At 75.6% G+C, this 53,762-nt stretch carries 35 protein-coding genes, 1 tRNA gene and 1 pseudogene; 28 read left to right on the top strand and 9 right to left on the bottom strand.

Annotation, left to right across the window (positions count from 1 at the left end):
- Positions 1 to 234: 234 nt before the first annotated feature.
- The 4 genes from HCK00_RS25790 to HCK00_RS25775 all read right to left on the bottom strand — a co-directional run bounded on the left by HCK00_RS25790 (position 235) and on the right by HCK00_RS25775 (position 6,974).
- Positions 235 to 1,029 (bottom strand): hypothetical protein, encoded by a 795-nt coding sequence (locus HCK00_RS25790; protein ID WP_168104454.1) that lies wholly within the window; start codon positions 1,027 to 1,029, stop codon positions 235 to 237.
- A 142-nt stretch (positions 1,030 to 1,171) separates the two neighbouring features.
- Entirely contained in the window at positions 1,172 to 1,954 is a 783-nt protein-coding gene (locus HCK00_RS25785; RefSeq protein ID WP_311765491.1) for a hypothetical protein, read from the bottom strand.
- Positions 1,899 to 3,044, bottom strand: a complete 1,146-nt coding sequence (locus HCK00_RS25780) for a GSCFA domain-containing protein (RefSeq protein ID WP_168104453.1) — start codon at positions 3,042 to 3,044, stop codon at positions 1,899 to 1,901. The genes HCK00_RS25785 and HCK00_RS25780 overlap by 56 nt, the downstream gene beginning before the upstream one ends.
- Positions 3,045 to 3,662: 618 nt before the next feature.
- Entirely contained in the window at positions 3,663 to 6,974 is a 3,312-nt protein-coding gene (locus HCK00_RS25775) for an amidohydrolase family protein (protein ID WP_375782013.1), read from the bottom strand.
- Between the two features lie 926 nt (positions 6,975 to 7,900).
- Here HCK00_RS25775 and HCK00_RS25770 point away from each other — a divergent pair.
- The 3 genes from HCK00_RS25770 (at position 7,901) to HCK00_RS25760 (ending at position 9,620) form a co-directional block, all read left to right on the top strand.
- Positions 7,901 to 8,266: an MmcQ/YjbR family DNA-binding protein gene (locus HCK00_RS25770; RefSeq protein ID WP_168104452.1), complete on the top strand. Its 366-nt coding sequence runs from the start codon at positions 7,901 to 7,903 to the stop codon at positions 8,264 to 8,266.
- A 361-nt stretch (positions 8,267 to 8,627) separates the two neighbouring features.
- A tRNA-Pro gene (locus HCK00_RS25765) sits at positions 8,628 to 8,701 on the top strand.
- A 613-nt stretch (positions 8,702 to 9,314) separates the two neighbouring features.
- Positions 9,315 to 9,620, top strand: a complete 306-nt coding sequence (locus tag HCK00_RS25760) for a hypothetical protein (RefSeq protein ID WP_168104451.1) — start codon at positions 9,315 to 9,317, stop codon at positions 9,618 to 9,620.
- A 556-nt stretch (positions 9,621 to 10,176) separates the two neighbouring features.
- On the opposite strand, the pseudogene HCK00_RS25755 reads toward HCK00_RS25760, so the two are convergent.
- Both HCK00_RS25755 and HCK00_RS25750 read right to left on the bottom strand, forming a co-directional pair.
- A pseudogene (locus HCK00_RS25755) lies at positions 10,177 to 12,221 on the bottom strand (TerD family protein).
- 887 nt (positions 12,222 to 13,108) lie between these two features.
- Positions 13,109 to 13,690, bottom strand: coding sequence for a rhodanese-like domain-containing protein (locus HCK00_RS25750; RefSeq protein ID WP_168104450.1), 582 nt, complete (start codon positions 13,688 to 13,690; stop codon positions 13,109 to 13,111).
- Positions 13,691 to 14,454: 764 nt separating this feature from the next.
- On the opposite strand from HCK00_RS25750, the gene HCK00_RS25745 reads away from it, so the two are divergent.
- Positions 14,455 to 15,114 (top strand): cysteine dioxygenase, encoded by a 660-nt coding sequence (locus HCK00_RS25745; protein WP_168104449.1) that lies wholly within the window; start codon positions 14,455 to 14,457, stop codon positions 15,112 to 15,114.
- A complete protein-coding gene (locus HCK00_RS25740) occupies positions 15,111 to 15,506 on the top strand; it encodes a rhodanese-like domain-containing protein (protein ID WP_168104448.1) in 396 nt (131 codons plus the stop codon). The genes HCK00_RS25745 and HCK00_RS25740 overlap by 4 nt, the downstream gene beginning before the upstream one ends.
- 309 nt (positions 15,507 to 15,815) lie before the next feature.
- On the opposite strand, the gene HCK00_RS25735 is transcribed toward HCK00_RS25740, so the two are convergent.
- Positions 15,816 to 16,658 carry an NmrA family NAD(P)-binding protein gene (locus tag HCK00_RS25735; RefSeq protein WP_168104447.1) on the bottom strand — a complete coding sequence of 281 codons (843 nt, stop codon included), beginning with the start codon at positions 16,656 to 16,658 and terminating at the stop codon, positions 15,816 to 15,818.
- Positions 16,659 to 17,235: 577 nt separating this feature from the next.
- Here HCK00_RS25735 and HCK00_RS25730 point away from each other — a divergent pair.
- From HCK00_RS25730 to HCK00_RS25710, 5 genes are all read left to right on the top strand, one after another.
- The gene (locus tag HCK00_RS25730) at positions 17,236 to 17,736 is read left to right on the top strand and encodes a VOC family protein (protein ID WP_168104446.1); all 501 of its coding nucleotides are present in this window, start codon (positions 17,236 to 17,238) and stop codon (positions 17,734 to 17,736) included.
- Positions 17,733 to 18,740, top strand: a complete 1,008-nt coding sequence (locus HCK00_RS25725; RefSeq protein ID WP_168104445.1) for a 3-methyl-L-tyrosine peroxygenase-related protein — start codon at positions 17,733 to 17,735, stop codon at positions 18,738 to 18,740. The genes HCK00_RS25730 and HCK00_RS25725 overlap by 4 nt, the downstream gene beginning before the upstream one ends.
- Positions 18,741 to 18,910: 170 nt before the next feature.
- On the top strand, positions 18,911 to 19,798 hold the full coding sequence (locus HCK00_RS25720; RefSeq protein WP_168104444.1) for an LLM class flavin-dependent oxidoreductase: 888 nt from the start codon (positions 18,911 to 18,913) through the stop codon (positions 19,796 to 19,798).
- Positions 19,795 to 20,778, top strand: coding sequence for a PhzF family protein (locus HCK00_RS25715; protein WP_168104443.1), 984 nt, complete (start codon positions 19,795 to 19,797; stop codon positions 20,776 to 20,778). Before HCK00_RS25720 ends, HCK00_RS25715 begins: the two co-directional genes overlap by 4 nt.
- A gap of 306 nt (positions 20,779 to 21,084) precedes the next feature.
- Entirely contained in the window at positions 21,085 to 22,902 is a 1,818-nt protein-coding gene (locus HCK00_RS25710; protein ID WP_168104442.1) for a gamma-glutamyltransferase family protein, read from the top strand.
- Between the two features lie 400 nt (positions 22,903 to 23,302).
- On the opposite strand, the gene HCK00_RS25705 is transcribed toward HCK00_RS25710, so the two are convergent.
- Entirely contained in the window at positions 23,303 to 24,103 is an 801-nt protein-coding gene (locus tag HCK00_RS25705) for a hypothetical protein (RefSeq protein WP_168104441.1), read from the bottom strand.
- 761 nt (positions 24,104 to 24,864) lie between these two features.
- Between HCK00_RS25705 and HCK00_RS25700 the strand changes: the two genes are divergently transcribed.
- From HCK00_RS25700 to HCK00_RS25625, 16 genes are all read left to right on the top strand, one after another.
- Complete coding sequence (locus tag HCK00_RS25700; protein ID WP_168104440.1) at positions 24,865 to 26,106, top strand: kynureninase; 1,242 nt, start codon at positions 24,865 to 24,867, stop codon at positions 26,104 to 26,106.
- A gap of 76 nt (positions 26,107 to 26,182) precedes the next feature.
- The gene (locus tag HCK00_RS28600; RefSeq protein WP_206320997.1) at positions 26,183 to 26,971 is read left to right on the top strand and encodes a tryptophan 2,3-dioxygenase; all 789 of its coding nucleotides are present in this window, start codon (positions 26,183 to 26,185) and stop codon (positions 26,969 to 26,971) included.
- Positions 26,972 to 27,083: 112 nt separating this feature from the next.
- Positions 27,084 to 27,893 carry a methyltransferase gene (locus tag HCK00_RS25690; RefSeq protein ID WP_168104439.1) on the top strand — a complete coding sequence of 270 codons (810 nt, stop codon included), beginning with the start codon at positions 27,084 to 27,086 and terminating at the stop codon, positions 27,891 to 27,893.
- Entirely contained in the window at positions 27,890 to 29,146 is a 1,257-nt protein-coding gene (gene rffA, locus HCK00_RS25685; protein ID WP_168104438.1) for a dTDP-4-amino-4,6-dideoxygalactose transaminase, read from the top strand. Before HCK00_RS25690 ends, rffA begins: the two co-directional genes overlap by 4 nt.
- 263 nt (positions 29,147 to 29,409) lie before the next feature.
- Positions 29,410 to 30,675, top strand: a complete 1,266-nt coding sequence (locus HCK00_RS25680) for a class I SAM-dependent methyltransferase (protein WP_168104437.1) — start codon at positions 29,410 to 29,412, stop codon at positions 30,673 to 30,675.
- Complete coding sequence (locus HCK00_RS25675; protein ID WP_168104436.1) at positions 30,672 to 31,811, top strand: methyltransferase; 1,140 nt, start codon at positions 30,672 to 30,674, stop codon at positions 31,809 to 31,811. Before HCK00_RS25680 ends, HCK00_RS25675 begins: the two co-directional genes overlap by 4 nt.
- 56 nt (positions 31,812 to 31,867) lie before the next feature.
- Positions 31,868 to 32,911: an alpha/beta hydrolase gene (locus HCK00_RS25670; protein WP_168104435.1), complete on the top strand. Its 1,044-nt coding sequence runs from the start codon at positions 31,868 to 31,870 to the stop codon at positions 32,909 to 32,911.
- Positions 32,912 to 33,020: 109 nt separating this feature from the next.
- A complete protein-coding gene (locus HCK00_RS25665) occupies positions 33,021 to 33,689 on the top strand; it encodes a dTDP-4-dehydrorhamnose 3,5-epimerase family protein (protein WP_168104434.1) in 669 nt (222 codons plus the stop codon).
- Entirely contained in the window at positions 33,686 to 34,693 is a 1,008-nt protein-coding gene (rfbA, locus tag HCK00_RS25660; RefSeq protein WP_168104433.1) for a glucose-1-phosphate thymidylyltransferase RfbA, read from the top strand. The genes HCK00_RS25665 and rfbA overlap by 4 nt, the downstream gene beginning before the upstream one ends.
- Positions 34,694 to 34,695: 2 nt before the next feature.
- Complete coding sequence (locus tag HCK00_RS25655) at positions 34,696 to 35,889, top strand: glycosyltransferase (RefSeq protein ID WP_168104432.1); 1,194 nt, start codon at positions 34,696 to 34,698, stop codon at positions 35,887 to 35,889.
- Between the two features lie 132 nt (positions 35,890 to 36,021).
- The gene (locus tag HCK00_RS25650; protein ID WP_168104431.1) at positions 36,022 to 37,194 is read left to right on the top strand and encodes an FAD-dependent monooxygenase; all 1,173 of its coding nucleotides are present in this window, start codon (positions 36,022 to 36,024) and stop codon (positions 37,192 to 37,194) included.
- A gap of 258 nt (positions 37,195 to 37,452) precedes the next feature.
- Positions 37,453 to 39,789 carry an ATP-binding cassette domain-containing protein gene (locus HCK00_RS25645; protein ID WP_168104430.1) on the top strand — a complete coding sequence of 779 codons (2,337 nt, stop codon included), beginning with the start codon at positions 37,453 to 37,455 and terminating at the stop codon, positions 39,787 to 39,789.
- A gap of 234 nt (positions 39,790 to 40,023) precedes the next feature.
- Positions 40,024 to 41,982, top strand: a complete 1,959-nt coding sequence (locus HCK00_RS25640; RefSeq protein WP_168104429.1) for a non-ribosomal peptide synthetase — start codon at positions 40,024 to 40,026, stop codon at positions 41,980 to 41,982.
- Complete coding sequence (locus HCK00_RS25635) at positions 41,975 to 46,948, top strand: non-ribosomal peptide synthetase family protein (RefSeq protein WP_168104428.1); 4,974 nt, start codon at positions 41,975 to 41,977, stop codon at positions 46,946 to 46,948. Before HCK00_RS25640 ends, HCK00_RS25635 begins: the two co-directional genes overlap by 8 nt.
- Positions 46,949 to 47,041: 93 nt before the next feature.
- Positions 47,042 to 48,481, top strand: a complete 1,440-nt coding sequence (locus HCK00_RS25630) for an FAD-dependent oxidoreductase (RefSeq protein WP_168104427.1) — start codon at positions 47,042 to 47,044, stop codon at positions 48,479 to 48,481.
- Positions 48,481 to 49,002 carry a pyridoxamine 5'-phosphate oxidase family protein gene (locus HCK00_RS25625; protein ID WP_168104426.1) on the top strand — a complete coding sequence of 174 codons (522 nt, stop codon included), beginning with the start codon at positions 48,481 to 48,483 and terminating at the stop codon, positions 49,000 to 49,002. The genes HCK00_RS25630 and HCK00_RS25625 overlap by 1 nt, the downstream gene beginning before the upstream one ends.
- 151 nt (positions 49,003 to 49,153) lie before the next feature.
- On the opposite strand, the gene HCK00_RS25620 is transcribed toward HCK00_RS25625, so the two are convergent.
- Positions 49,154 to 50,041, bottom strand: coding sequence for a response regulator transcription factor (locus HCK00_RS25620; RefSeq protein WP_240966182.1), 888 nt, complete (start codon positions 50,039 to 50,041; stop codon positions 49,154 to 49,156).
- Positions 50,042 to 50,244: 203 nt separating this feature from the next.
- On the opposite strand from HCK00_RS25620, the gene rfbB reads away from it, so the two are divergent.
- Together rfbB and HCK00_RS25610 are read left to right on the top strand one after the other, a co-directional pair.
- Complete coding sequence (gene rfbB / locus HCK00_RS25615) at positions 50,245 to 51,231, top strand: dTDP-glucose 4,6-dehydratase (RefSeq protein ID WP_168104425.1); 987 nt, start codon at positions 50,245 to 50,247, stop codon at positions 51,229 to 51,231.
- Positions 51,232 to 51,664: 433 nt separating this feature from the next.
- Positions 51,665 to 53,440 carry an MFS transporter gene (locus tag HCK00_RS25610; RefSeq protein ID WP_168104424.1) on the top strand — a complete coding sequence of 592 codons (1,776 nt, stop codon included), beginning with the start codon at positions 51,665 to 51,667 and terminating at the stop codon, positions 53,438 to 53,440.
- Positions 53,441 to 53,762: the final 322 nt, after the last annotated feature.

The following is a 53,762-nucleotide window of genomic DNA, read 5'->3' as shown; positions in this document are numbered from 1 at the left end:
CCCCCCCCCCCCCCCCCCCCCCCGCCCCCCCCCACCCCCCCCCCCCCCCCCCCCCCCGGCCCCCCCGGGGCCCGGGGCGGCGTCACCACCGGCACGTTGATCAGGCCGGCCGGCTCCTCCCGCCGCGCCACGGCGCGGTGCGGGCGGTGGACGTCGCGACGGCCTCCGCGCATCCGGCGCCGATGCGCCCCGGCCGGCCACCGCCTGGGCCGTCAGGGCACCGGCGGCCGCGCGTCACGAGCTCCCGAGCGGTCGCGTCCCGGCCAGTGCCGTGAGGAATCCCTCGGACAGGCGCGCGGCCGGGCCCCCGGCGCCCGGTGCGTGCGGCCCGGCCTGTTCACAGGCACGGACCACCGCTCGTACCTGGGAACCGGGGAGGGTGTCCGCGTAGGCCCCGCCGTCGCCGGTGGCGTAGGCGAGCGCCAGCGCGTCGCCCAGGGCCAGCGCGTGCGCCTCGGCGAAGGCGCGCGCGTTGGCGGTGCTGCTCAGCTCGGCGTACTCGTGACCGTAGGCGTCGGCCTCGGCCGGGGTGCGGCCCCGGGACAGGGCGTAGTCGCGGGCCACCGCGTGGCCCTCGGCGTGGACGCCCGTCCGGTCGTACGCGGCGGCGTGGAGGTGGAGCAGGACCGGATACAGCGCGCTCCGCCAGACCTCCGCTGCGGCCGGCCGGCCCGCCGCCGCCTCGGTGTGCAGAAGGACGAGCGGGGAGATCGGTACCGCCTCCGCGCCGGGCGCCGTCCCGGCGACGAGGGGCAGGACGGTGTGGCGGTGCCAGTCGTGGACCACGGCCGGCCCCGGGCCGCCCACGGACGGACCGCCGACCGTGTCCTTCCCGTACCGCTCCTGGAGCAGCGCGTACAGACGCAGTGCCCATCCGTCGCGGGAGCCGGCCGGCAACGCGTCGTGGAGGGCGGTCGCGACGGGCCACAGCCACGCGGGAGATGCCGGCCCGGGCCTGGACCCGGATGTGGCGTGCGGTGATCTCAGCGCGTTCAGGAACGCCGCCGCCCCGTCGGCCGTGGAAGTCATGCGGTACCGCCCTTCTGTCCCCAGGGGATCGATGATGTGCGCGGAACGGATCAGTGGCCCGGAGGTGTTCCCTGGACGGCGATCCGGCGGCCCGGCGGGCCGGGGCGGGGGAGGGGGCCGGAACGGACGGGACGAGGGCGGATCACAGTCCCCGGTCGAGGAGTTCGGAGACCACGAGGCGGCCGAAGGCGAGGTTGCCGTGGATCGGGTCGTCGGGTTGGCAGAAGGCGGGGCGTTGGTCCCCCGAGCGGTCGGTCACCCGGGCGCGCAGGTCGACGATCTCGACACCGCGTGCGGCGACCTCGTCACGGACGACGTCCTGCGCGGCGTGGAACGCCTGTGCGTCCGCCATGGTGGGGACGCGCTGCGGCGGCATGATCGCCACCACCCGCAGACCGAGCGCGGCCGTGTGGCTGTAGAAGGCGAGCGCGCCGCGGACCATGGCCCGCACCAGGGCCGAGAAGAGCGCGCCGCGCAGGAAGGACTCCGGGAACTCGCCGTGGCGGTCGCGGTGGATGTCCCAGTTCTGCCGGGTGGCCACCGTGTGGACGCTGAACCCGAAGGTGCACACCAGTGGCACCGGCAGCCCGGCGAGCCCTCCGGCGCCCAGGGTGCCGAGGAACTCCCGGTAGAGCCGCTGCCCTTCGGGCGCGCGGAAGCGGATGTCGCTGCTGCTCCTGCTGCCGACGCCGCTGCTCCTGCTGGCGCTGGCGCTGGCGCCGTCGGTGGGATCGGTGGAATCTGTAGGATCGGTGGGTCCGACCGGGTCGAAGAAGGGGCCCAGGAAATCCCGGCCCGAACCGAGCGGCCCGCCCGCGAAGGGCAGTCCGGCGGCCCGCGCGGCCCGGCCGACGCAGGCCGCGTGGGAGTCACCGAGCAGGAGGAACCGGGCGGGGGCCGTAGTAGTCGAGCAGGGCGTCGTCACAGGAGTGGTCCTCTCCGCCGGTGGTGGGGGACGGCTGCGGGGGAGCCTGCGGTGTGCGGGCCGGTTCGCCCCGCAGCGCCCGGAAGAAGTGCCCCATCACGAAGGCCACGCCCTCGGGACGGACGGTACGCAGGTTGTCCTCGAAGAAGCCCCGCCGCTCCCCGGAAGCCGGCCCACCCCGGGTGCCCGACGGCTCCCGGTCACCCGGGGTGGCCGGGAGAGCCACGGGCCCCGGCAGCGCTGTGACGATCTCGTACGACGGGAAGTAGTCGACGCGGTCGTCCTCGTCCGCGAGCTGCCCGGCCGCCGCCCGCAGCACCGACTTCGAGAAGGTGGTCGCGACCAGGGCGTGCCGTCCGGTGGCGGTGGCCGTCAGCGGCACGGGGGAGACCGTGAGGACCGTCCGCAGACCGGGGTTGACGCCGCGGGCCATGGCCAGCGCCTCCGTGAGGTCCTCGTGCACCTGCGCGACCGTGTGGTTGCGCAGGACGTACCGGCCGGGGTCGAAGGAACCACGGACGGTCCCGGGGCACATCGGCAGCACGGTGTCCCGCTCCGTGTCGTGCCAGGCCTCGGTCAGGCCGAGGGTGAAGACGAAGACCTCCGCCTCGGCCAGCGCCGTGCGCAGCGCGGCGAGGGTGACCTCGCGGGAGCGCAGCAGTTCGCCGGGGGAGGCGAACCCGTCCGGCTCCACCGTGGGCCGGTACGGGTCGTGGAAGCGCCCGTCCTCCTCCCAGACCTCCCCCGGGGGCATGCGGGAGCCGAGCGCCCAGGCGATCCACTGGCGGAGCGCGGCGGCGGTGTAGATGTTCCCCGTGCGGAAGGAGAACCGGCGGTAGCCGCGGGCCGACCGCTGTCCGGCGGTCAGTCCCGGGGGTGGCGGCTCCGCGTCGTACCAGTGCATGCCCTCCTCCAGCAGGGCGCGCCCGATGTGGCCGGCGAAGCAGGACCCCGCGGTGATGACGGGCGCGTCCTGCCTGATGGGCCACTTCGGTGTCCACAGATCGGCGATGTCCAGCGGGTCCCGTTCGGCGACCGCGCTGCGCCAGAAGGAGCGCTCCGGCAGGCTCGCATAGGGGTGTGATGCCACGGGGGAGTGCCTCCTCAGGGCTGCCGGGCGGCGGGGCGCGGGCCGGCGGCGGATACGGCGGCGGATACGGCGGCGACGTGCCTGGACGGCGCCCGCAGCGGCGACCGGCACGGGCGCGCGGCCGGGCCGGGGCGGACGCGGCGTACGGGCACCCCGCCGCTCCCCGGCGGCCGGGGGCGGGGCGCCCGGCCCGAGGGTGCCGCGGCCACGGCGGGCAGGTGGCGGGGCGCGCGTCCAGGTGGTCCGCGGTGGGGCAACCCTTCGGCACACGGGGCGTGATGCATGGGTGATGATCAGTCACGGGTCCCGCACATGTCAACACGTGGCTCTCCGTACTGCCCACACGTGGATCCGGGCTGCCCTCCCTGCCTCTCTGCCGTCTCTCGCCGGGCATACGCGCGGATCAGCCCAGCTCAGGAGAGGTGGCCTCCCTCCGGAGGCGGCCCGTCGGCCGGTGAACGACGCCCGCCGGCCGAGGTGCCCCCTCTCTGCGGCCGGGAGCTTGTGGCGGACAGGCCGGTGGTGGCGGGCCGGTGGCGACGGGCCGAACGGCCGGCGGACGACGCGCACGCGGCAACGGCCGGAGTGAGGATCACCGCCCCCGCCCCGGGCCCCCGGTCAGGGTACGAACACCTCCGGGCCCGGGTCGCAGCAGCTGTCGCGGCGGAGTTGACGGGCTACGTCCAGCCAGTCCCCCGAGAGCGGGGTCTCCGCCGGCCGGGCCGCGGAGGCGAACGTCCCGACCAGCTTCTCCTGTTCGAACAGCTCACCGCCGCGGAGTACCGCCACCGTGCGCACCAGGCTGTCGAAGTCGGTGAACGGATCGCCGTCCACGACGGTCAGGTCCGCCAGCTTCCCCGGTTCCACCGTGCCCAGGTCCCGCTCCGCCCCGAACACCCTGGCGGGCAGCGCCGTCGCCGTCCGCAGCGTCCGCGCCACCGACAGCCCGCTCCGGTGCAGCGCCCGCAGCGCCAGATGGAGGTGGAGCCCGACGGGCACCAGCGGCGCGTCCGTGCCCACGGCGACCAGTCCGCCCGCGTCCAGCACCCGCCGGTAGACGGCGGTCTCCCGGTCCAGGGTCCGCAGCTCCGGGCCGGTCGGCGGACGCGACGCCTGCTGGGTGACGACGGCCACGTCCCACGGCGGCATGAGCGCTGTCACCCGCGGGTCGGCGGCCAGGTCCGGGTCGGCGCCCAGCAGCACCAGCGCCGGGAACGGTGTCGCGATCAGGTGGAAGTCGCCGCTCGCGGAGTAGACCTCGGTCACATCACGGTGGGCGTGCCCTGCCGCGGTGGTGGCGCGCCCGTACTCCAGCCGCTGCGTCGCCTGGAGATGGGTGGTCAGGTCCTGACCCAGCTGCACGCCGGGGGTCAGCAGATGGCTGCCGGCGCGCACCCCGAGCCGGTGGTGCGCGAAGTGCGCCGCCTCCCGCATCAGCCAGCCGGGCGCGCGGACGTAGGTCTTGACGAAGTCCCAGTCCAGCGCCTCGGCCCGGGCCAGCGAGCGGCGCAGTCCGGCGCGGGTGCGGTGCGCCCGCCCCATGCTGTACGCCACGCGCGCCCCGTCCAGCAGCTCGCCGGTGGCCAGCAGCCGCGGCCCGGCCAGCGCCCCGGCGGTGATCGCCTCCCGCAGCCGCGCCTGCTCGTAGGCGAAGCCGCCCAGCGAGACGGCGGTGGTGATGCCGTAGGCCAGCTGGGTGGCCGTCTGGCGGCCGCCGTAGGTGCTCTGCCACGGGTGGGTGTGGGAGTCCCACAGGCCGGGCAGTACGGTGCGCTCCGAGGCGTCCACCCGGCGGCGCGCCCGCCGGCCCCCGCGGTGCGGTTCGACGGCGGTGACGCGCCCGTCCCGCACCAGCACGTCCACGTCCTCGCGGACCGTCTCCCCGGTGCCGTCCCAGAACCGCCCCGCGTGCACGACGGCGTCGGTGGACGGCGGGCGCCGGTACTCCAGCGGCATCCGCACCGTGCGCGGCGCGCCGCCGCGTACGCCGAGCAGACGCAGCCGGCCCGAGGAGAGGTAGAGCAGGGTGCGGCCGTCGCCGGACCAGGACGGATGATCGGCCGGCTCGTCGGTGAGACGGCGCGGCTCACCGTCCGGCGAGCCGTCCGGGCCGACGGGCAGCAGCCACAGCGCGGACTCCGCGACCACCGCCATCGAACGGCCGTCCGGGGACCAGACGGGGCCGGCGGCATAGCGATCGGCGAGGGAGAGGTGCGGGGCGAGGGCGTACAGGCGGTCCCCCGCGCCCCCGGTGCCGCGCACTCCGCCGTCCCTGCCTCCGTTGTCCCTGCCTCCGCCGCTCCGTCCGCCTCCTCCGTCCCCTCCGCCGTCGCTCTCCGGCCCGCCGTCCGCCCGGAGGACCCGGATGAGGTTGTAGCCCTCGCGGAACCGCTGGTTGAGCCGGTTGCGGTCGCAGAGGGCGACATACCGGCCGTCCGGGGACCAGCTCGGCCGGCCGGGCAGACCGCCGCCGCCGAGCGGCGCGGCCAGGACGCGCTCCGCACCGCTGCCGAGGTCGGTCACGACGAGGTTGCCGCTCATGTCGAGGGAGGCCAGCCGCGAGCCGTCCGGGGAGAGCGCGGGGAACACCCGGCCGCCGCGGGCGAGCACCGTCTCCGCGCCACCGCGCAGTTCGTGACGGCGGACGGCGTACAGCCCGTCGCGGTCGTCGGCGTACACCAGCGCCGTCCCGTCCGCGGACCAGGACGGCCCCAGCGGGAAGCGGGACGGATCGGCGCGCACCAGCCGGCGCGGCCGGCCACCCGACACGGGGCCCACCCAGAGGGCGTTGAGGGCGGCGAAGGCCACCGACCGCCCGTCGGGCGACAGGGCGGGCAGATGGATGCCGCGCACCGGGCGGGCGCGGTGACCGTCGAGGTCGTACCGCTTCACGCGGTAGCGCGGCCGTTCGACGGGCAGCGTGGCGGCGAACGGAAGCTCCCGGCCGTCACCGTCCGCGCCCGGCCTGAGCAGGCGGAAGCGGCCGTCCACCGTCAGCAGCAGCTCGTCCGGGCCGGTCCAGCGCGGCGGCACGGGCGCCGGGCCACCGCCGACGGGGACCTCCTCGCCGTCCACGACCAGGGTGCAGGAGGCGTCCGGCGCGGGCGTGGTCCGCAGATACGCGAGCCGTCCGGACGAGGAGAGCGCCGGGGTCATGAGCTGGGCGGTGGAGGTGTCGGTGAGCTCCGTGGTCACCGGGCCCCCGCCGTCGGCGGGCACCGAGGCGATGGTGCGGGCGTCGAGCGCGGTCCCGGCGAGACGCGCCCGGACGAAGAGGACCCGCCGTCCGTCGGGCGACCAGACCGGGTCGAAGTCCTCCCACGCCCCGCCCTGGTCCGGGCCCTCCTGCCCGTCCAGCCCGGTGAGAGGGGTCAGCCGGCCGTCCGTCACGTCCACCGTCCAGATCCGGTACGGGGAACCCGCCACCGGGTCGCCACCGCGCTCGGAGGCGAACGCGATCCGCCGGCCGTCCGGTGACCAGGACGGGCCCCGGTCGTCCCACGGGCCGTCGGTGAGCTGCCGCAACCCCGAGCCGTCGGGGCGCAGCAGCCAGATGTGGAAGCCGCCGCCCTGGTAGGCGCAGACGGCGAGCCGCGAGCCGTCCGGTGAGAAGACGGGGCGGGTGGGCTCCAGCAGCGGGTCGGTGAGCGCCCGCGCGGTGCCGCCCCGCCCGGGTTCCGCGGGGACGGACCACAGGACGTTCTGTACCTCCGCGACGAGCCGGCCGCCGTCGGGGGAGAGGGTCCCGGCACCGTTGGTGGCCGCCGTGAACCACAGCGCGGCGTGGCGCGAGGCGGGTCCGGCGGGAGGGACGGAGGTGGCGGGCGCGGTGGGTGCGGCCGGTGCGGCGAGGGCCGGGGTGGCCGGGACGCCGGGCAGCGCGCCGGAGACGGCGGCCCCGGCCGCGGCGGATCCGGCCGCGGCCCGCAGGAAGCGGCGGCGGGAGAGCGGGGGGACACCGGAGGCGGGGCCGGCGGGGCCGGTCTCGTCTGTCGGGTCGCCCCGGTCGCCCCGGTCGCTTCGGTCAGGTGGGCCGGTGGGGGCGTCGGCGGCGGTGAGGGGGGTGGCGGCCGGGGAGGCTGGGGCTGTGCTGTCTGTGCTGTCTGCGGTGTCGGTGGTGTTGGTGGTGTTGGTGGTGTCGGTGGTGTCGGTGGTTAAGAAAACGGTGCCGGTGGCGGCGCCCGTATCCGTGGTGCCGTCCGAGCCGGAGCCGCCGGCGGGGGCGGTGGTGCCGGCGGTGCGGTCACCCTCCGAACTGGCGGTCGATGAGGCGGTGGTGTCCAACGGAAGCTCCCGGGTGTGCGGTGACGGTGGGCTGGCGGCGGAGCGTTGGTGGAACCGGGCGAGTGGAACCGAGCGGGCCGCGCGGAAGCGGGAACAGAGCGGCTACCCCGCGCGACGCACCGGCTTCAGGGCGTCGCGGCGCGTCCGCATCCCCCTTCCCTCCCCTTCCGGAGCCCCTCTGACGCACCTGGCACCCCAGCCGTTCTCCCGGTCTCCGGGACCGACGCTGCGAGGCTCCTTCGGATGGCGCCGGGCCCGCCGGGCCGTCACCGCCCTCGGCGCGCGGGACCGGCGGGCGAATGGCCGAGGGCCGGTCGTTCCCACCCGCGGGGTTTCGAGCGTGACCAGGGACGACGGCGGGACGGCCGGGGATGACGGCGGACATCGTGGAGCTACGGCGGACGGCCAGGGGCGACGGCGGAGAAAGAAAGCCCCCGATGTCAGTGGCTCCCGCTACGGTCGGGGTCCTCCCGGCCCACGGTCTCCGAGCACCGGCTCCGGACCGCGGGCCTTGGTTCAAGGCCGCCGGCGTACCCCGGAAGCGGCCGGCTTCACCGGATCGGAGCGCCGTCATGACCGTCACCGCCGAGGACGTCCGCCGTATCGCCCTGTCCCTGCCGGAGGTGGAGGAGAAACTGGCCTGGGGCATGCCCACCTTCCGGGTGCGCAACAAGATCTTCGTCTCCGTCGCCGACGACGACGGATCGATCGGGGTGAAGTGCCCCGTCGAGGACCGGGCCGAGTTGATCGCCGCGGAGCCGGAGAAGTTCTTCCTGCGGGAAGGGCACGACGACGCCTACGCGTGGCTGCGGGTGCGTCTCGCCGCTCTGGACGACGAGGAGGAACTGCGGGCGATACTCCTCGACTCCTGGCGCCAGGCCGCCCCACGCACCCTCGCGGAGGCCCACCGTGATCTCCGCGTGCCCACCACGGACTGATCACCCGGCCCGGCGGGCGGGGCCAGCCCGGCACCGGGCCGGGCGGTCCGTGGTCCCACTCCGGTGCGTGAGAAGGTCCGGCCGTCACCCTGCGCCGTCCGGATTTCACCGGATTGCGCCCACCCGCCCGAGAGTGGAGCCGGGCAGCTTGAGCGCCGACCGACGTGTGCCAGGCCCCGTCCGCCTGCCTGGTGGTCCGGTCGCCGCCGACTGGCCGACGGCGCGGCCCGGGCCCCTTCGCGCGTTTCACGGCTCCCCGCCACGGCCTACCGGAACGGAGTGGCAGACCACCCCACCAGGTGCGGTATTGTTTCTCGTGCGCGGTCGGCGAGGGGAGAGCCCCAGGCCGCACCGGCAGCACCGGGACGTGGCGCAGCTTGGTAGCGCACTTGACTGGGGGTCAAGGGGTCGCAGGTTCAAATCCTGTCGTCCCGACGGTGCTCAGAGGCCCCTTGGGATCTTCCCAAGGGGCCTCTGGCATCAGCAGGTGACATCAACGTACCGGCTCAGGTCCCGCCCGGCGCCTCCGGAGTCCGGTTCTCCCTCTCCCCTCCTGCTCGTCCGGCGCAAGGCGTCGTCCATATGCTTTGCGGCGGGCTTGAGTGTCGTGTCCATGATTTGGACGTACGGGTCCAGCGCCTTGGTGATCGTGGCGTGACCGAGCGTTTCCGTGATGGTCCGGGCGGCGCCTCCCTGCGCGAGAAGCAGGGGCACACAGGTGTGCCGCGGACCCGCACCCGGCGGACGTGCCTGCTCCCGCGCACCACCGGTGACATCGCCTCCGCCACGCTCAAGGGTCTGGGGCGCCGATCGTCAGAGGTGACGACGGCAGCAACCTGTGGAGCACGGTCGTCCATCCCGCCCGGGCCTTCCTCGCCGCCGTACTGCGTTGGCCGACGTACAACCGCCGTCGTCCGGCACTGCCGGATGGCCGGACATTGCAGGTCAGAGGGGTCCACTGTCCCGGACAAGTCCCGGACAGCTCATGCCTTGCCTCGAGCGGTTCGGCTGTCCAGGCTTGCCACATCTTCAAACGAAAGGCAGACAGATGCGCATTCGTCCTGCTCTCGCCGCCGCAGCCCTGGCAGCAGCACTCGCTGTCGGTGCCGCCGGCGTACCCGCACAAGCGGCTGATGCCGGCAAGGGCATCCGAACCACCTCCGGCTCGGCGCTCGCAGGCGCTACCGCCTCGCAGGCCGCCGCAAGGACCTGGCAGCCGACCGGGGAGTACTACCGGACGAAGACGACCTGCACGGCTGACGCGAGCTACTACCTGAGCGCCAGCAATGTGTACGGATACCGGTGCATTCAGATGGACACGAACCTCTGGCGAGGCGAGGTCTACGCCGACTGACAACCTGTGCTTCGACGGTGGGCGATGGTGGCCCGCCCCTCCGGGTGGGCCACCATGGTGTGGACATGGCTCTTGTGCCGCTCACGTGCAGTGAACCGGACGGCTCGCAGGTTTCGAATCCCGTCGTTCCAACGGTGCGGGATGCTCGCTGGCAGGGGAGAGAATTCTCCAGCTCAGCGGGTTTCAAGGACCGCATGGGAGCCGGCGTCCGCCGGCCTGCCCGCAGGTGAGCGCTCAGCGCGGCTCTGGCACGGTCGGTCGCCCGGCGATCCGGATGGAGGGAGCCGTGAGTCGTGGCGGAGGGAGCCGTGCCCGGCGATCACGCGCAGAAGGCACAGCGGACCTTCATGCCGGCTTGGTGTGACGGGCTCGTGTCCGCACCGTGGTCGGTGAGTCAGCTTGCCCACAACCTCATCCGCGCGGGCGGCCCGCACAGAACGCGGAAGAGTGGGCGAGGGGGCCGTCCCGGGCACCGCCGGTCCGGCAGCGGGTGAGACGGCCCCTCGGGTGGTGCCGGAATTCCGGCACCACCCGAGGGGCCGGGCCTGGACACTGGTCAGCCGGCAGCGGACGCTTCCGCCGTCGGCTGCCCCCTGCGGGGCTGTCGGCGTTCCACGTGGGTGACGACATGGGTGTGGAAGCGGTCCACGGCGTCGTCGACGCTGCGGATGAAGCCTGACTCCGTGTTGCCCCGCGTGCTGCCCATCCCCTTGAAGAGGGAAAGCCGGAAGCCGGTGATGCGTGCCCCGTCCTTCGGCAGGAGATCGGCGGGCTCGGGGCGCAACCGTTCGAGGGTTCCGCGCGGACCGCCACCGGCCCCCTCGACGAGGGTCTCGACGTGGAGGTCGGCCGGGGCCTCCCCGAGCTGCCGGATCAGCCGCTTGACCCAGGTGAGGGGGTACCCCTGTTCGGGCGCGGCGACGTCGATCGACGTCCGCACCTTGCCGGTTCGCAGGTCGGCGACGACGGCCAGGATGCCGGGCGTGCCGTCGATGCGGAGTTCGGCGCTCAGCCGACCGTCGTCGCAGAAGCGGTCGGCGAGGGCGGCACGGCGGGTGTGGGCGTCCGTACCGCGTTTCGCGCGCTGCACCGGCAGAACCTTCTGCCCAAGTTCGCCGCCGAGGCGCAGGCAGACCTGGCGTACGAGCCGTTCCCAGCTCTCCACCACCTCGACGGCGCGCCGGTCGCCGCGGCACAGCGTCTCATCCTCGATGCCGCGCCGTGCCGGTACCCAGGCGGGGCCCATGTTCTGGAAACCGTGGCAGCCGGAATTCTCGTGGCGGAGATAGTGGAGGAGCTCTTGGAGGAGCCACGCGTGGGCGGCGTGGCCGACCCCTTCATGGCGGATCAGCATCTGCGCCTGGTGCGTAACCTCGGCCCAGGACAGGTGCCCGAGCATGACCTTGTTCCTTCGCCGCTTGTCGATCTTCACGTCGACCAGTGGTCGGCCTTCCAGCTCCACGTCGTTGGAGAGCGTGATCACCGCCTCGTATCCGCGCCGGGCCGCTATGTCTGCGTAGTCCTGGACCTGCTCGGACCGCAGGGGATTGCCGTTGGTCTTTGTCTCCACCAGGGCGGTCCAGAGCTTTCCCGCTCGCTCGATCCGGATGATGCCGTCCGGACGCCGGGGTGTGTCCCCGTGCGGCAGCGAAACTCGGTGAAGGTCTCCATCCGCCCTGCCGGCGCGCCGAACACCGCGGTGAGACGGCGGCCGAACTCCGGTACCTGGGCCATCACCGACAGGAGGACCGACGTCGCCCGCATTTCCCGCTCCCGGTCGCTCTTGAGGGACGGAGCGGGAAAGAGCCTGGCTTGCCGCCATGTCTCACTCTCGGCCAGCGACTTTCGGGTCGTGCGGGGAAGAGTCACCTTCTTCTTGGCCGTCCGGGGGCCGCGTTTCCGCACTCCGGGGGCCGCCTCGTTCGCCGGCTTGGCTGGACCGGCCGTGAGGCTTCCGGCGGTCGGTGTCTCGGTCGTGGTGACGTGGGGTGCCGGAGTCCGCTCGGCCGGGGCGCCGGGCTCTCCCTGCGAATCCTCCTCGGGGCCGTCCTCGGGCCGGTCGTCCACATCGATGCCGAAGTCCGTGGCCAGGCCGGCGAGTCCGGTTTCGTAACCTTGACCGACGGCTCGGAACTTCCATTCCCCGCTCCGCCGGTAGAGCTCGCCGAAGATGAAGGCGCTCTCCGTCCCCGCGTCGGCGATGGAGAACCCGAGGAGAGGGTCGCCCGACGGGTCGGCGATCGTCATCCGCAGGTCGTCCAGTTGACCGAACCGTGCGCCACCGTAGCGGCTCGCCGCCACGACGACCCGTTCCACGGCTGGTGGCATGGCGCTCAGGTCCAGCGTGATGCGATCTTCGCTTCCGTCCGCGGTCGGGGCCTTGCCCAGCAGTTGTACGCTCCCGTCGACCGCGGTGGGATTGTTGTAGAAGAAGAAATCCCCGTCGCTGCGGACCTTGCCGTTCTCGTCCAGCAGGAGCACCGACACGTCGGCGTCACCGTCACCTGTCGCGCTGCACCAGGACAGGCCCACGACCACGGAGCCAACCTCCTCGACCAGCGAGGAGAGCCCCACGTTGGCGCCCTTGACCAATTCCAGCATGTCGCCCCCCAGCGAACCGGCCGGCGCGGCGCCCTCGGCGGGCGGCCCGGTCGGCAAGTAGATGTACCACGCACCTTGCGGTTCAAGGGTGAACTTTAGCGTCGATGCGCGTGTTGCGGTATTTACCCGGGTGATGTTGGTGCGCGACCTTACGGCCCGTCAATCTGCGGCTCGCGCGCGTTCTTCGGGGGCGGCCCCTCGGTTTCGTCCAGGGCGCCTCGTGGGCCGAGCGGTATCGCGGCCGGTATCCCGTCTGTCGGAACCCGTTCCCGCCGGCTTTCGCCTCCTGGTCCGTGGGCAGCGTCGGGTCGAGTTGTGAGGGGCGGGAGGGGGCGCGCCGGGTGACGGTGGCGGACTCGGCCTCTTTCCGTGAGACGCCCCGGGTGTCCCGCCTGGCCCGGGCGGACACCTCCACCGCAGGTCGCCACCGCGGTCTGGTCACCTGCCGCAGCGGGCAGCGGGTGACGAGGCCGCGGCATATTTACCGCGATGCCGAGAGAGGACGGCCCGCCAGAACCGGCACCACAGCGGCAAGGGGTACTCCAGCAGCACGAAACTGCCCATGGCCAGTGTTGAACCATGCGAACCCCGGTGAGGCGCGGCCACGGGAGTGTGGCGCGGTCAGGCCCGCCCGTGTACATGGCGACTATGCCGACCGCGCCGAATGGAGCGCCGGCCGACACTGGGCCGGCGCAAGCATGGCCGGTCATGCCCGCGTTGGAGGTGGCGACGGCGCCGTCAGGGGCGATCCACCGACGTCGGGAGGGCGCAGTGCGACCCCGGCCGGCGGCGCCTGGGGGAGTACGGGGCGGAGGGGACCGGTGCTGCTGGTCGCCCCGGCCGGCGGGCCCCTTTCCTCTCGGCCGCCGGCGCGCCTGCCGCGGTGGTCACCGCTTGTCGGCGAGCCGGGCGACGGCCCGGTGCGGATCGAACTCCTCGGTGCGGTTCCACGGCATCTTCGACAGCGCCACGCCCATCGCGCAGGTGTTGGATATCGCGGCGAAGACCAGCCCACCGCCGACGAACGCCGACAACGCCTGCGTTCCGGGCACGAAGAAGCTGCCCACCGCGCCGGCCAGGACCAGGGAGCCGGCGACCAGGCGCACCTGGCGCTCCAGGTCCCAGCTCTGCCGGCCGCGGGTCACCGGGGCCCCGGCCTTCTCCCAGGCGGTGATCCCACCGGAGAGAACGGCCAGGCCGGGCAGTCCGGCCTCGGCGAGGGCCCGCTCGGCCTGGCCGGCCCGCTGCCCCGACCGGCACACCAGCACCACATCCGGGTCCAGATGTCCGGTCAGCTCGGCCCGGTGCTCGCGGAGGGTGTCCAGCGGGACGTTGTAGGAGCCGGGGATGTGCGCCGCTTCGAACTCGGTGGGCGTGCGCACGTCCAGCACCCGTGGCGGGGCGGTCGAGGCGAGCGCGGTGCGCAGCTCGTCGGTGGTCAGGCCGCGGGCGGCGGTCGAGGCGGTCATGGGGGCGTCCTGCCTTTCACGGTGTGGGTCTGATCTGGTCATTCGCAAGATCGGAGGGTCGTGGGCCGCTGGGCCGGCTGTCGTGTGGACGCCGACGCCGACGCCGTTCCTTACCGGGGGAGGTGTGCCGGACGGCGCCCGGGGCGGCCGGCGGGGCGGGGCTGGAGTGATCGGTGGGGCCACTGGGGCCACAGTTGCGAAGACTCCTGGAAAGGTACCTGCTCAGGCAGGTCCGGGGCGAGAGTGGAGCCGAGGATCGCCCCGTGGTCCGGGTGCCGGCCCGGGGGCATTCGGCGGCGGCCGGCCGGTGGACGGTCCCGCGGGGACCGGGCCGGGCCCGGCGCCCGCCGGCCCTCCGGGCAGGGAATCCGGGCCGCCGGGTTCCTCCGGGGACGGCGTGGAGGCAACCCCGGGCGACCTTCAGGGCGCGTTCTTGGTGACGTGCGCGGGAGTGGACGCGGCATGCGGCCGGCGGGCGCCGCGCGGGGGCCCACAGCCGCGTGCGCCGAGCGGGGCACCGGTCGGCGCGGTGGTGACCGGTACCGACTTGACCAGCGGTCCGTGGGCTGCCAACGTTCTCCCCATGTCGACCAGCAGGCGCTTTTTCGCACGGCACCACGTGGACCTCGTCCGCGTGGCCAGCGCCCTGTGTCGCAGCGGCCGTCCCTGACGGCCGCGCCAGGTGTTCCGAGGCGCGGCATCCCCTTCCCCGGATGCTCCGGGGTACTTCGATCCGCCCGCCTCGACACCTTCCGGGAATTCCCATGGACACCGTGCCGTCCCTCGCCGCGTCGCCGCGCGACGCCGCCCCCGTCATCCTGACCGCCGCCCGGGCCGCGACCGTGGCCGCAGGCCCCACTCCCACCGCGCCGCCCACCGCGGGCGCCACCCCCACCGCGGCCCCCGCCTCCGCCCGTACGTCCCCCGGGGCCGCCACCCCCGCCGGCTCCACCGTCCCCGCCGAGGTCTCCACCCCGGCGGCCCTCGGTGACCTCGTCGGACGGTTCGCCGCCCGGCGGGACCTCTGGCTTCCCCGCGTCCGCTTCGAGGCCCCCGGCCGGTACTGGACCCGCCTGGAGAGCGATGAGGCGCACGAGGTGTGGCTGCTGACCTGGCTGCCCGGGCAGGGCACCGAGATCCACGGACACGGCGGTTCCGTCGGCGCCTTCACCGTGGTCCGCGGGGAGCTCACCGAGTACGCCTTCCCGCCCACGTCACAGCCGGTCCACCCGGTGGCGCGGCGGCTGCCGGAGGGGGGCCTGCGCGCCTTCGGGCGGCGCTACATCCACCAGGTCACCAACGAGGGCGAGGAGCCGGCGGTGTCGATCCACGCCTACTCGCCGTCGCTGAGCGCCATGTCCTACTACCGCCACCTGCCCGACGGGCGCCTGGTGGTGGACCGCACCGAAGGAGTCGACGCGTGACCGGAATCGACCATCACCTCGCCGAGGCGCGGGCCGGGCTGGAGAGGCTCGGCCCCGCGGAGGCCCGGCGGGCCGCCGCGGAGGGCGCCCTGCTCGTCGACACCCGGCCCGCGGGGACGCGCGAGGCCGAGGGGGAGATCCCCGGCGCCCTGGTCATCGAGCGCAACCATCTCGAATGGCGGTGTGATCCGGCGAGCGAGGGAGCCCTTCCGGAAGCGGTGGACACCGAGGTCCGGTGGATCGTCTTCTGCGACGAGGGCTACGCCTCCTCGCTGGCCGCCGCCTCCCTCCGGACGATCGGACTGTCCCGGGCCACGGATCTGGACGGCGGCTTCCGCGCCTGGCGGGCGGCCGGCCTCCCGGTGACCGGCGGGCGCGCCGCGAACGGATGAACCGGCCGCCGGAGCGACCGGGCGGCCCGCACACAGGACACCGCGCACAGGACACCGAGTCCGTCCCTCGCCGCGCTCCGGCGCCGGGCCGTTCGCGGCTCACCTCCGCCGCCGCGCCCCGGACTTCGGACGGTTCCCGTGCCGCCCCCCGGGGCGGGGCCGGGCCGGTCAGCGGGCGCGGTGGTTTCACCACCGGCCGGTGGCGCGCGTGCCGCCGCCGGGGTGTGTACCGCCCCGGGCGCCGCCCCCGTCCGCCAACCACCCTGCGGCAGGTGACGTCGACGGACGGGGGCGGGTGGCCGCGCCTGGTCAGCCGGTGCCGGAGGAAGGCTCCCGCCACCGGTCCGCGGCCGCCGCGGCGTACTCCGCGAAGCGGCGGGGCGGGCGGCCGGTGACGCGCTCCACCGTGTCCAGCGGCTCGGCGTCCCCGAGGCGGCGGAGCGCCGCGAAGGCGGCGAGGTCCTGTTCGACCTCTTCCTCCGGGCGGCCCAGCTCCCGCTGGGACGACCGGTAGGAGGCGGGGTCGCCGTGGAAGTCCAGCCGCCGGCCCGACGCTTCGCCGATGACGGCGCACACCTCGCGGAAGGACAGCGACTCCGGGCCGGTCACCTCGTAGGTGCGGCCGGTGTGCCCCTCCTCCGTCAGGGCCCGGGCGGCCACCTCCGCGACATCGCCGAGGTCGACGAAGGTCTGCCCGCAGTCGCCCAGCGGTACCGCCAGTTCCCCGGCGAACACCGCCTCGCGGAAGGGGCCCTCGTCGAAGTTCTGGTCGAACCAGTCGGACCGCAGCACCGTCCAGCCGGTCCCGGACTCCTTCACCGTCTTCTCCGCCTCCAGCAGCCGGCGGTCGTCCATCACCTCGATGGCCCGGCTGGACAGCAGCACGATGTGGGCCACTCCCGCCTCGGCGGCCAGGCCGACCAGGGCGGGGTTGACACCGACCCCGTCCGGGGCCATCAGGAACATCCGCCGGACGCCTCGCAGTGCCGGCTCCCAGGTCTCCTCGTCGTGCCAGTCGAACCGGGTGTCACCGGAACGCGAGGCGGCTCTGACGGGCGCCCCGGCGGCCCGCAGCCGGGACGCGACGCGGCGTCCCGCGGAGCCGGTGGCACCCAGGACGAGGATCGGCGCGGTCTCCTTCTCCCTCTTCATACGGTCCACAACGACGGCGGTACCCCGCGGCAACGGGGTGAGGCCCCGCCGGCCGCGCGTTTCCGTCCGGCGACGGGCGCCGGCCGCCGGCGGGAACGGGGGAGCGAACCGGGAGCCGGGGCGGGGCGAGTGGTGGAGGGACCTCTGTAGGTCGTCTCACGAACCTCTGACATGGTTCTGATTCTCCTGCGTTGACGCCCTGACGCCGCCGAAGATAAATTTTCGTAATATGGCCCCCACCCGTCCGGAAGGCCTGGGGGAAGTCCCGCAGGAATGTCCCGTCATCGCCCAGTACGTGGGGCCGGCGGGAATCCTCGGCCGGCATTTCCGGGCCGGGGCCGGGCGGCCGGGGCTGAAGGGCCGAGGGCCCGGGAAAGGGCCGGAGCTGTCCGGGGGGATGATTCCGCGTCTCCCTTGTATTCCTTCCTGATTTCCGGTCAGTGCCCCGCCCCATGCCGTTCCTCTTGTTGATTTCCCGTGCCGCGGTGCCGTGTTCCCCGCGCCCGGTGGCCGTGCGCGGGCAGCGGGAACCGCGCCGTGGCTTTCCGTACCCCGGAGATTCCGGAAGGACGCCGATATGGACCGGACCGTACAGCAGCAAGCGCCGCTTCCCGCCGCGGGATTCAGGCCGCGCATCCACCACGTGGGGGTGCAGACCGCCGATCTGGAGAACTGCCTCGCCTGGTACGGGGAATTCTTCGGCGCGGAGCGGAGGTGGGAACTCGACCGTTTCTCCGAGCTGACGCTCAGCCGGCTGCCCGGCATCCGCCGTCTGGCCGAGGTGGCCGCCGGGGACCTCCGGTTCCACCTCTTCGACCGGGCCGGTCACACGGGCCGGACACCGGAGGAGGACGGCTACCAGTTCCAGCACGTGTGCCTGGAGGTGGACGACCCCGCGGAGCTGGCCGATGTCCGGGACCGCTGGCACCGCCTCCGCGACTCCGGCCGCTTCACCTTCGCCCGCCCGGACGGCCCCACCGAGGTCGTCGTCGACGACGACGGGGTGAGCAGCCTCTACCTCTTCGACGTCAACGGGCTGGAGTACGAGTTCACCCACGTTCCGGAGGGCCCCCGATGAGTACCCTCGCCCCGTCCACCGCGCCGGGTGCCCGCCCGGCCGGCCACGCCGCGGACTGGGACTTCGGCGACTTCCCCTACGGACTGGAACCGCTGGCCATGCCGCCCGCCGGCCACGCCCCCGCCGACGCGGGCCACCTGTCGGTCACCCTGGCGCCCTGCGACCCGGACGGGGTCCGCCGCGAGTTGCGCGCGCTGTCCGGCGGCGGCCCGCCCCCGGGCCGCCCCGCGGTGCCCCCCGCGCCCTCCTACGATCAGCTGTTCTGGTTCCGCTGGATCACCGGCCACCAGGTGGCGTTCGCGCTGTGGCGGCTGATGGGCCGGACCCTGTCCGCCCTGCCCGCCCGGGACGCCGTCCCCGGACCGGCCGCGATGGCGCGGCTGGAGAGCTGGACCCACGCCTACGCCGCCATGCTGCTCTACAGCGGCTCCTGCCCACGCGGCCTCTACCAGCGCCTCATCCGCCCGGCGATGTTCCTCCAGCACCGCGGCTTCAGCGGCGTGTGGGCCCCGGACTTCGCCCAGGTCCGCTCCCTGCTGCGGGGGCGTCCCCTGCCGTGGACGTCGGACCCGCGGGCCGCGGGGGTACGGGCCGCCGTCCACGCCCACCGCCTGGTGCACGACGCCGTCGCGGACCGGCTGGTGCCGAGCGGGCGTTCGCTGCTCCAGCAGACCGTCGCGGAGAGCCCCGTCCGCCCCTCCGAGCGCACCGCCGTCCTGTACGACAACTTCTTCATGACCCTGCGGGGCGCGGTGCCCGACGAGGCCGTGGCCGGCCAGCTGCTGCGGCGGCTGCGCGCCGTGGGCCTGGATCTGGCCGTCAACGGTCTCTACCCGCTGGGCCGGGACGAGGGCCCCGGCGGCCCGGGCGGTTACGGCGGCCCGGACGGGGCCGCGGCCTGGGACGCGCGGGTGGCCTGGTGCGAACGCCGCGTCGGGACCGTCCTCGCCGCCGCCGCCGACCACGCCGCCCCCCTCGCCCGCCGGGCGTCCACCACGCTCTGAACCGGGCCCGCCCCGGCTGTTGCGTACCCGCGCCGTACCCGTGCCGCACCCGTCGTGCCGTAAAGGGGCCGTCCCGTGCGCGGGCGGGAGCACCGGGGCGGCACGGCGGGAAGGCGCCCCGGTGGTACGGCGCGAGGGCGCCCCGGCGACACCGAAGGAGATCCGAGCAGATGCGCCACGGAGTGCTGATCCTCCCCGAACACCGCTGGTCCCTGGCGCGACGGCGGTGGACCCTGGCCGAGGAGCTGGGGTACGACCACGCCTGGACGTACGACCATCTGATGTGGCGCTGGTTCAGCGACCGCCCCTGGTTCGCGGCCGTGCCCACCCTGGCCGCGGCCGCCGCCGTCACCTCCCGCATCGGGCTCGGCACCCTCGTCGCCGGTCCCGACGTCCGCCACCCCGTGGACTTCGCCAAGGAGATGACCGCCCTGGACGACATCTCCGAGGGGCGCGCGCTGTGCGGCGTGGGCGCCGGGGCCGGCGGGCACGACGCCGTCATCCGCGGGGCCGCCCCGCTCTCCCGCCGCCGGCGCACCGAGCGCTTCGAGGAGTTCACCACACTGCTGGACCGGTTGCTGCGGGAGTACCACACCGACTTCGAGGGGGCGTGGTACACCGCGCGGAACGCCGTGGTGCGCCCCGCCTGCCTGGCCGAACCCCGCGTTCCGCTCGCCGTCGCCGCCGCCGGGCCGCGGGGCATGGCGCTGGCCGCCCGGCACGCGGACATCTGGGTCACCAGCGGGCCGCCCAACGTCTTCGAACCCGAGCGGTACGACCGTCTGCTCCCCCTGCTCCGGGAGCAGCTCGCGGCGGTGGACAAGGCGTGCGCCGCTCAGGGGCGCGACCCGGCGAGCCTGCGCCGGCTGCTGCTGACCGACGCCGCCGTCGGTGGTGTCACCGAGTCGGTGGCCTCCTACCAGGACGCCGCCGGGGTCCTCGGCGATCTCGGCTTCACCGATCTGGTGGTGCACTGGCCCCGGCCCGACTTCCCCTTCCGGGGGAAGGAAGAGGTCCTGCTGGGCTTCGCCGCCGCGGAGTGGGGAGGCACGCCGTGAGGTACCCCTTCGAAACGGTCGGGATCTTCGGTGCCCGCCCCGGCGGCGGCAGCCCGCTCGCCGTCGTCCATGACGCCGACGGGCTCGGCGTCCCGGCCATGGAGCGGATCGCCGCCGGGCTGCGGGTGGACGAGACGGTGTTCGTCCTGTCGCCGACCGCGCCCGGCGCCACGCACCGGGTGCGGGTGTTCACCGCCCGGGGCGAGTCGCCGTTCGGCGGTCACTCCGCCGTGGGCACGGCGGTGGCGCTGGTCCGCTCGGGGCGGCTGGCCCCCGGCCGCGTCGTCCAGCAGTGCGGTGAGAAGCTGCTGGAACTGGACGCCGGCCCCGACGAGGCCGTCGTCACCGCGTCCGGGGCGCTGCCCTGCGAGGAACTCGCCGCCGGGCCGCTGCTCCGCGCGGCCGGCCTCGCCCCGGCCGACCTCGGCGGGGGCCCGCCGCTGGCCGCCGGGTTCGGGCCCCGCTTCCACCTGCTGCCGGTACGCCGGAAGGCCGTCGGGGCGGCCCGCGCCGACGAGGCCGCGATGCGCCGCGAAGGGCTGCCGGACCTCTTCGTCTTCCACTGGGACGCCACCACCCGCACCGCCACCGCCCGCCTGTTCGCCCCCGGGTACGCGATCCCGGAGGACCCGGCCTGTGCCTCGGCGGCGCTCGGTCTCGGGGTGTGGCTCGCCGCGCACCACGGATCGGCGGAGGTACGGACGCGGGGGGCGGCGGGCGGGCCGGCGCATGGGCTGCCGGGTGAACCGCCGGGCGGGCTGACGGACGAGCTGCCGGGCGGGCGGCTCGACTTCCGGGTCGGCCAAGGCGCCGAGCTGGGCCGGCCGTCCGTCCTGCGCTGCTCCGTCACCCTCGGGGACGGGGACGGGGACGGGGACGGGGACGGGGGCCGGGACGGAGCGCTCACCGTGACCGTCGGCGGCCGGGCACCGCGGGAACTGGCCGGGGAGTTCACCGTGGGGGAGGAGCCGGGGAGGTGACGGGCCGGTGAGGTGAGGGGCCCTGGGCGCCGGGCCGGCGGTTCTCCGGCCGTCCGGCCCCGCCCCTCTCCTTTACCCGCGCTGCCCGATGACCCGTTCCGTCCGTTCCGGTCCCGGTCCCGGTGCCGTCCGTTCCGGTCCCGATCGCCGCGGCGCGTCCCGGTGCCGTTCCCGGTGGCCGGAGGCCCGCGCGTGGCCGCCATGCGCCCCGCCCCGGATCCGTTCCGCCTGCTCCCGCCCCCGGTGCCGTACCACCGGGCCCCTTCCACCGCTCCACCGTCCCGACTCTCCGAGGAGGTCACGCCCATGCTGACGCGCCCCGAACTCCACGGCACCCGGGGTGCCGTCTCCACCACGCACTGGCTGGCCTCGGCGGCCGGCGCGGCCATGTTCGACGAGGGTGGCAACGCCTTCGACGCGGCGGTCGCCGCCGCCTTCGTCGTCCAGGTCGTGGAACCGCACCTCAACGGCCCCGGTGGCGATGTGCCGATCATGGTCCATGACGCGCGGAGCGCCGGCACCGTGGAGGTGATCTGCGGTCAGGGGCCGATGCCCCGGGCGGCGACGATCGAGCACATGCGGGCCCTCGGGCTGGACGCCGTCCCGGGCTCCGGACTGCTGGCGGCCTGTGTCCCGGGTGCCTTCGGCGCCTGGCTGACGCTGCTGCGGGACCACGGGCGGCTGCCCCTGGGCACCGTCCTCGCCCCGGCCGTCCACTACGCGGAGCACGGGTATCCGCTGCTGCCCCGCGCCGCGGCCATGATCCAGGTGATGGCGCCGCTGTTCCGTACCGAGTGGACCGAGTCCGGGCACACCTATCTGCGGTCCGACGGCACCGCGCCGGCCGCCGGGGAACGGCTGCGCAACCCCGTGCTCGCCCGCACCTTCGGGCGGCTCGCCGCCGAGGCCGCTGCCGCCCGGGGCGGGCGGGAGGCGGGGATCGAGGCCGCGCTGCGCGCCTTCTACGAGGGGTTCGTGGCGGAGGCCGTCGAGACCTACCTGAGCCGGGCCGAGGAGATCGACGCCACGGGGCACCGCAACCGCGGCCTGCTGCGCGGCGCCGACCTGGCCGGCTGGCGGCCCGGGGTGGAGGAGCCGGTGGCGCTGGAGTACCGGGGGCATCTGGTGCACAAGCCGGGGCCGTGGTCGCAGGGGCCGGTCTTCCTCCAGCAACTCGCCCTGCTGCGCGGTTTCGACCTGGCGTCCGCGGGGTTCGGCAGCGCCGACCACCTGCACACCGTGGTCGAGTCCGCCAAGCTCGCCTTCGCCGACCGCGAGGCCTGGTACGGCGACCCGCACCACGGGCGGATCCCCCTGCCAGGGCTCCTCGACCCCGCCTACGCGGACGCGCGGCGGGAACTCATCGGCCAGGATGCCTCCGGCGCCCTGCGGCCGGGCTCCCCGGACGGGCGCCCGCCGCGGCTGCCGCGCCCCGCCCGGGACCGCGTCCCGGTGCCCGTCCCCGGGCCGGGCGAGCGGCCCGGCTGGATGGAGCAACTGGCCGACGGGGTGCCGGCGGTGGTGCTGCTCACCGCTTCCCGGGGCGACACCTGCTGTGTGACGGCCTCGGACCGGGAGGGCAATCTCGTCTCGGCCACCCCCAGCGGGGGGTGGCTGAAGAGTTCGCCGGTCGTCCCGGGCCTGGGATTCCCGCTCGGCACCCGCGGCCAGATGGCCTGGCTCGACCCCGGCCATCCCAACGCCCTCGCGCCGGGGAAGCGGCCCCGGACGACGCTCAGCCCGTCGCTCGTCCTGCGGGACGGCCGCCCGTGGCTGGCCTTCGGCACCCCCGGCGGGGACCAGCAGGACCAGTGGACGGTCAACGCCTTCCTCGCCCACGCCGATTTCGGCATGACCCCGCAGCAGGCGGTGGAGGCCCCCACCTTCCACACCGACCACCCGCCCTCCTCCTTCACCCCGCACACCTCCCGGCCGCTGGGGATGACCGTGGAACGCGGCTTCGACCCGGCGGTCCTCGCCGAACTGCGGCGCCGGGGCCACGAGATACGCGAGGCCGACGCCTGGTCCCTGGGGAAGGTGTGCATGGCCGGCACCCTGCCCGGCGGCGCGGTGCGCGCGGCGGCGAGCCCGCGGGGGCAGCAGGCGTACGCGGTGGTGCGGTAGGGCCCCCTGCCGGTCTCCCGGGTCTCCCCGGTATCCCCGGTGTGTCCCGGTGTCCCGGCTTCCACGCCCTCCCGTCCTGTCGCCGCACGCCCTTGCCTGCCGTGCCCGCCTTCCTCGCCCTCCCGGCCTTCGGCGTACGGCCGCGGGCCGGGTGTGGGCCGGCCGGGCGGACGGAGCCCGAGGCCGCCGGTGGGCCGGCGCGCCTCCGTACCGCCGGACGGCGGCGGGGCGACGGCGCGGAGGCCGGGCGACGAGCGGGCCCGGGGCGGCGGACGGTGGCCCCCGCCCGGTGCTCGCGCCTTCCGGGGCGGGACCCCGGATCCGCGGGTCTCCCGGCGGACCCGCTGCCGACCTCGCCCTGCCCCCGGCCCGTCGTGCGCCGCCGCCCCGCCGGCGCGGGTCAGGCGCCGCGGGGCGCCAGCGTCCGCAGGACCTCCTCGGCCGCGTAACGGACGCGCCGCCCCCCGCGGCGGCGCGTCCAGCCGTGTTCGCCGGCGAGGCGGTAGACGCTGCCGGACGGTACGCCCCACAGGGCGGTGATCTCCGCCGGGCTCAGCCACCGCGGCCCGTTCCCCGGCCCCGTGGGGCCGGCGGGGGAGGCGCCGTCCGGGGTCCCGCCGGCGGCGGACTCCCGGGGCGCGCCCTCCGGGCCCGCCCCGGCCGCGTCCGTGCCCCGGCCCGGGGGCGGATGCCCGGCCGGGCCCGGGCGGCGGACGGGGGAGAGGAACTCCGGACCGCTCCAGCTGTGCGCCGGGTCCGCCTCGCAGCGGACCCGGGCGGGCTGTCGCCGGTCCCGCGCGGGGCGGGCGGTCAGGGTGCCGCCGCAGCCGGCCTCCCGGCAGGTGCCCACCACCACCCGGCGCGCCTCGCCCGGCCGGGCCACCCGCTCGGCGCGGTCACGCAGGGCGGTCACCTCGGCCGCCAGCTCGCCGGCGGCGGGGTGGCGGACCAGCAGGGCGAGATGGCCGTGGAGGAAGGCGCACAGCTCGGCCACCGTCCGCCGGGGCGGGCGGGATCCGGTCTCCCGCACGGTCAGCCCGGCCCAGGAGGCGAGGACCCCGAGCACCGCCCGGCGCACGTCGGCGGCGGGCGCGTGCAGCGGGCCGCCGGAGGGGCGCCGCGCGGGGGACGGCGGCCGCTCCCAGGCGGGGGTGTGCGGGCGGACGTGACGCTCGCCGCACTCGTGGTAGAGCCGCGGCAACTGACGGAGCGCCTCGGCCAGCAGGCCGCGGCACGGCGGGCAGAGCCGGGCGCCGCCCGCGGTCCGGCCCGTGCCCCGCCCCGGCGGCGTACAGCCCGGCCCGGCACACGACGGTCCGGGAGCGGAGGGCACACCCCGGGCGGCCGGCCGCGCGGGAGCCGCCGGTGGCGGCGGAGTGGGGGAGGGCGCCGCGGACGGGCCCGGCGGCGGTGCGGGCACCGGTGGGCGGTGATCCGCCGCGCCGGCGGGGCGTGCGGCCTCCCGCCGTTCCGTGTGTTCCGTGTGTTCCGTGTGTGAGGCGGCCGGGGATCCGGGGTCTCGCACGATCCTTTCCCTTCTTCCGACAGCGGTGTCCTGTCCTCCGGGCCGGGCGGCGGTGTCATCTCCGCCGCCCGGCCCGGAGGTTCCCGCGTACTTTCCCGGGGAGCGTGCTCAGCGTATGGCCGGTTTTCTCCCGCCGACGCCCCGGGAACGGCGGGACCGCCATTTCTGGGCAGGTCTTGCAACGCTTGCACAGCCTTTGAGGAATCTCTGAAGTTCTCCTGACGGCCCGCCCGTTGACTTCCCCGGAGGGGCGAAGACAAGAATGTCTACAGTGCGTGCGAACTGTGTCCCCCGGCTTTCACGGTCCGGGCCCGGACCCGCGGCGCCGCCGGGCGGAACCCGGCTGTGGGCCCGTATCCGGCCCGGAAGTGAACCCGACCCGGAACCGTCACGGAAAAGATCCGGAACCGGCCCGGAAAACCGAGGGAGCACGACACGTGGAATCCACCCGTGAGTGGGCCGTACGGCAGGACGCCGATGATCCGCTCTCCTCTTTCCGTAAGGAATTCGAGCTGCCCGAAGGGCTGATCCAGCTCAACGGGAACTCCCTGGGGCCGCTGCCCCGCGCCGTGCCCGGCGCGCTGGAGCGGGCGATGCGCCACCAGTGGGGCCCCCGGCTGATCCGCGCCTGGTTCGAGGACGGCTGGTGGGAGGCTCCGGTGCGGACCGGGGACCGGATCGGCCGGCTGATCGGCGCCGCGCCGGGCCAGACGGTCGTCGGCGAGTCCACGTCGGTGCAGCTGTTCAACGCCGTCACCGCCGCCGCCCGGCTCCGTCCCGGCCGTACCGTCCTCCTCTCCGACGCCGCCAACTTTCCCACCGACCGCTATCTGGCCGCGTCCGTCGCGCGGCTGCTGGGCCTGCGCCTGACGGAGGTCCCGCCCGGCGGGATCGGCGAGGCGCTGGAGCGTCACCGGGGGCGGGTGGGCGCCGTGCTGTGCGGCGCGGTCGACTTCCGCACCGGCGAACTCTTCGACGTTCCCCGGCTGACCGCCGAGATCCACGCGGCGGGTGCCGTCGCCGTCTGGGACCTCAGCCACGCGGCCGGCGCCGTCCCGGTGGAGGTGGACGCCGCCGGCGTCGACCTCGCCGTGGGCTGCGGCTACAAGTACCTCTGCGGCGGCCCCGGCGCCCCGGCGTTCCTCTACGCCGCCGCCCGCCACCACGGCGCGCTGGACCTGCCCGTCACCGGCTGGCACGGGCACGCCCGGCCGTTCGCCATGGAGGACACCTTCGTCCCCGCCGAGGGCATCGAGCGGGCCCGCACCGGCACCCCGCACATCCTGTCGCTGCTGGCGCTGGAGGCCGCCCTGGAACCGCTGGAGGCGGCCGGGGTGGCCGCGGTGCGGCGCAAGAGCCTCGCCCTCGGCGACCAGTTCCTGGGCCTGCTCCGGGATCTCGGACCGGGCGCGGAGGGCGCGCCGGGACCGGGGCCGGAGGGCGGGGTGCCGGCCGTCGAGGTCGTCACCCCCACCGCGCCCGAGCGCCGCGGCGGCCACCTCACACTGCGGGTCCCCGGCGCCGCGGGGGTGTCGGCCGCGCTGCTGGAGCGGGGCGTGCTCACCGACGCCCGGCCGCCGTCCCTGCTCCGCCTCTGCCTCAACGGCCTGTACGTGTCGTACACCGACGTCTTCGACACGGTGACCGCCCTGCGCGACGCCCTGGAGGTGACCCGATGACCCCAGGCCCTCACCCCGGCTCCCACCGGCCTCCGGCCACGAGCCTCTCAGCGCCCACGGAAAGGAGGGTTCGCCGGTGACCGACGCGCCCAACGCCTACACCGGCTACGCCCGCATGGACGACCTGCACCGGTTGCAGGAGCCGCGCACCGCGTCGCCGTTCGAGATGTCCTTCATCCTCATCAGCCAGGTCAAGGAACTCCTCTTCCGCATGGTGCACCTGGAGGCCGCCGAGGCGCGCGAACGGCTCCGGGAGGACCGTTCCGGGGCCGCCTGCCGGGCGCTGGCCCGCACGGTGCGCAACCAGCGGGCGCTCACCGGCTGCTGGGAATCGCTGAACGCCATGCCGGTCGACGAGTTCCTGCACTTCCGCGACTCCCTGGGCACCGCCTCCGGCACCCAGTCCGCCATGTACCGGCTGCTGGAGTTCACCCTCGGCAACCGCGACCGGGCCGTCGTCCGCCCGGACGACCTCGCCGCCTTCCCCGAACTCCGCGCCGAGCTGGAGCGCCCCAGCCTCTACGACGAGGTGCTCCGCCACCTCGCCCGCTCCGGACTGCCCGTGCCGGAGCATCTGACGGACCGGGACCCCGCCGCCCGTTACGAGCCCGACGAGGGGATGGAGAAGGTCTGGATGGCCGTCCACCGCGACCCGGACGGGCACCGGGCGGCCTACGACCTCGCCGAACACCTGCTGGAGGTCGCGTACCAGTTCTCCCACTGGCGCGCCACGCACCTGCTGGTGGTGGAGCGGATGCTGGGCGGCAAGCGGGGCAGCGCCGGCACCGACGGCGCCCCTTGGCTCCGCGCGATCAACGAGCACCGCTTCTTCCCCGAACTGTGGACCATGCGGTCGCTGCTGTGAGGCGCCGGCACCTGCCCCGGCCCCTCCGCCGTCACTGCCACGGCCCGGGTCCCCGATGCCCGGGCCACACCCGATCACCGCACGCCCGACCGGAGGAACCGGAGGGAACGCCATGAACGAACTCGGCCTCGCCATGGGGCGGGACGCCTACACCCACGCCGTCGAGCGGGACACCGAACGGGAGTTCACCCTGCTGGGGCGGGAGTGGACCCAGCTCGGCGGGGTGCTCGGCGGCGAGTACAACCACGCCACCGGCCTTTTCGCCTCCTGGCTGCCCTGTGACGGCGTCCGCACCATGCTGGAGATGGGCTGCGGCTGCGGGGTCGCCTCCGTGACGGCCGCGCTCGCCGGGGTGGAACGGGTCACCGCGCTGGACATCAACCCCGCCGCGGTGCGCACCACGGAGCTGAACGCCCGGCGCCACGGCGTCGCCCACCGCGTCCGCGCCCTCACCAGCGACCTGTTCGGCGCGCTGGAGAACCAGGAGAATCAGGCGAACGAGGAGAACGAGGAGAACGGGGCGAACCAGGAGAACCAGGAAACCGCCGGGCCCGCCGGGAGCTTCGACCTCATCTTCTGGAACTCCCCGTTCATCGAGACCGCGCCCGGCACACCCCACGAATCGGATCTCGCCTACCACTTCTTCGACCCCGGCTACGGCATGCACCGGCGGTTCCTCACCGGCGCCGCCCGGCGGCTCGCCCCAGGCGGCCGGCTGTTCCTCGGTTTCAGCTACGCGATGGGCAACGGCGACCGGCTCCGCGAGGTGGCGGGCGAGGCCGGGTTCACCCCCCGCGTCCACGCCCAGGAGTCCTTCTCCGTCCCGGCCGCGGAGCTGGGCACCGCCCCGGTGTTCGCCGCGCACGCCGACGCGGAGGAGAAGGTCCGGATCGACTTCACCCTCCTGGAGCTGGTCCGATGAGCGCCCCCGCCGTCCCCCGCACGGCCCCCGCCGTGCCCTTCCACGTACCCCACACCGCGGCGCGCCAGGACGCCTATCTGCGGCAGGTGCTGGAATCCGGCGACCACGACGGGGACGGGCCGTTCACCGAGCGCGCCGCCGCGCTGCTCTCCCGGATCACCGGCGCGCCGAAGGTGCTGCTGACCCCCTCCTGCACCCACGCCCTGGAGATCGCCGCGCTGCTGCTGGACCTCGCCCCGGGCGACGAGGTGGTGATGCCGTCCTTCACCTTCGCGCCGACGGCCAGCGCCTTCGCGCTCCGCGGCGCCGTGCCCGTCTTCACCGACTGCCGCCCCGACACGCTCAACCTGGACGAGACGGCGCTGGAGGCGGCGATCACGGAGCGCACCCGTGCGGTGGTGGCCGTGCACTACGGGGGTGTCGCCTGTGAGATGGACGAGATCCGGCGCGTCGCCGCCGCGCACGGGGTCCCCGTCATCGAGGACAACGCGCACGGACTGGGCGGCACCTACCGCGGCCGGCCGCTGGGCGGGCTCGGGGCCCTGGCGGCGCAGTCCTTCCACGCGACGAAGAACGTCCACTGCGGCAAGGGCGGCGCGCTGCTCGTCAACGACGTCTCGCTGGCCGAGCGCGCCACCGTCGTCCGTGACCGCGGCACCAACCGGCACCAGTACTTCCGCGGCCAGGTGGACAAGTACCGCTGGGTGGACCTGGGATCCAGCTACATCCTCCCCGAGCTGCTGGCGGCCCTGCTCGCCGCGCAGCTGGAGGAGATGGACGCCGTCCAGCGGCGGCGCCACGCGCTGTGGGACCTCTACCACGCCGGTCTGGCCGGGTGGGCCCGCGACCAGGGCGTCACCCTGCCCGTCTGCCCGCCGGACCGGGAGCACTCCGCGCACCTGTACCACCTGGTGTGCCCCACGGCGGAGGACCGGGCGGCGCTCCTGCGCCACCTCGCCGACCACGGCGTGCGGGCCGCCTTCCACTTCCAGCCGCTGCACACCTCACCGGCCGGGATCCGCCACGGCCGCAGCGCGCCCGGCGGCTGCCCCGTCACCGAGCGGGTCGCCGACCGGCTGGTGCGGCTGCCGCTGCACACCGGGCTCAGCGACGCGCAGGCGGCACGGGTGGTGGAGGTCCTGCTGGCCTTCCGCACCGGCGCCACCGGCGCCACCGGTACGGCAGGCGCCCACGGCCCCGGCTCTCACCGGGGCGGTGGCTCCGCGCCGCACGCCGGCCCCGCCGCCCGCTGAACCCCGCGCCGGGGCCACCGGCCACCGGGCCGGGTCCACCGGCCACCGGCCACCGCACCGGGCGCCCGCCGCGCCCCGCCGTCCCGGCGCCGGTGCTCCCGCCGTCCGGCCGCCGGGCGCCGGGGCCGACGGACGCCGGGGCCGCCGGGCGCCGGCCTGCGGCCCGACCGGCACCGCCTGCGGCGCGATCGGCCCCCGCCCCTCCCGTCCTCGCCCCGCCCCCGGACCGCCACAACCACCGGAACCCCGAGAAGAGGCCCGCGATGAGCACCGATGTCGTCCGGTTCGTCACCGACTGCCGCGTCTGCGGCGGTGAACGGTGGCAGAAGGTGATCTCCTTCGGCCGGGTGCCCCTTGCCAACGGCTTCCTGGAGGAGGCCGACTCCTATCCGCACGAGGAGGCGTACCCCCTGGAGGTCGTCTCCTGCCGCGACTGCCGGCTGCTGAGCCTGACCGCCGTCGTCGACCCCCAGGTGCTCTACCGCACCTACTCCTACGTCACCTCCGACTCCGAGACCATGCGGCAGCACATGCGCACGGTGGTGCGGCTCTGCGGCCACCACACCGGCCGGCGGCCGGGCGGACTCGTCGTGGAACTCGGCTCCAACACCGGCGACCAGCTCCTGGCGTTCCAGGAGACGGGCGCCCGGGTGCTCGGCATCGACCCGGCGCGCAACCTCGCCGCGATCGCCGAGGAGCGCGGAGTGCCGACCCTCGCCGAGTACTTCGGGTCCGCGCTCGCCGCCACCGTCGCCGACGAGCACGGCAAGGCGTCACTGATCCTCGGCCGCCACGTGTTCGCGCACATCGACGACCTCGCCGACGTCCTCGCCGGGGTCCGGGCGCTGCTCGCCCCCGACGGGCTGTTCACCATCGAGGTCCCCTACGCGGTGGACATGGTGGAGCGGCTGGAGTTCGACACCATCTACCACGAGCACCTGTCGTACTTCCTCATCTCCACGCTCGACACCCTCTTCGCCCGCCACGGGCTGCGCACCGTCGACGTGGAGCGGCTGGCGGTGCACGGCGGATCGGTGCTCGTCTCGGCGGGCTTCGCCGACGGTCCGCACCCGACGGGTGAACGGGTGCGCGAACTGATCGACCACGAGCGGGCGGCGGGCTATCTCTCCGACGGCGTCTACCAGGAGTTCGCCACCCGCGTCCGCCACACCTGCGCCGAACTCACCCGGCTGGTGCGCGACCTGGTCGCCGACGGGAAGCGGGTCGCCGGCTACGGCGCCTCGGCCAAGGGCACCACCCTGCTCAACGTCTGCGGACTGGGCCGGGACGAGCTGGAGTTCTGCACCGACACCACCCCGCAGAAGCAGGGCAAGGTCACCCCCGGCACCCACATCCCCGTGGTGGCCCCCCAGGCGGTGCGCCGGCCGCCCGACCTCTACCTGCTGCTCGCCTGGAACTACGCCGAGGAGATCCTGCGGCGCGAGGCGGCCTTCCTCGACGCGGGCGGCGGCTTCGTCCTGCCCGTACCCGAACCGACGGTGCGCACCGGGGCGGTGACGGCCCGATGACCGCCACGCACCCCGCCGACCCCCGGCCGGAGCGGGAGCCCGGGCGCGACCGCGCCCAGGAGGAGCTGGGACGGCTCGTCCCCGTCCTCTTCGGCCACGCGGCGTTCCAGCAGCTCAACGCCGGCTGCCGGCTGGGTCTCTTCGAACTCCTCGACGCCGGCGGGCCGCTGCCCGCCGCCAAGGTCGCCGAGGGACTCGGCATCCCCCACCGCTCCGCGGGCGTCCTGCTGCTGGGCACCACCGCCCTGGGGCTCACCACCGCCGGGAACGGTGTGGACGGTGCGCCCGGCGAGACCGGCACGGAGGAGGGGAACCGGCTGTACCGCAACGGCCCGCCCGTCGCCGCCGCCTTCCGGGAAGGGCTGTGGCCGGTGCTGCGGGACATCGTGGAGTTCCAGGACCGGGTCTCCTACCTGCCCGCCGCGGACTACGCCGAGTCCCTCGCCACCGGTGAGAACACCGGCATCCGCCACTTCCCCGGCACCACCCGCGACCTGTACACCCGGCTCGCCGGGGTGCCCGGCCTGGAGGAGCTGTTCTACCGCTGCATGCACTCCTGGTCGGCGCTGTCCAACCCGGTGCTGGTGGAGCGGACCGACTTCACCGGCGTCCGCCGCGTCCTGGACGTCGGCGGCGGCGACGCCGTCAACGCCCTCGCGCTGGCCCGCGCCCACCCCTCGCTGCGGATCACCGTGCTGGACCGGGCGGGGGCGCTGGAGGTAGCGGAGCGGAACATCCGCGAGGCGGGGCTGGCGGACCGCGTCACCACGGCCGCGGCCGACATCTTCACCGACCCCTGGCCGGGCGGGCACGACTGCGCGCTCTTCGCCCACCAGCTCGTGATCTGGTCGCCCGAGCAGAACCTCGGCCTGCTGCGGAAGGCGTACGAGGCGGTCGGCCCCGGCGGCCGGGCGCTGGTGTTCAACGCCTTCAGCGACGACGACGGCGCCGGACCGCTCTACGCGGCGCTGGACAACGTCTACTTCACCACCCTCCCCTTCCGTCACTCCACCATCTACCGCTGGGGGGAGTGCGAGAACTGGCTGCGGGAGGCCGGTTTCGGCGAGATCCGGCGCACCACCGGGAACGGCTGGACCCCGCACGGGGTGGTCTCCGGGCGCCGGCCGGCCCCGTGAGCGGCCCCGCCCGGCCGGGCGCGGAAGCGGGCGTGGAACCCGGGGCGGGCGGTGGTGTGCGAGGCACCGCCGACGGCGGGGCCGCCGGCGGCGCGGATGGCGGGGCGGCCCGGCCCGGGTCCGCCGCGCGGCGGGAACGGCTGGACCGTGAACTCTCGCCCAGCACCCGGGCCCGGGACGCGGCGGCCACGCTCGCCGCCTACCGGGCCCGCAGCCAGGAGGCGCTGCGCACCCTGGACCACCGGGCCGACCTCCCCTACGGGCCGCACCCCGCGGAGCGGCTGCACTGGTTCCCGCCGTCCGCGCCGCCGGCGCCTGCCCGGCGGCCCGGACGGCCCACGGATCCCGAACCGGGCGCCCCGCTGCTGGTCTTCGTCCACGGCGGGCACTGGCAGGAGTCGTCGAAGGAGGACGCCTGTTTCGCCGCCCCGGCGCTGACCGCGGCGGGGGCCGGCTACGTCGCCCTCGGCTACGGGCTGGCGCCCGGGCGGAGCCTCGCGGAGATGGCCGGCTCGGTGCGCCGCGGGCTGGCCTGGGTGCGGGAGCGGGCCGCCGCGCTCGGCGGCCGGGCCGACCGGGTCCACGCGGCGGGCAGTTCCGCCGGCGCCCATCTGGTGGCCCTGGCCACCGGCGGGCGGGACGGGGTGGAGCTGGCCGGCGTCCATCTGCTGAGCGGCCTGTACGACCTGTGGCCGGTGACCGGCTCCTACGTCAACGAGGCACTGGGGCTCACCCCGGCCGAGGCGCGCCGGCTGAGCCCGCTGTACCGCCCGCCGCCGCGCGCCCGCCACCTGCTGCTGGCCCGCGGGCAGCACGAGACCGGCGAGTACGCCCGCCAGCAGGAGCGGTACACCGCCGCGCTACGGGCCCGCGGCCGGCGGCCGCTGTCCCTGGTGGCGGCCGGCCGGGACCACTTCGACCTGCCGCTGGACCTGGGCGACCCCGCGACCCCGCTGGGCCGCGCGGTGCTCCACCGGCTCGCGCCGGGCCGGTGGGGGCCGGCCCCCACCGGGCCCACCGGCCCGGCCACCCCCACCACCCGGCCGGGTGGCCCGCCCACCACGCGCGACGGGACGCGGGCCCCGAGCCGTGAACCCTGAGCCGTCCGAGCCCCGAGCCGTGAACGGTGAAGGTCCGGCACCGCACCGCACCGCACCGGGCGGCCCGGCCGGCGGCCCCCGTTCGACGAGTCCACCGAGGAGGCGCCCCATGGAGGCACGGGAGCTCGCCGTGGCGGGTGCCCTGGAGATCACACCGCCGTCGTTCCCCGACCCGCGGGGCCTGTTCAGCCCCGTGTACCAGGAGGCGGACTGGGCCGCCGTGACCGGCGGCGAGCCGTTCCGCCCCGTGCGGTGCGCGCTGAGCGTCAACCACGCCGGGGTGGTGCGGGGCGTGCACTACTCGCGCTCCGCGCCGGCCACCGCCAAGGCGGTCCTCTGCGCGGCGGGGGAGGCGCTGGACCTGGTGGTGGACGTGCGCCGGGGCTCCCCCACCTTCGGGCGCTGGGACGCCGTCCCCCTGAGCGCGGACCGGCCGCGCGCCGTGTACTGCCCGCCGGGCGCCGGGCACGCCTTCGTCGCCCGGGCGGAGGGCACAGTCCTGCTCTATCTGCTCTCCACCCCCTACCGGCCGGCGGAGGACGGCGCCGTCTCGGCGTTCGACCCCGCCCTGGGGCTGCCCGTGCCCCCGCTCCCCGGGGCGGTGGTGTCCGCCGCGGACCGGGACGCGCCCCCGCTGGCCGAGGCGCTCGGCCGCGGGCTGCTGCCCGTGTACCGGCCGGGGGCCCGCCCGCCCGGGGCGGCAGCGCCGGTCCCCGGACCGCCCATGGGACCGCCCACGGGACCGTCCACCAGACCGAACGGAAGGAGTGCGACGTGAAGGGCATCATCATGGCGGGGGGATCGGGCAGCCGCCTCAAGCCGCTGACCGGGGTGGTCTCCAAGCAACTGCTCCCCGTCTACAACAAACCGATGATCTACTACCCGCTCTCGGTGCTGATGCTGGCCGGGATCCGGGACATCCTGATCATCTCCACCCCCGGCCATCTCCCGCTGTTCCGCGCGATGCTGGGAGACGGCCACCGGCTCGGGCTGCGCCTCACCTACGCCGAGCAGGAGCACCCCGGAGGCATCGCCGAGGCCTTCCTGATCGGCGCCGGGCACATCGGCGAGGACGCGGTCACCCTGGTCCTCGGCGACAACCTCTTCCACGGCCCCGGCTTCTCCGCGCTCCTCCGCGACCGGGTGCGGCGCCTGGACGGCTGCACCGTCTTCGGCTATCCCGTGCGGGACCCGCAGCGGTACGGCGTGGCCGAGGCGGACGCCGCCGGCCGGCTCACCGGCATCGAGGAGAAACCCGCCCGGCCGCGTTCCGAACTCGCCGTCACCGGGCTCTACATGTACGACAACGACGTGGTGCGGATCGCCCGCGGACTGACCCCCTCCGCCCGCGGCGAGCTGGAGATCACCGACATCAACCGGGTCTACCTGGAGCGCGGCCGGGCCGAACTGGTCCGGCTGGGGCGGGGGTTCGTCTGGCTGGACACCGGCACCCACGACGCGCTGCTGGAGGCCGGCCAGTACGTGCAGATCCTGGAGCAGCGGCAGAGCGTCCGCATCGCCTGCCTGGAGGAGATCGCCTACCGCATGGGCTTCATCGGCGTGGGCCGGCTCCGGCGGCTCGGCCGGGAGCACGCGGACACCGACTACGGCACCTACCTCACCGACCTGGCCGACGCCGCCGAACGCGCCGAGCGCGCCGACCGGGGGGAGGGCGCCGGAGCCGGCGTCCCCGTACCGGACGCGCTGCCGCCGGGCCTCGTCGCCGACCCCACCGGACTGCCGTCCCTGACCGCCCCCCGCGCCGGGGCACTGAGGAGCTGACCGTGCGTTACCTGTTCACCTCGATGCCCGTCTCCTCCCATCTGATGCCGCTGATCCCCACCGCGCACGCGGCGCTGGCCGCCGGCCACGAGGTGCTGGTGGCCACCTGCGGACCCGCGGAGCGCACCGCGACCGCGGCCGGGCTGGTCACGGTGCGGGCCGGTGCGGACCGGCGGGCCCGGGAACCCTACGACGCGCTGCTGCGCACGCTGGAGGAGTCCGGCGCCGGGTCAGCCCCCGACGACGAGACCTCCCTGGCCGTGCACGGCCGCGCCTTCGGTGAGGTCGGCGCGCGGATGCTGGACGACCTGGTGGACATCGCCCGCGCCTGGGGCGCCGACGCCGTGGTCTACCCGGCGATCCACGCCGCCGCGCTGGTCGCCGCGCGCGCCGTGGGCGCCGCCGGGGTGCTGCACGGCTACGGCACCCCGCTGCCCACCTTCGGCCCCGCGCTGGACCACCTGGCCCCGCACGCGGCCCGTGCCGGGGTGGACAAGGTGACCGAGGCCGAGATCGAGATCGACGTACTGCCGGGCTCCCTCGCCACCTTCACCGACGTGCCCACCGCCATCGGCCGGCCCGCGCACCGGCTCCCCATGCGGTACGGCTGCTTCAACAACGGCGGCACACTGCCCCGCTGGGTGCTGCGCCGGGGGAGCGACGCGGGCGGCCCGCCCAGGATCGTGGCCACCTGCGGTTCGTCACCCGCCATGACCCGCGGCGGAGCGCTCTACCGCGACATCGTGCTCGCCACCGGTGAACTCGGCGCCGAACTGGTCCTGCTCACCGCGGGCGCCGACCTGCCCCACCTGCCGGACGAGCTGCCGCCGCACGTGCGCCCCGAACGGTGGGTGCCGCTGCGGGAACTGCTCGACGGCTGCGACGCGATCGTCCACCACGGCGGCTCCGGCACCGTGCTCAGCTCGTTCGCCGCCGGAATGCCCCAGGTGTCGCTGCCCATGCCGGGCACCGTCAACGTCAGCAACGCCCGCACCGTGGCCGACCGCGGGGCGGGCCGCACGCTGGACATCGACGCCTCCGGCCCCGGGGCGGTGTCCGACGCCCTGACCTGGGCGCTGGAGGACCCGGAGCCGCGGCGGGCCGCGCGGGAGGTCGCCGCGGAGATGGCCGCCATGCCCACCCCCGCGGCGGTGGTCGAGCGGATGTCGGGGCTGCTCGCCGCCGGGCGCACCTGAGCCCCGGGGGCGCGGGCCGGCCCCGGACACCGCGCGGCCCGCCGGGCCCACCCCGGCGCGTCACGGCCCGTGCCGCCCCCGCGGGTCCGGGCCGCTGCGGAACGACACGGAACGACACGGAAGGAGAGCAGGGTGAGGATCGCTGTCGCCGGCGGCGGGCCGGCGGGGCTCGCGTTCGCCGCGTTCGCCCGGCTGGCCGGCCCACCGGACGAGGTCACCGTGTGGGAGCGCCACCGGGGTGAGGACACCTACGGCTTCGGCGTCATCCTGCCGCCCGCCGCGCTGGCGGCCCTCCGCAGCGCCGACCCGGTGCTGGCGGACCGGCTGGCGCCCCATCTGACCGGCTGGGACGAGGTCACGGTGGACCGCCGCGGCCGTTCCCTCACCGTCCGGGCGCCCCGGCTGGGCGCCGTGAGCCGCCGCACTCTGCTGCGGCTGCTGCGGGAGCGGTGCGCGGAGCTGGGCGTCCGGCTCCACCTGGGCGTCCCGGCCCCGGACATCGCCGAACTCCGCGCGGGGTGGGACCTGGTGGTCGCCGCCGACGGCGCGCGGTCGGCGGTCCGCACCGCCCTGGCGGGGGAGTTCCGCGCCACCACGGAGGAGCTCGCGCCGGACTACATCTGGCTCGGCGTCGAACGGGAGTTCCCCGGGCTCACCTTCCTCGTCGCCGACACCCCCCGCGGGCCCGTCACCGCCCACGTCTACCCGTACGCGCCCGGCCGCTCCACCTTCCTGGTCGAGGCCGCACACCGGCCGGACCCCGGCGAGCCGGCCCGGCTGTTCGCCGGCCCGCTGGACGGCGCGCGACTGCTGGAGAACCGGTCGCGGTGGAGCCGCTTCCCCCAGCTCACCACCGCCACCTGGGCCACCGGCGGTACCGCCGGTAGCGGCGGCATCGGGGGGAGCGGGCGCCGGCGGGGCGCGGGGAGCGTGGTGCTGCTGGGGGACGCGGCGCACACCGCGCACTACTCCATCGGGTCCGGTACCCGGCTGGCGCTCGACGACGCCCGCGCGCTGGTCGCCGCCCTGCGCTCCGGGCACCCCCTGCCCCGTGCGCTGGCCGCCTACGAGGCCGCGCGCCGGCCGGCCGTGGACCGCACCCAGCGGCTCGGCCGGGTCAGCGCCGGCTGGTTCGCCGGCCTCGGCGCCGGGCGGGACCCCGCCGACGGCGTCCGCGCGGGCGAGGCCACCCCGGAGCGCTTCCTCACCGACCTGCTGACCCGTGGTGGCCGGATCTCGCTGGCGGACCTGGCGGATGAGGCCGCCGCGGACGTATCCGTGGCAACGGCGGGAAACCGGCGGTGACGGCGCGCCCACCCGGGGACACCTGGTAGACCGGGTGGACCGGGCACGAACGCCGCCTGTCCCGGTCCGGCTCCGCCGTGGCCGGGGCCACGGGGGCATCACCTCCGGGCCGCGGGCGGCACCGGAGGAACGGGCACCGAGGACGGCGCGAACAACGGTGCGAACGCCGCGCGGTCGCCGGCCACGAACGCAGCGAGCACAGTGAACACCGCGACCGGCACGACCGGCACGGGGAACCGAGGGAGAGGGAAGGCGCCCATGGGCGAGGACAGGCAGCACATCGTGGTGACGGGGGCCCGCGCCAACAATCTCAAGGGCGTGAGCCTGCGCATCCCGCAGTCGACGCTGACCGTGGTGACCGGCGTGTCCGGCTCCGGCAAGTCCTCCGTGGTCTTCGACACCATCGCCGTCGAGTCGCAGCGTCAGCTCAACGAGGTGTTCCCGGCCTTCATCCGCAACCGGCTGCCGCGCTACGAACGCCCCGAGTTCGAGCTCATCGAGAACCTGACCCCGGCCATCATCGTCGACCAGAAGCCGGTCGGCGGCGGCAGCCGTTCCACGGTGGGCACGATGACGGAGGTCAGCCCCGTCCTGCGGGTGCTGTTCTCCCGTTACGGAGAGCCCAGCGCCGGCCCGTCCAACCTCTACTCCTTCAACGACCCGCAGGGCATGTGTCCCGAGTGCGACGGGCTCGGCTCCACCCTCCAGCTCGACCTGGACAAGCTGCTGGACCGGGAGAAGTCCCTGAACGAGGGCGCGATCCGGCACAGCAACTTCGCCGTCGGCACCAACTACTGGAAGCGCTACGCCCAGATCAGCCGCTACGAGAAGGGCCGGGCCCGGGCCTCCGGCCTGCCGCCGGTGTTCGATCCGGACAAGCCGCTCGCCAAGTACAGCCAGGAGGAGATGGACCTCCTGCTGTACGGGGAGGGGTTCCAGACCATCCGGCCCGACGACTTCAACAACGTCGCGATCAACGACTACGAGGGGCTGGTGCCGCGCCTGACCCGGCGCTTCCTCAAGCCGGGCCTGGAGGCGCTGAAGGGCAAGGAGCGCCGCGCCACCGAGGAGGTCGTCACCGAGAAGACCTGCCCGGCCTGCGGCGGCGCGCGGCTCGCCCCGGCCGCGCTGGAGTCACGGATCGACGGGCGCAACATCGCCGACTACAGCGCCATGGAGATCGGCGATCTCGTCGCCGAGCTGGAACGGGTGGCGGAGCGGTGGTCCGGGCCCGTCGTCCCGGCGGCGCTGGCCTCGCTGCGCCGCATCCGGTCGGTGGGGCTCGGCTATCTCACCCTGGACCGGCCCACCCGCACCCTCTCCGGCGGTGAGGGACAGCGGCTGAAGACCGTCCGCCACCTGGGCTCGGCGCTCACCGGGATGACGTACATCTTCGACGAGCCGAGCGTCGGGCTGCACCCGCACGACGTGGACCGCCTGGTACGGCTCCTGCGCGACCTGCGGGACAAGGGCAACACCGTGCTCATCGTGGAGCACAACCGCGAGGTCATCGCCGTCGCGGACCATGTGATCGACATGGGGCCGGGCGCCGGCGCGCAGGGCGGCGAGGTGGTCTTCACCGGCGGCGTCGCCGAACTGGCCCGCTCCGCCACCGTCACCGGCCGCCACTTCCGGGCGACGCCCGGCCTCAAACCGCGGACCCGTACGCCCACCGGCTCGCTCCCGGTGCGCGGCGCGCGCCTGCACAACCTGCGCGGGGTGGACGTCGACTTCCCCACCGGGGTGCTGACGGTGGTCACCGGGGTCGCCGGGTCCGGCAAGTCCACGCTGGTGTCGAAGGTCTTCACCGCCGAGCATCCCCGGGCGATCGTGCTGGACCAGTCGGCCGTCGGCATCAACCCCCGCTCCACCCCGGCCACGTACACCGGTATCTGGGACACGGTGCGCAAGCAGTTCGCCCGCGCGCACGGCCTGGACGCGAGCCTCTTCAGCTTCAACGCCAAGGGCGGCTGCCCGGAGTGCCGCGGGCGCGGCACCATCACCACCGACCTGGCGTTCATGGACCCGGTCACCACCGTCTGCGAGGTCTGCGGCGGCACCCGCTACCGCGCGGACGTCCTCGAACACCGGCTCGGTGGGCGGAACATCGCCGAGGTGCTGGACCTGACGGTGGAGGAGGCGCGCGGCTTCTTCGACGACACGGGCATCGCGCGGCGCCTGGAGCCGCTGCACGAGGTCGGACTCGGCTATCTGACGCTGGGCCGGCCCCTGTCCATGCTCTCCGGCGGCGAGCGGCAGCGCGTCAAACTCGCCGCCCGGCTGCACGAGCACGGCACCGTGTACGTGTTCGACGAGCCCACCACCGGGCTGCACATGGCGGACGTCGGCAACCTCCTGGTGCTGCTGGACCGCCTGGTGGACGCGGACAACACCGTCATCGCCATCGAACACGACCTCGACGTCGTCAAACACGCCGACCACGTCATCGACATCGGCCCCGGCGCCGGCGAGCACGGCGGGCGCGTGGTGTTCACCGGCACCCCGGCCGAGATGGCCGCGGGCGCCGACACCACCACTGCCCGCCATCTGCGGGAGTCACTGCCGGAGGGCGGCGGCGCCGGGAGCGCCGGCTGAGCCGCGCCACCGGGGCGCCACCCGGAGCCGCCGGCGGCTGACCACCTGCCGGAGTCACGGCCCGGCCCGCGGGGAGACCGAGACCCGCGGGCCGGGCCGTCGCGCGTCCGCGGCTCGCCCGGCGCCGCCCTTCCCCGAGCGGGCCGGGCCCGGCGGGCGCCGCCCGCCCACCCGCCATCCGTACCCGCCTGCCGCCGCGGTCCGCCGCGGCCGCCGTCGCAGCTGGAGGAGCACGTGCACACCGCCCTGGAACACCCCGCGGAACTCACGGACGTCACCGCCATCCACACCGCCTTCGAGGCCGCCGCGGCGGAGGGCGGCGACCGCGTCGCCCTGGAGTACGGCGACACGGCCGTCACCTACCGGGAGCTGAACGCCACGGCCAACCGCCTTGCCCGGCGGCTGCGGCGGGAGGGGGTCGCCCCGGGCGACCTGGTCGGCGTCCACCTGGCCCGTGGCCCCGAGCTGTACGCCGTGCTGCTGGCCGTGCTCAAGGCCGGCGCCGTGGTGGTGCCGTTCAACCCCGCGCACCCCGTGGCCGTCCGGCGGGCCGTCGCCGAGGCGGCCCGCCCGGTCCTGACCCTGCGGGACGTGCCCGCGGGGCTGGGCTCGGTCACCACCGAGCGCGACGCCCACGAACTCCTCGACGCCTCCGCCGGGCTGCCGGACGGCGACCCCGAGGAGCGGACCGACCCGGAGGCGACCGCCTTCATCCTGTTCACCTCCGGCTCCACCGGGCGTCCCAAGGGCGTGCGGATCGCGCACCGGGGCATCGCCCGCGTGGCCCGCCACACCGGGGAGGTGACGGTGGGGCCCGGGGACTGCTTCCTGCAGACCGCCCCCTACTCCTTCGCCGCCTCGACCACCGAGATCTGGCTGAGCCTGCTGCGCGGGGCGCGGGTCGTCGTCCCGCCACCGCGGCTCCCGTCGCTGCCCGAGCTGGCCCGCACCCTCACCGAGCGGGGGGTCACCTTCCTCAATCTGCCCTGCGGGCTGTTCAACCTCCTGGTGGACCACCACCCGGAGGCGCTGCGCGGGGTGCGCACGGTGATCGTCAGCGGTGACTTCCCCTCGCCGCGTCATCTGGCCCGCGCGCGGGAGGCGGTCGGCGGCACCCTCTACAACGCCTACGGCTGCACGGAGAACTCCGCGCTCACCGCCGTCCACGCCGTCACCGGGGAGGACACGCGCGGCCCCGCCGTGCCCGTGGGCCGGCCGCTGCCCGGCGTCGGGCTGCACGTGCTCCGCGAGGACCTCACCCCCTGCGCGCCCGGTGAGGTGGGGGAGATGTGTGTGAGCGGCGCCGGACTGGCCCTGGGGTACCTGGACCAGCCCGAGCTGACGGCCGCCAAGTTCCCCGCGGTGCCGGGGCGGCCCGGTGAGCGGCTGCTGCGCACCGGCGACCTCGCCCGGACCACGCCGGCCGGGGAGGTGGTGCTGGTGGGCCGGGCCGACCAGATGGTCAAGATCCGCGGCTTCCGGGTGGAGCTGCGGGAGGTCGAACTCGCCGCCGAGGGGACCGGGCTGGTGGAGCGGGCGGTGGTCCGCGCCGTGGACGCGGGCGACGGGCTGCGGGAACTGGTGCTGTTCTGCACCACCGCGACCGGCGAGCCGCCCGGCACCGAGGCCCTGCTCGACGCGTTGCGGAGCGGCCTGCCGGACTACATGCTCCCGGCCCGCGTCCACCACCTCACCGAACTGCCCCTGAACCACAACGGGAAACTGGACCGGATGGCGCTCCAGGAGCCCCGGGCCGTGCTGCGGCGCCCCGAGGAAACCGGGAGGCCCGAGGAACTGGGGGATCCGGGAGAGCCAGGGGATCCGGGAGAGCCCGCGGAGCCCTCCGGGGGCGCGGACGCCGCCGGCCCCGCCGGCGCGCAGGACATCTCCGCCGGATCCACGGCCACCGGGGCCGGGGCGGCGGGCCACCGCGAACCGGAGGACCCGCTGGCGTCCGTGATCGTCAGCCTGCTGGCGGAGGCCACCGGGAGCGAGGTCATCGGCACCGGTGACTCCTTCGTCCTCTCCGGTGCCAACTCCCTCCAGCTCATCCGGCTCGCCGCCGACCTCCACGAGGTCATGGGCGTCGACGTGCGGGCGGAGGACATCTTCCAGGCGGACAACGCCCGGGCGCTCGCCGGGCACATCCGCGCGATACGCGCCGGCCGGACGGAGGTGGCCGCCCATGACTGACCCCCTGCTCACCGTGGTGTCCGACCGCTGGCTCCACGCGGCCGGGCCGTCCGCGGCGGAACCGGCCCCGCTCACCGGCGCGGCCGCGGCCGCCTGCGCCGCCGACCTGCGCGCCCTGCTGGGGGTGGAGATCGGCGCCGCCGACGTCGGGGCGTGCGGCGGGCCGGAGGCCCTCGCCGCCCTGGTGCGCGCCCGGCGCCGGGAGAACGCCGGCGGCCCGGCGGACCGCGCCACCCGGGCGGAGGGGCCCGGCACGGACGGGCCCGGTGGCCCGTCCGCCGGGGCGGCCGGCACGGGACGCGGCGACGGCGCCCCCGGGCCCGTGGAGGTCCCGGCCACCGACAGCCAGGCCGGGATCTGGTACGTCGCCGAGTCCGGTGCCGCGCCCACCGCCTACAACTCGCCCGTCCGGGTGAGCGTCGCGGGGTGGCTGGACCCGGACACGCTCCGCCGCGCGCTGCGCCACGTCGTGTCCCGGCACGAGAGCCTGCGGACCACGTTCGCGGTGACCGGCGACGGCCGGCTGGTCCAGCGCGTCTCCCCGGAACCCCGGTTCGGCTTCCAGTCCGTCACCGTCGGCGACGAGCCGGACGGGACGCACGGCCCGCACGAGCCTGGCGGGGCGCACGAGCCGCGCGAGCCGCACGGGGCGGACGGGGCGGACGGGGCGGGCCCGCCGCTCCCCGGCGCCCGGGAGGGCGGGACGGCCGAGGAGGCCGTCGAGCGGCTGGCCGCCGCCGTCGCCGCCACCCGCTTCGACCTGCGCGCCGGCCCTTTGCTGCGGGCGGTCTGCGTCACCCGCGCGGACCGTACCGAGTTGCTGGTCAACGTGCACCACGCGGTGTTCGACGGCTTCTCCTGGTCGGTGCTGCTGACGGAGTGGCTGACGGCCTACCGGGCGCTCGCCGAGGGCGGCGAGCCGCCGGCGGACCCGGCCCCCACCCAGTTCCGCGAGGTGGTCCGGGCGCGTGAGGCCGCGCGCGCCCCCGGGGCCGGCGAGGCGTCCCTGGCCTACTGGGCGGAGCGGCTGGACGGCGCCCCGCCGCTGCTCGACCTGCCGCTGGACCACCCGCGCGGCCAGGTGCCCGCCACCGCCGCCCGCGCCGTGCGGGACGTGCTCGGCGGGAGCGAGGCGGCGGAACTCCGCGCGCGGGCCGCCGCCGAGGGCGTCACGCCGCTGACCGTTCTGCTCACCGCCTACGCGGTCCTGCTCCACCGTCACACCGGGCAGCGGGACCTCACCACCGGCCTGCCCGTCTCGCTCCGTGACCGGGCCGCCGATCAGCGGGCCATCGGCCATCTCGTCAGCACGGTGGTGCTGCGCCACCGGATCGGCGCCCGGGACACCGGCCGCGAGCTGCTGGCCCGCACCCGTGACGGGCTGATCGGCGCGATGCGCCACAGGGACACGGCGCTGGAGAAGGTCGTCGAGGCCGTCGCCCCCGTCCGGGACAGCGGCCGCCCGCCGCTGTTCCAGACGATGGTGACCCTGATGCCCGCGGAGCGCCGGGTGCTGGATCTGCCGGGCACCGGGCCCGTCGAGTGGCACCACGTCAGCGGGGCGCCCAAGTACGACCTGGTGCTGATCGTGGAGGAGGGCACCGACGAGGTCGGTCTGACGTTCGAGTACGACCCGGCCCTGTTCCGTGAGGACACCATCCGCCGTGTCGCCCGCCGCTACCGCACCCTCCTGGCCGGCCTGCTGCACCGTCCGGACGCCCCCGTCGCCGACCTGTGCTGGGTGGACGGCGCCGAGCTGCGCGAGCTGGCCTCCGTGTGGCACGGCCCGGACGGCGACGACCGCCCCGAGAGGCAGTCCGTGCCCGAGCTGTTCGCCGAGCGGGCGGCCCGCGCCCCGGACGCCGTGGCCCTCGAGCCGGCGGACGGCGGGCGCCGGCTCACCTACCGGGAGCTGGACGCGGCCGTCAACCGGCTGGCCCGCGCCCTCCGCGAGCGCGGCGCGGGCCGGGGACGGCGCGTGGCCCTCCGGCTGGAGCGCGGCCCCGAGGCGGTCACCGCGCTGCTGGCCGTGGTGAGGTCCGGCGCCTCCTTCGTGCCGCTGGACCCGGCCCACCCGGCCGCCCGCGTCACGGAGACCCTCGCCGACTCCCGCCCGCACCTGCTGCTCACCCGCGGCACGGACGGCCTCGAAGAGGTCCGCCTCCCGGCGGGGACGGAGCTGTTCGACCTCGCCGCCGAGGGAGGGCGGGTACGCCGGCAGGGCGGCACGGCCCCGCCGGTGCGCCGGGACCCGGGGGACGAGATGTACGTCGTCTACACCTCGGGCTCCACCGGCCGCCCCAAGGGCGTCGTCATCAACGACCGGACCGTCACCAACCTGGTGCACCGGCAGGCCGACCTCTCCGGTCCCTACGCGGCCGCCCGCACCCTGCAATACATGTCGCTCTCCTTCGACGTGTCGTTCGAGGAGATCTTCGCGACGCTGTGCGCGGGCGGCACCCTGGTCCTCACCGACGAGGAACTCCGCGCCGATCTGCACCGCCTGGCGGTCCACCTGCGGGAACGGCGGGTGGCCCGGGCCTTCCTGCCCTACGCGGCGCTGCGCGAGCTCGCGTCCGTCGTCGTCCGTAACCAGCTCACCCTCCCCGACCTCGCCGAGGTCTACACCACGGGGGAGCAGCTGGTCGTCACCCCCGCCCTGCGGGCGATGTTCGCCCGCTTCACCCCGGCCGCGCTGCTCAACGTGTACGGCCCGTCCGAGGCCCACCTGTGCACCGGGTACCGGCTGCCCGGCGACCCGGCCGCCTGGCCGGAACGCCCGCCCATCGGGCACCCCGTGGGCGGGGTGCGGCTCTACGTGCTGGACGAGGAGCGCCGCCCGGTGCCCTTCGGGGTGACGGGCGAACTGTACGTGGGCGGGCCGGTGGTCTCGCCCGGGTACCTCGGCCTGCCGGAGCAGACCCGGGCCCGCTTCCTGCCCGATCCCTTCGCCGCGGCGCCGGGGGCGCGCATGTACCGCACCGGGGACCTGGTGCGCTGCACCCCGCGGGAGGGCTTCACCCATCTGGGCCGCGCCGACGACCAGGTCAAGATCCGCGGTTACCGGATCGAGCCCGCCGAGGTGGAGGCCGCGCTGGGCGACCTGCCCGGGGTCACCGGCGCCGCCGTCGTCGCCGTCGAGCCCACCCCCGGCGACCGGCGGCTGGTGGCGTTCCTGCGCACCGCCGGCCCCACGGGCCCCGCCGGCTCGGTCGGTTCGGTCGGCCCGGTCGGTGCCGCCGTTCCCGGTTCCGCCGCGGAGCCGGACGCAGCCCCGGACGCAGCCCCGGACGCAGCCCCGGACGCAGCCCCGGACACGGCGCCGGACGGGGCGCCCGCCCTCGACGAGGGCGAGGTGCGCCGGCTGCTGTCCCGCCGGCTGCCGGGCTACATGGTGCCCTCCCGGTTCGTCGCCGTCGGCGAACTGCCCACCGGCCCGACCGGCAAGACCGACCGGGCCGCCCTCGCCGTCCGGGCCGCCCGGCTGCCCGCGCCCCGCCACCGGGCGGAGCCCCACGGGCGGGCGGCGACCGGCACCGAGCGGCGGGTCGCCGCCGTCTGGACCGAACTGCTGGACGGCGCCGAACCCGGGCCGGAGGACGACTTCTTCGCCCTCGGCGGCCACTCCCTGCTGGCGGTCCGGCTGCGCCAGGCGCTCCAGGACGCCTACGGCGTCACGCTGCCGCTCGGCGCGCTGCTCGCCACCCCGACGGTGGCGGGCATGGCCGCCCGCGTGGACCGGGTGCTCGCCGGCGGCCCCGCCGGCGCGGCGGGCGACGGGGACGGCCCCGACCTGTGGGCCGACACCCGGCTCGCGGACGCCCTCGACCTCGCCGGGGCGGCGCCCCCCGCCGCCCCGGCGGACGCCCGCACGGTGCTGCTCACCGGGGTCACCGGCTTCCTCGGCATCCACCTGCTGCGGGCGCTGCTCGACGCCGGCCACACCGTGCACTGCCTGGTGCGGGCCGGCTCGGCGGAGGAGGGGAGGCGGCGGATCGCGGAGACCGCGAGCCGCTACCGGGTGGCCGGCCTGGACCCGGCCCGGATCCGGGCCGTCGCCGGTGACCTGGCGCGGGAGCGCTTCGGGCTGACGGAGACGGAGTACCGGAAGCTGGCCGCCGAGGTCGACACCGTGCACCACGCCGCGGCGCACATCAACTTCGCCGCACCGTACCCGTCCGTGCGCCCCACCAACGTCGAGGGGTTCGTACGGGTCGCGGAGTTCTGCGCCGGGCCCGGGGGCACCGCCGTCAAACCGCTCCACCACATGTCCACGCTCGCCGTGTTCGCGCCCGGCGGGCCCGGCCGGGAGATCGACGAGGACTCCGTCCCCACCACGCCCGACGGGCTGGGCATCGGCTACGCGCAGAGCAAATGGGTCGCCGAACGGCTGGCGACGGCCGTCCGGGAGCGGGGGGTGCCGGTGACCGTCCACCGGATCGGGCGCATCGGGCCGGCCACGGCCACCGGCGCCATCCGCACGGACGACTTCTTCCGCCTCCAGGTCAAGAGCTTCGTCGACCTGGGCCTGGCGCCCGAGGACCCGGGCCCGGCGGTGGACCTGCTGCCGGCGGACGTCGTGGCCGACGCCGTCGTCCGGCTCTCCCGCTCCGGGGCCGCGCGCGACCGGACCGTCCACATCTTCCACCCCACCGGCATGGACTGGGAGACCGTGCTGGACGCCCTGCGCTCCCTCGGCCACCGGCCGCGGCGGGTCCCCACCGAGGCGTGGCTCGCCGCCCTGGAAGCCGCGCCCGGCGGCGCCGGCGGCCGCTCGCTGGCCGCCCTCGTCCCGCTGTTCCGGGAGGGCGCCATGGAACTGGGCGACCACCACTACACCAACGACACCACGGTCGCCCTGCTGCGCGACCTCGGCCTGGAACTCCCGGCCGCCGACCCGTCCTGGATCACCTCGATGGTCCGCCACTTCGACGGGACCGGCCGGGCCACCGCCCCGGTGGCGTGAGCACCGAGCACGCCCGGGGCGGCCGCCGGGCCGCTCCCACGGGGGAGTCCCGCCACGCGGGGCCCACGACAGGAAGGACCCAACGTGCCCAACGTGTCAGAACCCAGGCGCCGCCTCCGGGCCGTCATCGTGGGAGCCGGCCCGGTGGGCTGCCTCCTCGCCGTCGAACTGCGCCGGCGCGACTTCGAGGTGGAGATCTACGAGAAGCAGACCCCCGCCGGTGCGGCCACCGCCGGCAGCCGGCGCTCGTTCAACCTGACCCTCACCCTGCGCGGCACCGGCGCCCTGCGGCCCGCGCTGCGCGACCGCGTCTACGCGGTGGGCACCGTCCTCACCCGGCGCATCGTGCACCACCGCGACGGCTCGCTCACCCACCAGCCGTACGGCGTCGCGCCCGGCCACCACCTGCTCTCCGTCCCCCGCGCCGCGCTCCAGCGGATCCTGCTGGAGGAGGCGCGGGCGGCCGGGGCCACCGTCCACTTCGGCCACGCCTGCGTCGCCGCGGACCCGCACCGGGCCGAGGCCGTGTTCGTCGCGGACGGCGGCGGTGTGCGGCGGGCCTCCGGGGATCTGCTGATCGGCTGTGACGGCGCCAACAGCGCGGTCCGCTACGAGCTGTCGAAGTCCGGCGCCCGGATGCGGATCCAGCAGGAGTACATCCCGCACGGCCACGTCGAGCTGGCCATGAGACCCGGCTGCGCCCGGCCGCTGCGCCCCGACGGCATGCACCTGTGGCCCCGCGGCGACCACTTCCTCCAGGCCCAGCCCAACCGCGACGGGACCGCCACCACCACGCTCTTCATGCCGGTGGACAGCAGAGCCGGGGAACTGCGGTTCCGCGCCTTCGCCCGGCGCGCCGCGGTCCGCGGCCACTTCGACCGGGAGTACCCCGACATCGCCCCCGCCCTGCCCGAGGTGGCCCGGGACGTCTGGGACGCCCGGCCCGCGCTGCTGAAGGTCGTCCGCTGCGCCCCCTACCACTACGGGCAGGCGGTGCTCGTCGGCGACGCCGCGCACACGATCGTGCCCTTCTTCGGGCAGGGCATCAACTGCAGCTTCGAGGACACGGAGGTGCTGTGCGCACTGCTCGACCGCCACCTCGTGCCGGGCGCCGACCGCCGCGCCGCGATCCGCGCGGCCGTGGCCGGGTTCAGCGAGGCGCGGGTGGAATCCGGGCTGGCGATAGCCGACCTCTCGCTGGCCAACCTGCGGGAGCTCAGCGCCCATGTCGACGACGAGCGCTTCCACCTGCGCAAGGCGCTGGAGCGCCGGCTGCACCAGCGGTACCCGCGCGACTTCACCCAGCTCTACCAGCTCGTCGCGTTCACCCGTGTGCCCTACGACGAGATCGTGCGGCGCAGCAGGCGCGACGCGCACGTCCTGGACCTGCTGTGCGAACGGTACGACCCGCGCACGCAGGCCGACGAGATCCTCGCCTCCTACCCGGAGCTGGCCCGGGACCCGGACGCCGCGGAACCGGTGCCCGTCCTCACCGCCGGCCGCTCCGGGCCGTCACGACAGGGAGACCTCTGATGGCCGGCAACCCCGGAACCCCCTACGACGTGGAACTCGACCCCCGCTACAGCCACGAGGGGGCGCGCCCCGCCTCCTGGACCGAGACCCGGCGGCTGCTGGCGGAGGCGGAGCTGTACTGGATCGCCACCGTCCACCCCGCCGCCCGGCCGCACCTGACCCCGGTGGCCGGCGCCTGGCACGACGGGGCGCTGTGGTTCGTCTCGCTGCCCCAGGAACGGAAGGTGCGCAACCTGGCGGACAACGCCCGGTGTTCGCTGCTGACGGGGACCAACCGGCTGGCCACCGGGGTGGACATCGTGGTCGAGGGCCGCGCCCTCCGGGTCGCCGACCCCGCTCGGATGGAGAAGGCGGCCGCGACGTTCCGCGCCAAGTACGGCGCGATGTGGGACTACGAGGTGGACGGGGAGGTGGTCACCGGCTCCGTGGGGCGGGCCTGGATGTTCTCGGTGACGCCCGAGACGGTGTTCGCCTTCACCAAGGGCTGCGTGGCGCAGACCCGGTGGCGCTTCCCGGTCTGAGCGGCCCGCCCGGGAGCCGTGCCCGGTGCCGGAGGCCCCGCCCCGCGCGACGACGCACGGGCCGCGCGGTGGGGGCCACCGGCCCTGAGCCAGGGCCCTCCCGCCCGCACGGCGCCCGCACGGGGCGCCCCGTGCCGGGCCCGCGGCCCGGTCAGCCCGATCTCAGCCGGACCAGACGGGGGCGGAGCGGCACGGGGCCGCCTCCGGCGGACCCGCCCGCCGCGCGCGCTCCGTCCGCCCCGGAACCGGCCTCGGCCGGTTCCGGGGCGGACACCCCGAACCGGAAGCCCACCCCGCGGATGGTGGTGATCCAGTCGCTGTTCCCCAGCTTGCTGCGGAGGCTGCTGACATGGGTGTCGATGGTCCGGCTCGCCTGGGCGGTGATCCGGTTGTCCTCCGGGTAGTCCCAGACCTCGCACATCAGTTCCTGCCGGCCGAAGATCCGGTCCGGCTCGGCGGCGAGGATGTGCAGCAGGTCGAACTCCTTGCGGGTGAGCGCCAGCGGCACGTTCTCCAGCTCCACCTCCCGGCGGGAGGGGACGATGACGAGCGTCCCGAACTCCAGCCGGTCGGGGTCCGCCCCGCCGTCCCGGGCCCCCGCGCGGCGCAGCGTCCCCGTCCGGCGCAGTATGGCCTTGATCCGGGCCACCAGCTCCCGTGCCCGGTAGGGACGCTGGACGCAGTCGTCGCACCCGCTCTCCAGCAGCAGCACCCGGTCGACCTCGGCCGCCTCGGCGGTGAAGCCGATGATGGGGATGTCGCTGGTGCGCCGGATGATCTCGCAGACGGAGACTCCGTCGAGGTCCGGCAGGTCGGCGTCGAGCAGGATGAGGTCGTAGTCGTGGTACATCTCCAGCACGGCGCCGCCGCTCGCGGCGACCGACGCCTCGTAGCCGTGCCGCTGCATGTCCTGTTTCAGTCCCGTCGCCGACGGGCAGTCGGAGGCCACCAGGATGCGTGCCCGGGAATGCGCGGCGCCGGTCGCACCCGGGCCGGTGCCGGGCGTGGGCCCGCGCGTGGTTCCTTCGTCGACAGACAAGCCGGTTCCCCCTGTCGCATGTCCGATACCTGCTGCCGCACGGAGGCTCAGCCCGTGCGGCCAACGCCTTCCCCGCAGCTCGGGCTTCCATGCGCGTCCGGCGGCCCCCGGACGGCCCCCGCGAGGGTGGCCGGATTCCGCTTTTCCGCACCGATCCTCCGGCCGTCGCCACGGGCGGCGCGCCCGCAGGGAAGGAGTGTGCCGTGCCCACCCGCATCCTGGTCACCGGCGGCGCCGGTTTCATCGGATCCCACTACGTCAAAGCGGTACTCGCCCCGGGTGGCGACACCGCCGTGACCGTGCTCGACCGCCTCACCTACGCCGGCAACCCGGCCAACCTGGACGCCGTACGCGATCACCCCGGATTCCGCTTCGTGACCGGCGACATCTGCGATCCGCGGGTGGTCCGCCGGGCCGTGGCCGACGCCGACGAGATCGTGCACTTCGCGGCCGAGACCCATGTGGACCGCTCGATCACCGGCGCCCAGGAGTTCGTCCGCACCAACGTGCTCGGCACCCAGACCCTGCTGGACGCGGCGGTACGCCACGGGATCCGCCGCTTCGTCCACGTCTCCACCGACGAGGTGTACGGCTCCATCGCCGAGGGCTCCTGGCCCGAGGAGCATCCGCTGCGCCCCAGTTCGCCGTACTCCGCCTCCAAGGCGTCGAGCGATCTGCTCGCCCTGAGCCACCACACCACCCACGGGCTGCACGTCTGTGTCACCCGCTGCTGCAACAACTACGGCCCCCGCCAGTACCCCGAGAAGATCATCCCGCTCTTCGTGGGCCGGCTGCTCACCGGGCGGACGGTGCCGCTGTACGGCACCGGGGAGAACAGCCGGGAGTGGCTGCACGTGGCCGACCACGTCGCCGCCGTGGAGCGGGTACGCGCGGACGGCCGGGCCGGGGCGGTCTACAACATCGGCAGCGGCACGGAACTGACCAACCGGCAGCTCACCGAGGCGCTGCTGCGCGCGTGCGGCGCGGGCCGGGACCGCGTCGAACACGTCACCGACCGCCCCGGGCACGACCTGCGGTACGCCGTGGACTCCACCAGGATCCGCCGCGAGCTGGGCTGGCAGCCGCGCCGCGACTTCCGCGCCGGGCTGGCGGAGACCGTCGACTGGTACCGCCGCCACACCGACTGGTGGACGGCCGCCGAGCCGCTGCGCCGCCCACCGGCCGCCTGACCCGGGCGGCGGACCGGTCATGCGCGACCGCCCGCGCGAGCCGGTCACGCGCGACCGCCGGCGGTGAGCCGGTCGTGCGAACGCCGAGGCCGAACGCCGAGGCCGAACGCCGAACGCCCGCGCCCGGCCACCGTGCGCCCGCTGGTCTCCCGCAGGGCCACGAGATCGTCCCGGGCCCCCGGCCGCGAGCTGCCGGTCCGCACCCGTCACGGGCTGATCGGCGCGACGCGCCCAAGGGCACGCCGCGGGAGCAGGCCGTCGAGTCGAGGCCGTCGCCCCGTCCGGGACGGCGGCCGTCCGCCGCTGCTCCGGGCGGGGGCGACCCCGATGCCCGCGGAGCCCCCGCCCCCGCCACCGGCCCGTCACCCCGTCCCCGGCCCGCCGCCGCCCCGTCCCCGCCACCGGGCCCGGAACCCCAGAAGGAGCCACGCTGATGACCACCGCCCGATCCGACGACCCCAGCGGACCCGGCCGGGAGCCGGCTCCGCGCGCGGGCGCGAGGCAGTGGCTGGGACTGGCCGTCCTCGCCTTACCCGCCATGCTCATCGTGATGGACATGACGGTGCTGCACCTGGCCGTGCCCCGGCTCAGCGCCGACCTCGCCCCCAGCGGGACCGGCCTGCTGTGGATCACCGACATCTACGGGTTCATGGTGGCCGGCTTCCTGATCACCATGGGCGCCCTCGGCGACCGGATGGGCCGCCGCCGTCTGCTGCTCGTCGGAGCCGGCGCCTTCGCCGTGGCCTCCGTCCTGGCCGCCTACGCGCCCACCGCCGAGACGCTCATCGCCGCCCGTGCCCTGCTCGGCCTGGCCGGGGCCACGCTGATGCCCTCCACCCTCTCGCTGCTGCGGGTGATGTTCGAGGACGAGCGGCAGCGGACCATCGCGATCTCCGCGTGGATGATGTGCTTCACCGTCGGCGCCTCCATCGGCCCCCTCGTCGGCGGGCTGCTCCTGGAGCACTTCTGGTGGGGCGCCGTCTTCCTGGCCGGTGTTCCCGTGATGGCGCTGCTGCTGGCGCTCGGCCCCTTCCTGCTGCCGGAGTACCGGGCGCCCTCCGCCGGGCGGCTCGATCTCGCCAGTTCCCTGCTCTCCCTGGCGGCCGTGCTCCCCGCGGTCTACGGGGTCAAGCAACTCGCCCGGGACGGCCTGGGGCCGCTGCCCGTGGTGGCCGTCCTGGCCGGCACCGCCGCGGGCGCCGTCTTCCTGCGGCGCCAGCGCCGGCTGGCCGACCCCTTCGTCGACCTGGGACTCTTCCGTGAGCCCCGGTTCCGGGTCTCGCTGACCGCCCTGGCCGCCCTGTCGTTCGTGATGTTCGGCATCAACCTCTTCATCGTCCAGGCGCTCCAGCTCGTGCACGGCCTCTCCCCGCTGCGGGCCGGGCTGTGGATCCTGCCGGGGAGTCTCGGCGGTGTCCTCGGCACGGTGGTCTCCATCGCGGCGCTGCGCCGGATCCGCCCCGCCACCGTCATGGCGGCGGTGCTGACGCTGGCCGCGGCCGGCCTGGCGCTCGTCTCGATGGCCGGGCGCACGGATTTCGCGCTGCTGGTCACGGGGCTGGTCGTGATGTCCACCGGCATCGCGCCGGCGCTCAACCTCGGTACGGACATGGTCGTCGGCTCCGCCCCGCCGGACCGGGCGGGCGCCGCCTCCGCCGTCTCCGAGACGTCCAACGAGTTCGGCGGAGCCCTCGGCTTGGCCGTGCTCGGCAGCCTCGGCACCGCGGTCTACCAGACGCGGATGCGGCAGGAGATGCCCGGCGGGACCCCCGGCGGGGCCGCGGAGGCCGCCGAGGACACCCTCGCCAAGGCGCTGGCCGCCGCCGCCCGGCTCCCCGGCGACCTCGGGGAGCGGCTGGTGCTCGCCGGCCGGGAGGCGTTCACCCTCGGACTGGCCGTCATGGCCGTCACCGGCGCCCTGATCACGGCCGTCTGCGCGGTGCTCGTCGCCACCACCCTGCGCCACGTCCGCCCGGCCGGGGACGGCGGGACGGACTCGGCCGGCGGGGCCGGCGGGGCCGACGGAGCCGGCGGGGCCGACGGAGCCGGCGGGGCCGCCGGGACCGGCGCGCGGGGCGACGGGGAGACGGGACGGACGCGGGAGGAGGTGGACGCTGCGGGCCCGGGCCCCACCGCGGCGCACGCGGCCCCGGCCACCGGCCCGGGGACCACCACCGGAGACCGGCCGGGGGACGGCCGCACCCCCTGACCCCGGCCCTGACCGGGCCCGCCGAACCGGCCACGGCGCGCGGGTGTCCGGCGCACTCCGGGGCCCCGGCCCCGGCCCCGCGGTGGTCCGCGGACCGGAGCCCGCCGCCGCCCGCAGACCGGCCCCGCCCGCACGCGCCGGCCCCGCGCGCCGGCCCCACAGGCCGGGCCCCGGCACCACGCCGGAGGCCACCCCTCCGCACCGGCACCAGACGCCGCCCGCACACACCGGGCCGGCGCATCTCGTGCCCACACACCACGCCGACACGTCACGCCGGTACACCCGTGCCGGGACGCCAGGAGGTCAACGATCCATGCGCACT

This window comes from Streptomyces zingiberis, from assembly GCF_012034935.1.
Classification (GTDB): domain Bacteria; phylum Actinomycetota; class Actinomycetes; order Streptomycetales; family Streptomycetaceae; genus Streptomyces; species Streptomyces zingiberis.
Note: the sequence above shows the minus strand (reverse complement) of the source record. Positions and strands in the feature narration are given on the sequence as shown.

What these genes read in the sequence shown, in the direction of transcription:
- HCK00_RS25790 (WP_168104454.1), bottom strand. Translation starts at nt 1,029, where the DNA reads ATGACTTCCACGGCCGACGGGGCGGCGGCGTTCCTGAACGCGCTGAGA.
- HCK00_RS25770 (WP_168104452.1), top strand. Translation starts at nt 7,901, where the DNA reads ATGACCGTCACCGCCGAGGACGTCCGCCGTATCGCCCTGTCCCTGCCG.
- HCK00_RS25760 (WP_168104451.1), top strand. Translation starts at nt 9,315, where the DNA reads ATGCGCATTCGTCCTGCTCTCGCCGCCGCAGCCCTGGCAGCAGCACTC.
- HCK00_RS25750 (WP_168104450.1), bottom strand. Translation starts at nt 13,690, where the DNA reads ATGACCGCCTCGACCGCCGCCCGCGGCCTGACCACCGACGAGCTGCGC.
- HCK00_RS25745 (WP_168104449.1), top strand. Translation starts at nt 14,455, where the DNA reads ATGGACACCGTGCCGTCCCTCGCCGCGTCGCCGCGCGACGCCGCCCCC.
- HCK00_RS25735 (WP_168104447.1), bottom strand. Translation starts at nt 16,658, where the DNA reads ATGAAGAGGGAGAAGGAGACCGCGCCGATCCTCGTCCTGGGTGCCACC.
- HCK00_RS25730 (WP_168104446.1), top strand. Translation starts at nt 17,236, where the DNA reads ATGGACCGGACCGTACAGCAGCAAGCGCCGCTTCCCGCCGCGGGATTC.
- HCK00_RS25725 (WP_168104445.1), top strand. Translation starts at nt 17,733, where the DNA reads ATGAGTACCCTCGCCCCGTCCACCGCGCCGGGTGCCCGCCCGGCCGGC.
- HCK00_RS25720 (WP_168104444.1), top strand. Translation starts at nt 18,911, where the DNA reads ATGCGCCACGGAGTGCTGATCCTCCCCGAACACCGCTGGTCCCTGGCG.
- HCK00_RS25710 (WP_168104442.1), top strand. Translation starts at nt 21,085, where the DNA reads ATGCTGACGCGCCCCGAACTCCACGGCACCCGGGGTGCCGTCTCCACC.
- HCK00_RS25690 (WP_168104439.1), top strand. Translation starts at nt 27,084, where the DNA reads ATGAACGAACTCGGCCTCGCCATGGGGCGGGACGCCTACACCCACGCC.
- rffA (WP_168104438.1), top strand. Translation starts at nt 27,890, where the DNA reads ATGAGCGCCCCCGCCGTCCCCCGCACGGCCCCCGCCGTGCCCTTCCAC.
- HCK00_RS25680 (WP_168104437.1), top strand. Translation starts at nt 29,410, where the DNA reads ATGAGCACCGATGTCGTCCGGTTCGTCACCGACTGCCGCGTCTGCGGC.
- HCK00_RS25675 (WP_168104436.1), top strand. Translation starts at nt 30,672, where the DNA reads ATGACCGCCACGCACCCCGCCGACCCCCGGCCGGAGCGGGAGCCCGGG.
- HCK00_RS25665 (WP_168104434.1), top strand. Translation starts at nt 33,021, where the DNA reads ATGGAGGCACGGGAGCTCGCCGTGGCGGGTGCCCTGGAGATCACACCG.
- HCK00_RS25645 (WP_168104430.1), top strand. Translation starts at nt 37,453, where the DNA reads ATGGGCGAGGACAGGCAGCACATCGTGGTGACGGGGGCCCGCGCCAAC.
- HCK00_RS25635 (WP_168104428.1), top strand. Translation starts at nt 41,975, where the DNA reads ATGACTGACCCCCTGCTCACCGTGGTGTCCGACCGCTGGCTCCACGCG.
- HCK00_RS25625 (WP_168104426.1), top strand. Translation starts at nt 48,481, where the DNA reads ATGGCCGGCAACCCCGGAACCCCCTACGACGTGGAACTCGACCCCCGC.
- HCK00_RS25610 (WP_168104424.1), top strand. Translation starts at nt 51,665, where the DNA reads ATGACCACCGCCCGATCCGACGACCCCAGCGGACCCGGCCGGGAGCCG.